This window comes from Clostridium lacusfryxellense (genome assembly GCF_018861735.1).
Lineage (GTDB): Bacteria > Bacillota > Clostridia > Clostridiales > Clostridiaceae > Clostridium_AD > Clostridium_AD lacusfryxellense.
The window spans coordinates 57672-115342 of the sequence record NZ_JAHLEB010000009.1; the positions used below are offsets into that span (position 1 = coordinate 57672).

A 57671-nucleotide genomic window follows, 5' to 3' on the forward strand; every position below is an offset into this window, starting at 1 on the left:
TTTCGGAGGAAGATATAGTAACATACTTTAAAGATAAACATGTTATGAGAGAAGATAAGGCAAGACTTTGTATTGATGTTGCAAAGTTTGAAAGAAATATAGTTAATAATGAAAAAGATAATATAAGTATTTATATTGATATGCCGTTTTGTCCTACTCGTTGCATATATTGTTCTTTTACATCTAATCCAATTGGAAGTTGCAAAAATGTAATAGTTCCCTATCTTGAAGCATTATCTCACGAAATAAAAAGCATTAGTAATTACATAAAGAAAAAGAAACTAAATGTTGAATGTGTGTATTTTGGAGGGGGAACCCCAACGTCTGTTAATGATGATCAATTTGAGTGGATAATGAAGTGTGTTTATGAGGAGTTTATTCAAAACAGTAATGTGAAAGAATTTACTGTAGAGTGTGGAAGACCTGACAGTATTACGCGTCAAAAGTTAATTACTATGAAAAACTATGGAGTTCATAGAATAAGCATAAATCCGCAAACTATGAATGATGATACTCTGGATTTAATTGGAAGAAATCATAACGCTAAAGATGTTTATGAAAAATTTGAAATGGCTAGGGAATTAGGTTTTGATAATATAAATATGGACTTAATAGTAGGACTACCGGGTGAAAAAATCACTCATATAATAAATACTTGCGATAAAATATTTGGAATTAAACCTGACAGTGTTACAATTCATGGTATGTCAATAAAAAGAGCGTCAAGGCTCCATGAGAATATGCTTAATAATTATAGATTTGAAATACCAGCTCAATATGAACTAAACAAAATGTATGAGCTTACTGTAGAGTTATCTAAAAAACTTGATATGAAACCATATTATATGTATAAGCAGAAAAATATGGTTGGTAATATGGAGAATGTTGGGTATGCAATCCCTGGTAAAGAGGGGATATATAATATTCAAATGATTGAAGAAAAGCAAACTGTAATTGCGCTTGGTGCAGATGCAGTCTCTAAAGTCGTTTTTCTCGAGGAAAATAGGCATGAAAGATTTGCAAATGTCAAAGATGTTCGCGAGTATATAAAAAGAGTAGATGAAATGATTGAAAAGAAAATTATTTTGCTCGAAACATTATATAGTTAAATAGATATAATTAAGTATTAAGGCAATAACCTTAAAAGGAAAGGAAGGATAAAAAATGGCAGAAGCATTAGATGGTTTAAAAAGAACCAATATGTGTGGTGACCTTAGGGAATCACATATATCAAATATAGTAACAGTAATGGGGTGGGTTCAAAGGAAAAGAAATCTAGGTGGACTCGTTTTTATAGATTTAAGAGATAGAACAGGACTACTACAATTAGTATTTGGAGAAGAAATAAACAAAGAAGCTTTTGCAAAGGCAGATTTAGTTAAGCCTGAGTATTGCATTGCTGTAACTGGTGAACTTATTAAAAGACAATCTCCAAATGAAAATATGCCAACAGGGCTTGTAGAAGTTAAAGGTGAAAACATAAAGATTTTATCTGAATCTGAAACACCACCTATTTATATAAAAGAAGGATTAGATGCATCAGAGAATATACGTTTAAAATATAGATATCTGGACTTAAGAAGACCTGATATGCAAAAAATATTTATGATACGTCATAAGGCGTCTAAAATAGTAAGAAATTTTCTAGATGATAATGGATTTATTGATATAGAAACACCTATGCTAACCAAAAGTACACCAGAGGGTGCTCGAGATTATTTAGTTCCAAGTAGAAATTATCCAGGTATGTTTTATGCGCTTCCACAATCACCACAATTGTTTAAGCAATTATTAATGGTATCTGGATATGATAAATATTATCAAATAGCAAGATGTTTTAGAGATGAAGATTTAAGAGCAAATAGGCAACCAGAATTTACTCAGATAGATATAGAAATGTCATTTGTTGAAGAAGACGATGTTATTGCAATAAATGAAGCTTTGATTAAAAAGTTATTTAAAGAAGTTGTAAATGAAGATGTTAAACTTCCTATAAAAAGAATTACCTATAAAGAGGCTATGGATAAATACGGGTCAGATAAGCCAGATTTAAGATTTGGTATGGAGATAAATGATATTACAAATGAAGTATCTCATAGCGAATTTGTAGTATTTAAACCCGCCATTGATAATGGCGGGTCAGTAAGAGCAATTAAGGTTGATAATGCAGCAGATATGGGCAGAAAGAAATTAGACAAATTAGGTGAATTTGTTAAGACTTACAGAGCAAAAGGACTTGCTTGGATTGCTTGTAAAGAAGATGGAATTAAATCTCCTATATCTAAGTTTTTTAATGAGGATGAAATACAAGCAATACTAAACAAGGTAGGAGCAAAAACAGGAGATTTGGTACTTATTGTAGCAGACAAAGATAGCGTTGTATTACAGTCTTTAGGCGCGTTAAGATTGCAAGTTGCTAAAGAACTTGAGATATTAAGTGGTAGCAAGGATTTTAACTTTGTATGGGTTACACAGTTCCCATTACTAGATTACAGCGAAGAGGAAAATAGATATGTTGCAGCACATCATCCTTTTACAATGCCAATGGATGAGGATCTAAAGTATCTTGAATCAGATCCAGGTAGAGTTCGTGCTAAAGCTTATGACATAGTGTTAAACGGAGAAGAATTAGGTGGAGGAAGTATAAGAATCCATAATTCTGAGCTTCAGGAAACAATGTTTAAAGTATTAGGGTTTACTAGGGAAAAAGCATGGGAAAGATTTGGATTTTTACTTGAAGCATTCAAATATGGACCACCACCTCACGGTGGACTTGCATTTGGGCTAGATAGAATAGTAATGTTTTTAGCTAGCACTGAAAACATTAAAGACGTAATTGCCTTCCCTAAGAATCAAAATGCTTACTGCCCTATGAGTGAAGCTCCAAATATGGTTGATGACAAACAACTTCGTGAACTTGGCATTATTAAAGCTGAAAAGAAGTAGAAATAGCTATCAATTCTCCACTATATTATATATGGGAGTGGTAAAATGATAAATAAAGAAGATAAATCAATGAATGATGAATTATCGAAAGATATACAAGTTAGGTTAAGAAAAATTGAAGGTCAGGTTAAGGGTATTGAAAAAATGGTTACAAGTGATGCTTGTTGCAAAAATATTTTGGTTCAGGTAGCTGCAGTGAGGGCTGCTATGACCAAAGTAGGAGGTTTAGTTTTAGAGAGATATACAAAAAACTGCCTTCTTAGTGATGATGATGTTGTTCAAGAAGAAAAAATTGATGAATTAGTTTCAACATTTCTTATGTTTTTAAAATAAATTTATATAAATAAAAAAGATAAAGAAGTAAAATTTGATTTCAAATTTTACTTCTTTATCTTTTTTAATATTGAACTTATCGAAGATACAAAAATTATTCCAATAGCTATTGCGCCTGCACTAAAAAGCGTTACAATAATTTTTGACAGGGCAACTTCGAAATTACCCTTTACCGCCTCAAGGGTAGCATAATACATTCCACCACCGGGAACAAGAGGTATAATTGCGCAAATTACGAACATGGTAACAGGGTTCTTATATACTCTTGCCATTATTTCTGAGTAAATACTCACAACCATTGAGGCAATGAACAAAGAAAATGAAATAGAGGGTTGTAAACCTGACACAAGTAGATAGGTAAACCAGCCGAGGCCTCCTCCAATTGATGCAATTATCAAGTTTTTACCACGAATATTAAATAATATTCCAAAACCAAGAGAACTTAAAAAAGCATAAAAAGAATTTATAATCATATGAGCTTACCCCCAAACAACAAAAACCAGATCTTAAAAATTATACTTGTCCCAGCAGCTATTGCAATGGCTATAAATAAAGCTTCTATAGACCTAGAAATTCCTGAAACTAAATCACCTGCAATTGTATCCCTTATAGCATTTGTTATGGCAATGCCCGGTACAAGAAGCATAATAGACCCTATTATAATAGTATCCATATTCCCAACAAGACCTAGAGCTGTAGCTACAAGAGCAATGGACGCAGCTACAGCACCTCCAAGCATATATTTTAGAAAACTGTTAACATCTAATTTATCTAAAAACACGCTTAAACAATTGATTAAAGCACCAATTATAAAAGCTACAAAAAAGTCTTTATAGTTCCCACCAAAAATCAGTGTGAAAAATCCTGCAGTACAAGCAGAAAAAAACGTTGTAGTATTTTGAGAATAAGGCGGTAAATTATTAATATAATTAATTTCTTTTCTTATTTCCGCAAATGATAAAGGGTTAGAAACAAGTTTTCTAGATAGATTGTTAATCATAGAAACCTTATTTAAATTAACTGTTCTAATGTGAACTCTTTTAATTAAAGAAACAGTTTGATTTTCATTATTAGTAATAGAAACCATAATGCCAGTAGGAGTTACAAAACTTTCAGTTAGGGGTATTCCATATGAAGTGCATATCATAGTTATTGTTTGTTCAACTCTATATGTTTCTCCACCATTTTCTAAAATGATTTTGCCAGCATCAGTAGCAATATGAATGATATCGTCAATTCGCATATAATCTCCTTTCATCATAAAAATCATCTTTGACTTTTAGGCTAATATAAGGTCTAAATTGTAGATTTAACATAGTATAAATAATAAAATTTCTACATCATTATATACCATAAAAGCAATAAATCATTGCTAGTTGGAAAATTAATTTAATTATTTTTTAAAAGCTTTAATAATATTTCATGAATATATAATGTATAAATTATAATTATGATATTACTAGTATTATACTCCCTCAATAATCATAATTTATAAAGAATTCAAAACATTTAGTAAAATAATCATCTTTTGGGTTGATAAATATGCAATTAAATTTTATAATATAATTATAATAATATATTTATTTTCTAAAGTTATATTTTTATCGATTTTAAAATTTATTATTAAGTCACCAAAGGTAGGGATTAGAGTTGACACCCTCTGGTGATAATTAATCTAAAAGATGAGAGGAAGGCATAATACTATGGAATATTTAAAAAACAGTGATTCAAAGATTTATCAAATTATTGAAGAGGAGAATACAAGACAAGAGGATCATATAGAACTGATTGCATCTGAAAACTTTGTAAGCAAAGCAGTACTTGAAGCAAATGGATCTATATTAACTAATAAATATGCAGAAGGTTATCCAGGAAAAAGATATTATGGAGGTTGTGAAGTAGTTGATAAAATAGAAAACTTAGCTCGTGAGAGAGTGATAAAGATTTTTGGTGCAGAGCATGCTAATGTACAACCTCACTCAGGATCACAAGCTAATATGGCAGTATATTTCACTGTTCTAAAACCAGGTGATACAGTTCTAGGAATGAATCTCAATCATGGCGGACATTTAACTCACGGAAGTCCAGTAAATTTTTCTGGCATGTTATATAATTTCATACCCTATGGTGTTGATAGTCTTACAGAGACACTAGATTATGAAAATGTAAGAGAACTTGCAAAATTACATAACCCTAAAATGATAGTTATCGGTGCAAGTGCATATCCAAGAGCTATAAATTTTAAGCTTTTTAAAGAAATATGTGATGAAGTGGGCGCTTATATGTTTGTGGATATGGCACATATTGCAGGACTTGTTGCAACAGGAGCACATGAGTCTCCAGTTCCATATGCAGATTTTGTGACTACTACTACTCATAAAACTCTAAGAGGACCTAGAGGTGGAGTGATTTTATGTAAAGAAAAATATGCAAAACAAATAGATAAGTCTATTTTTCCAGGTATGCAGGGTGGACCATTGATGCATACAATCGCTGCGAAAGCTGTTTGTTTTGGAGAAGCTCTTAAACCGGAGTTTAAAGTTTATATTGAACAAGTAGTTAAAAATGCAAAGGTACTTGGAGAAGAACTTCAAAAATATGGTTTTAAATTAGTATCTGGTGGTACAGATAATCATCTTTTACTTATAGAACTTACTAATAAAAATATTACAGGTAAAGAAGCTGAAAAGTTATTAGACATAGTAGGGATTACTGTGAACAAAAACACTGTACCAAATGAAACTTTAAGTCCATTTGTTACAAGTGGAATAAGAATTGGAACTCCTGCCGTTACAACTAGAGGATTCAAAGAAGAAGAGATGAAAGTTATAGCTGCACTTATAAATGAAACTATAGATAATAGAGAAGGTAATTTAGAACCTATAAGAGAAAATGTAGTTCAATTGTGTAGCAAATTTCCATTATACCAAGATACTATATAATACCTATATAACATAGATAATCATAAAACATTAATAAATTACTGTTATGCAATATTTCTTATATATATGGGCACATTATTATATAAGAAGAGGTGATTTTATGAAATTCAAGGTAATATGTGTATTATTATTAAGTATATTTATTATGGGATATAGTAGTGGTGCGGAGGCATCCACTATGGTAAAAGAACCAATTATGTCACATGAACAATCTATATTAGCTCAAAATAGTCTGCGAATTATAAACTCAGTATCTGATGTTAGACGTGGTGGTATAGGTGTTATAACTATACAAGGAGCTCCTAACACTTTATACAGCATACAGACGTCTTATAAATTATCAAACAAAACAGTTTTTGTAACCCAGTGGAGAACTACCGATTCAACAGGTGTAACTACATTTAATTGGGTTGTTAGCATGAAAACTATGGCTGGAACGTATGATGCCACGATATCTGGTGGAGGATATGCTATTAATACAAAACATAGGGTAGCACCTTAACATTTACAGAACAATCATTGAATGATTTGCTATTATTAAGATAACACAAAAGGAAATAACCATAAGATTGTTCTTAGGGTTATTTCCTTTTGCTCCATATTTTGATATACTTTATTATATCAAAAAACTTAATAGTTGATAAATACTTAAAGAAATACTAGGAGGCCTAATTATGATTGACTCACATATACATACAGAGTTTTCTGAAGACTCTGAAATGAAAATTGAGCACGCGCTGCAGCAATCAAAGAAAATTGGAATAGGTATTACTTTAACAGAGCATGTGGATTTTAATTTTTCAAAAGGAACTGATATTATTTTTGATATTGAAAAGTATTTTAAAAACTATGAAAAGTATAGGAGTGAAAGCCTTATGCTTGGAATAGAAATAGGAATGCAACAAAATTGTTTAGAGAGAAATAGAGAAATTACAAGCAATCACCCTTTTGACTATGTAATTGGATCAATACATATAGTGGATAGCGAGGATATTTACTACCCCGAATTTTATATAGGTAAAACTAAAAAAGAAGCCTTTGAGCAATATTTTGAATGTATGATTGAAAATGTAAATCAGTATGATTTTATTGATAGTTTAGGCCATATTGACTATATATCTAGATATGCTAATTATGATGATAATGAAATATATTATCATGAATTTAATGAATACATAAATGAAGTCCTAAAAGCCATAATAAAAAACAAAAAAGTAATGGAGATTAATACAAGAAGACTAGGAGGGAAGAAAGCGTATGATAATCTGACTTCAATTTATAAAGCATATAGCCAAATAGGGGGCAAATATGTAACTATTGGCTCAGATGCCCATAGGGCAGAAGATATTGCTAAGAATTATAATGAAGCTATTAGAATATGTGAGATATGTAACTTGAAACCAGTGTATTTTAAAAAAAGGAAAATGGAGTATATTTCTTTATAAATTAAATTGTCTACCATTATATTTATTATATGTTAATATTAAGACGTGAGATATAATAAGGAGAGTGGAAATGGATAACAGCCAACTAATTAACCAAGTTATTGTATTATTTATTATTATGACAGTAGGCTTTTATGCTAAGAAAAAGAAGTTTCTTAACAGCGTTTCAGATAAGGGACTGTCTGAATTATTACTAAATATAACTCTACCATTTATGATAATAACGTCATTTAACATTAAGTACGAAGCAGAGATGGCCTCAAATGCTCAAAAAATTTTACTGTACTCTTTTTTAATACACATAAGTTTAGTATTTATTAGTAAAGTGATTTTCTATAAATTCCCTACAAATAAACAGCAGGTATTTAGATTTATAACAATATTTTCTAATGTCTGATTTATGGGTTACCCAGTACTTGAAAGTATTTATGGGGGTATAGGTGTTTTTTATGCAGCTATATTTAATATCCCTTTTAACATTTTAGTTTGGACGGTAGGTGTAATGCTGTTTACAGGAGAAAAAGATTTTAAATCTATGAGAAAAACATTGGCTAATCCAGCTCTTGTAGCAGTATTTATTGGAATTATTCTATTCATATTTTCAATAAAGTTACCGATTCCAATTGAAAATTCATTAAAAATAGTGGGCTCTACCACTACACCTATATCTATGATTATTGTTGGCTCAATGCTTGCAGAGATGAAATTTAAGGATGCGTTTTCTAATGTTTCGGTATATTATGCTGCGATAGTTAGACTTTTGATAGTTCCAATGATTATTTATGTTACTTTAAAAATTTTAAAGGTAGATGAATTCTTAATTAATATTTGCGTTATACTTGAGGCAATGCCAGCAGCTGTAATGGCCGCAATAATTGCTGAAAAATATGGTGGTGATAGTTTATTAGCGTCACAATGTATTTTTATAACTACCATAGTTTCCGGAATAACTATACCTATAATAATATTATTTTTATAGGTATGGTAATATTAAAATAGTACACATAGTTGTTGCCTACATTATAACAAATCGTTATTTATGGTGTAGATAGGTGATTAGTGTACTATTTTCAATTGCAATTTTCTTAGCAAAGACTATTCCATTAGTAAGTGAGTTTTAGACATCAAAAAGTGTTTTCTTCATATTTGCATATTTTGTAACATAATAACTTCTTCTTAATGAAATTGTTTTTAGAGCATTTACCAATATATCAATTTCAGAATAAGTATTATATAGTCCAAAACTAATTCTAACCATCCCAGGGTGATATAAATGAGGATTTTTAATTCGCTCACTTAGAAATTCACTGGAAATATTTAATAGTTTAACAATATATGGTTGAGCGCAAAAACATCCACTTCTAACAGATATTCCCCATTCATAAGAAAGTATTCTGGCAACTAATGCATGGTCAATTCCACAGATGTTAAATGGTATTATACTAACCCTATCAATTGATTTAGAAGTGTCACAATATATAATAAGGTTTGGAATATCCATGAGTTTTGACATAGCATATGCCGTTAATTTTTTTTCAAAATGCTCAACATTATTCATACCAATTTTACTTAGGGCCTTTATAGCAGAAACTAGTGCAACAGCCCCTATAACATTTGGCGAGCCTGCTTCATGTCTTTCAGGAGATTCATTCCATTTTATAAAATCATGTGTAACAATATCTACAGTTCCACCACCTACATGATCAGGAGTGCATTTATCTAGGATACTTTTAGGCCCAATGAGCACTCCAATGCCAAAAGGAGCATACATTTTATGAGCTGAGAATATTAAAAAATCTATATTATACTCTGGATTGCTATTACTCATAATAATAGGTGCGTGTGGCACCAATTGTGCCCCATCTACAAGTAATTTCGAACCGAATTTATGAACTAATTTAGCTATATCATAAATAGGGTTTTTATAACCAGTAATATTCGAAGCACCAGTAATTGTAACTAGTTTTGTATAGTTATTGTATTTATATAATTTAGCTTCTAGATCACTCATGGATAATTTACCGTATGCGTCTACTGATATATAATCTATAATAAATTTATCTCTCCAGGGTAGATCGTTTGAGTGATGCTCCATATCTGTTGTTAATATAACACATTTTTTTAACGGATCGTATAATAGGTTAGATAATTTGTTAAAGGCTTCAGTGGAATTTTTAACATAAATTACTGTATTATCAAAATCAGCATTAACAAATTTGCGCACAAAATTTCTTGAATCTTCATATAATTTAGTGCTTAATTGAGACTTATAACCTTCACCGCGATGAATGGAGGAATACCATGGAGAAAAATCAATAATATCTTCCATAACAGATTTAAATGGAGGTGTTGTTGCCGCATTATCAAAATTAATTGATAGAACGCTTTTGCCTGTTATAAGGGGGACCTTTGTGTTAACTCCAAGTATGAGATCTCGGTAGCTTGGACTATTGCAATTAGGTGGCATAATACTCCTCCTCGTAAAATTATTCACAGTATATAATATTAATTTGACGAAGAAAAGGTGACTCAATAAATTAGATTTTTGATTATGTAAAAATGTATTTTCGTATTATCTACTCATAATATATTCTAAACATGGATCGACCTTATTTATATAATTTTGTAAAGTTGTAGGAATGTACACATCAGGTAAAAGAGAAGGTACGTTATCATCTTCAATATTCTTGTAATACTGCGTTGAATAGCAAATTGTAAGTCCAGAATTTTTCAAAGTCATCCTCCCAAGCTCACCATAGCAGTTTGGTTTCCCACCAGTAGATTCCCCCACAAATATAGCAGATGTGTTTTTTTTAAATGAATAGGAATTTAATATTGCAGAAGAAAATGTCTCTCTCCCTATTATTATAAAAAGATTACCTGTCTTATTTATTTTAGAAGAATGTCTTATATCATCAATGAAGGAATTCAGTAATGACGAATTACCCCCAAAATTATTTCGCATATCTACAATGAGTCTTTCAACAACATGATTTTCAATAAATTTAATTAGTTCTTTGCAAAATGTAAAAACGCCACCCGGGACCATATCTTTGCACGCGTTATATTTAAAATAAACTATTTTATTTGTTTCAATATATTGGAACCAGTAATGTCTCTTGCTATTTGTTCTATAGAGAGGTAAGTTTTTAATATAATCTAAATCATTTTTAATACATTCTAGTTTTTCTCTGCATTCTTTTAAATTAAGTGATTTTACATCTAAAGTTTTTATTTTATTGTTTTCAACCTCAAATGTTAATTCTAAATTATCAATATCATCGGCAATTCCAAGATCATATAGTAATTCAATTGCAGGAATGTATTTAGGTAGCTGTGACTTAAGATAAGTTTCGTTTTCATAAGAAATAATTGATCTTAAGGATTTTATAACTTCTTCTATATCAATTTGATTAACCTTTGTTATTTTACAATAAAGTATATCTTGGTACTCAATAGGTGCTACTGTTACATATATCCCACTCCAAAACCAATACAATTCTAATGGCAGTAGTAGATTGATTCGTAATGGTATGGATGTATGAGCATCCCTTATGGATGCGATAATTTTAGCTAGTTGTAAATTTAATTCGTAATCACTAAAGGTTTCTATATTTGCTTTTATAAAATCTATATCATTAAAAAAATCATCTTTATTTCTATGAAAAAATAGATTTTTATGCTTTAGAGGAAGTTCTAAAGATAAGAAATCAATATCCTCTAGCCACCTAGTAGTTCTATCTAAATCCATATATTAAACTCCTTTATTTAAAGTTATAAATGCAATTACGTAATAAAAAAGGTAATATATTTCTCAAATATATTACCTTTTTTAATGAGTTATTTACGCTTTAACTATTTCATATGCAGCATCATAATCCACAGTTGTTTGAACACCTGTAATCATGTTTTTTATAGTAACCGTTTTATTTTGTGACTCATCGTCACCAATTAAAATTGTAAATGGAATCTTTAATTTGTTTGCATACCCAAGTTTCTTTGCCATTTTAGCATCTTCAAGATAAATTTCTGTGACTATACCCTTATCCCTTAAATCTTTTGAAAATGAAATAGCATAATCTATATTATTATCTAGGGGTATCACTAGAACTTTAGTTATACAAGTTGCAGCATCTTGTTTAAAGAACCCAACTTCATTTAATTGATAAAATAATCTAGTAAGGCCTATAGAAATTCCAACACCCGGCAATTTTTGTTTTGTATAATATTCAGCTAAATTATCATAACGGCCACCAGAACACACAGACCCAATTGATGGATATTCATTTAAGAATGTTTCATACACAGTGCCGGTATAATAATCAAGACCTCTAGAAATTTTAAGATCTATTTTAATATTATCATCAGGAACGCCAAATAGTTTAACATATTTTATTACTGTAGAAAGTTCACGAGCACCATCTTGAAAGTTTTCGTTAATAATATGTAGATCATTTAATAATGATAAAATATCATCGTTTTTTCCGCTGATATTAATGAATTCAAGAACTTTGTCTACAACTTCTTGAGTTAATCCAAGACTAAAAAGTTCCTGCGAAGCCGCGAGCACTCCAATTTTATCTAATTTATCAATAATCCTTAAAACATCTGCTTTAGCTACAATTCCTAATGCTTCAAAAAAACCATGAAGTAGTTTTCTATTATTTATTTTTATTGTGAAGTCCTTGAATCCAAGGTTACTAAACATTGTATAAATAATACTAGGTATCTGAGCATCATTAATAATATTTAAACTGTTATGTCCAACAATATCAATATCACATTGATAAAACTCTCTAAAACGTCCTTTTTGATTTCTTTCCCCTCTATATACCTTTCCAATTTGATACCTTTTAAATGGAAAAGTTAAGTCGCTAAAATTTTGAGCTACATATCTTGCTAGTGGAACGGTTAAATCAAACCTAAGGGATAAATCATTGCTACCCTTTAGAAATCTATAAATTTGTTTCTCGGTTTCTCCACCACCTTTTGCCAGTAATATTTCAGACTTTTCTATTACTGGCGTATCTATTGGCATAAACCCGAAACTCTCATAAGTTTCTCTTATTGTATCTGATAATTTATTAAATTGAATTTGATCTGCTGGTAATAACTCCATAAATCCAGGCAGTATTGATGGTTTTACGATTTCGTTATTCATTTGTAATACCTCCTATAAAAATATAAAAAACCCAACGTAAATGACGTACATACGTGGGTAATGTTCTTCCAAAGCGTTCTATAAATTATACTATATATAATGAAATACTTCAAGGATCAATAAACTTTTATTTAAAATAGTAATTCAATTATTTTGCAAATGCATAATATGGAGCATTATGGACCTATAGGCATATAATTCGTTATAAACTCGACAATTAAGCTTATAATATAAAAAATATAGTATAATTTATAGTTGACAAGATTACTAGGAGTTGATATTATTATTTTAGAAAGTATAGTAAAACACTCTACTTTAACAATATAACCGAAGGAATGTTCCATCTGTTATATGTAGGGATATATAATTAGGCAAAGTAAAAATCTCAGCAGGAGTGTAAATCATCTTCTGAAGTCGTTAATATCGTTGCACCGCAGGTGATGATTAAAGGAGTGGTTATTTGAAATTATCTACGAAAGGAAGATATGGTGTTAAAGCCATGGTAGATTTAGCAATAAATTATGGAGATCAACCTGTATCTATAAAAAGTATCTCTGAAAGACAAAACATTTCTGAATATTATTTAGAACAATTATTTTCATCTCTAAGACGTGCTAAACTTATTAAAAGTGTAAGAGGGTCTCAGGGCGGATATATACTTAATAGAAAACCAGAGGAAATAACTATATATGATGTTATTAATGTACTTGAAGGTCCAATTGAAATATCTAATTGCCTTGAAGATCAAGCATGTAATAATATTGATTGTTGTGCTACCAGATTATTATGGAAAAAAATTAAAAACAGTATAGATAGTGTAACTACATCAATAAATTTAAAAGATATTGTTGATGATTATAATGAAATGACATTACTTAAAGGAGTGAAAAATAATGAATAAATCAATATACATGGACCATGCAGCAACAACATATACAAAACCAGAAATAATAGATGAGATGATGCCTTATTTTACAACATATTTTGGTAATCCTTCATCAATTTATACTTTAGCAAGAGAAACTAAAAAGGCAATTGATATTGGTAGAGACAAGGTAGCGAAGGCAATAAATGCTGATTCAAGTGAAATATTTTTTACAAGTGGTGGTTCAGAAGCAGATAATTGGGCTATAAAGGGTATTGCTTCTTCTTATAAGAAAAAGGGAAATCACATAATAACTACAGTTATTGAACATCATGCAGTACTTCATACTTGTGAATATCTAGCTAAAAATGGATTTGATATTACATATTTGCCGGTTGATGAGTATGGGTTTATTAGTATTAAAGATCTAGAAAATGCTATTACGGACAAAACTATTTTAGTATCTGTTATGTTTGCTAATAATGAGATTGGAACTATAGAACCAATTAAGGAAATAGGAGCATTATGTAGAAGTAAAAAAATACTTTTCCATACTGATGCAGTTCAAGCAGTTGGACATATTCCAGTTGACGTAAAAGAAATGAATATAGATTTATTATCACTTGCTGGTCATAAATTTTATGGCCCAAAAGGTATTGGAGCACTATATGTACGAAAAGGTATTAAAATAGAAAATTTAATACATGGTGGTGGACAAGAAAGAAACAAAAGAGCTGGTACTGAAAATGTAGCTAGCATAGTTGGAATTGGTAAAGCTCTTGAGCTAGCAGTTGAGCATATGGAAGAAAATAATAAAAAACTAGTTATTTTAAGAGATAAACTCATTAATGGATTATTAAAAGTGCCTCACACAAGACTAAATGGACCAATAGGAGAAAAAAGACTTCCAGGAAATTCTAATATTAGTTTTAGGTTTGTTGAAGGTGAATCTATATTGTTAATGCTTGATGCAAAGGGGATTGCGGCTTCTAGTGGAAGTGCATGTACATCAGGATCTTTAGATCCATCTCACGTATTACTTGCAATAGGACTTATTCATGAGATAGCTCATGGATCACTAAGGTTAACAATTGGCGATGCAACAACAGAGGAAGAAGTAGATTACGTATTGGAAACAGTTCCAAGCGTTATTCAAAGATTAAGAGATATGTCACCACTATATGATGACTACTTAAAGAAAGGGGAAAAATAATATGGATTACAGTGCTAAAGTTATGGACCATTTTACTAATCCAAGAAATGTTGGAGAAATTGTTAATGCTGACGGAGTTGGAGAAGTTGGTAATGCTAAATGTGGAGATATAATGAAGGTTTATTTAAAAGTGGTGGATAATATAGTAGTAGATGCTAAATTTAAGACATTTGGTTGTGGCTCTGCTATAGCATCTTCAAGTATGGCAACAGAACTTATAAAAGGTAAATCTGTTGATGAAGCCTGGACACTTACAAATTTAGCAGTAGCTGAAGCATTAGACGGACTTCCTCCAATAAAAATGCATTGTTCAGTACTTGCTGAAGAAGCTATCCACAAAGCAATTAATGATTATAGAAGTAAAGCTGGACTTGAAGTATGGGATTTCGTTGAACACGATGATATACATGGTGAAGTACACGGAGAATAGGTGATTATAAGATGAAGAAAAAAGTAGTTATTGGAATGAGTGGTGGAGTTGATAGCTCTGTAGCTGCATATCTTTTACAAGAGCAGGGCTATGAAGTTATAGGAATTATGATGAAACTCTCTCCAGATAATCCTGATTATGAAGAGAATGAAGGTGGATGTTGTTCTATTTCGGCGGCAAATGATGCAAGACGTGTTGCTGATGTACTAGATATACCATTTTATGTAATGAATTTCAAGGATGTTTTTAAAACAAATGTTATTGATAACTTTATTGATGAGTATATGGAAGGTAGAACACCAAACCCCTGCATTGTCTGTAATAAAAAGATTAAATTTGAAGAGTTTTTAAGAAAAGCTCAGGCGCTTGGAGCTGATTATATAGCTACAGGCCATTATGCTAAAATTGAAAAACAAGAAGATAGATTTGTACTTAAAAAATCAGAAGATGACAAAAAAGATCAAACTTATGCTCTGTATACTTTAACACAAGAGCAACTAAGTCATACTTTAATGCCTTGTGGGGATTATTCTAAGCCAGAGATACGTAATATTGCAGAGAGAATCGGACTAGAAGTTTTCAAAAAGAGAGATAGCCAAGAAATCTGTTTTATACCAGATAATGATCATGGAGCCTATATTAAAAAGTATAGTGGCAGAGAAATAAAGCCAGGAAACTTTGTTAATAATGAGGGAAAGATTGTTGGAACTCATAAAGGAATAGTATACTATACTATAGGTCAACGTAAGGGCCTTGGTATGGCGCTTGGAAAACCTGTTTTTGTTAATGACATTAATCCTTTAACTAACCAAGTGGTAATAGGCGACGAAGAAGATATTTTTAGAACGGGGCTTATAGCTAAAGATTTAAATTTTATCCCATTTGATAAACTAGATTCAAATTTAAGAGTTACAGCTAAGATAAGATATTCGGCAACTCCTCAAGCAGCTACTTTAATTCCTATAGAACATGATAGAGTGAAGGTTGTTTTTGATGAGAAACAAAGAGCTATAACCAAAGGCCAATCTGTAGTTTTCTATATTGAAAACTTAGTAGTTGGTGGAGGTATAATAGAGGAAATACTCTAAATCTGCTCTAATATATATAAAAGCAGAGGGATATCTAGTTAAAAAACTAGTTATCCCTCTGCTTTTATTGAAAATAACAATTAATAATTAGAGTAACTAGAGTAGATCATAGATTTTCTATTTTGATTAAAAGGAGAACATTATGATGTACAGCGATAAAGTTATGGAGCATTTTTACAGTCCAAGAAATATGGGCATATTAGGTGATGCAAATGGTATCGGCGAAGCTGGAGACCCTAATTGTGGAGATATCATGAAAATTTATATAAAAGTTGAGAATAATATAATAAAGAGTGTTAAGTTTAAGGCTTTTGGTTGCGGATCAGCAATAGCGTCTTCTAGCATTGCTACTGAGCTTATAAAAGGCAAAACATTAGAGCAGGCATGGCAACTAACCAATAAGTCTGTTATTGAAGCTCTAGAAGGATTACCACCTTTAAAGGAACATTGCTCTGTGCTTGCAGAACAAACTATACATAATGCAATAAATAATTTTAGGGAGTCACAACATCTTGAACTTTGGAAGAGTGATTTAAAATAAGAATACAAAGATTTATAAACTTGTAACCTAAAATAAGCTACAATAATTATTAATTATTGTAGCTTATTTTAGGTTATCTACTTAATAAATTTTGTATTTTATTGTTAATAATAAAAGTATTTACTGAATCTATTGAGTCATTGTTAATATTAAATTTTTCTTTGAGTTTTAGTACCCGGTATACACTCTCATCTAGCCTGCTTTCTTTTATGACATTGCTTAACACTGCAGCTTTTAATGAATTTATTACTTTTAGTTCATTGTTATAACCATGGCATACTAAGATAATATCACTTCCGGCATTAATGGATTTAACGGAGGCGTCACCGATGTCAAAATACTTGATTATCGCTCCCATAGTCATATCATCAGTAATGACTACTCCTTGAAATTTCAAAGATTCTCTTAAAATACCTGTAATAACGGCTTTGGACATACTTGAAGGATTAGTAGCATCTACTTTATTAAGTAAGATATGTGAGACCATAATGGTATCTATTTTCTTTTTTATAGCTTCCTTAAAAGGTAGCAGTTCAAATTCATTAAGTTTTGATAAATCTTTATTCACTACAGGGAGTCCAACATGTGAATCAACTAAAGTATCCCCGTGACCCGGAAAGTGTTTTACTACTGGAATCACATTGTTACTTATTATTCCCTCCATTGTTTTAATTCCTAGTTTGTTAACAATGTTCACATTATTTCCAAATGACCTATCTCCTATTACACTATTATTGGGGTTACTATTTATATCTAAAACAGGAGCGAAATCCATATTAAATCCAAATAGATTAAGTTCCTCTCCAATCACTTTTCCAATGTTGAAACTTAAATTACTATCATTTTTCTTTGCTATGATTTGACTTGAAGGAAGCTTTTTAATATCATTAGGCATCCTGGAAACACGCCCACCTTCCTCATCTACAGAAATAAAGAGAGGTGTTTTATTTTGAGAATTTATGCTTTTTAACGAGTTAATTAATCCAAGCAATTGATTTGAATTCTTAACATTATTACTAAATAAAATAACTCCTCCGACTTTAAACTCTTTAATTAAATTTGATATATCAGTACCAAGCGAATATCCATCAAGCCCAACAATTACTAACTGACCAATTTTTTCATCTAAACTCATACCATCAATTTTGAGTTGTAGTGCATCAACTTCTTCGACTTGAGATTGAGGTTTCGTATCGTCAGGGCTAGTGCTCGGTATTATAATTGGATTAGAGTTTGAATTAAATATACTACAGCCTGTAAGGAGAAACCCTAAGGTTATTAATAAAGATAAAATTAACTTTTGCATTATTAAGTTTCACCGCTTTCTTTTTAAATAATAAAATTATTAGATAACTATACTATTTAATATATATATAATCAATAGTCCTAAAAGAACTGAAAATTAAACATATAACTTTAATGCTTGTAATAATTTATTGAGATAATGGATACGATAACTTAAATAATAATAATTTTTCTTGTAGGTGAGAATATGTTTAAAAGTAAAGACTTTCTATTTATGGATGTTGTAAACGCTCAAGGCACAAAAATTGGATTTATAAGAGATTTGCTAATAGATTTTAATAAGGGGAAGGTAATTGGATTTATGATATCTCCCTATAAATTTTTCCATAAAAATTTAAGCGTTTTAAAAGAAGATATTATATATTTCAACAAGAATATGGTGGTTAAAAAGACTGAAAAAAATAAATATTTATGTTTACATAGTTTTATTAATATGGATGTAATTGATAAGTGTAGCAATGTATTTGGAATGGTTGAGGAAATTACTTTTACATGTGATACTTTTGAAATAAAGGGAGTTATAGTCTCCTCTGGGTTTGTTATAAATTTGCTTAGAGGGAAAAGAATAATGCTAATAAACGAACTAATACTTGGAGAAGAAAATCTTCTCTACACTCCTACTTGTAATGAATATTCTTTTAAGAGTATGCCTCATAACTTTTTTGTAGAGGGGAAGGCTAATGAAAAGAAATAGCAAGAAAAAGTTAGCTTTAACTATTGTATGTATTACTATTTTTATATTAATTACGTTTATCTCAATAAGAATACCAATTGTAAAACAATTAATAAATTTAATTTTCATCTCTTTTATTGTGGCATACATACTTAAACCTTTATATATGCTTTTAATTGGAAAAGGAGTAAATAAAAAGGTAGCATCTGCTTTAATAATAGTGGGGTTAATAACTTTAATATCAGTAACTTTTATAGTGGTAATCCCATCGATATTTAGAGAAAGTTTACATATAAATAAGGCAATAAATGATTTGGGCAAATACATAATTAATGCAAATTTAAAGGTAAAGGTATTAAGTACAAATAAAGTCATGAGTAGTATTATAAATACTGTATACTATAAAACAAATGCACAAATAATTGTAATATTCAATAAGATTCTAGACTCTATTATGGGTCTCGGCGAAAATATATTAACGTATATGGTATCCCCTTTAATAATCTATTATTTTTTGTACGATAGTGAAAATATGATTAATAAAACATTAATAGTTTTTCCCCCAGAGAGCCGAAATGTAATAAAAAAAATCATAAATGATATAGATAAGGTTTTAGGGAGATATATACTAAGTCAACTTATTTTATGTGGAATTATATCAATTGCTACATTTTTGATTTTGATATTTATGAATGTTGATTTCCCTTTGATACTTTCCTTAATAAATGGTATTTTTAATATAATACCTTATTTTGGACCAATATTTGGTGTTATACCTATAATTTTAATTGCTCTCTTAGCATCACCCAAAATAGCACTTTACACAACATTATGGCTATTTGCTCTTCAACAAATAGAAGGAAGTATCTTATCTCCCAAAATTATTGGTGAGAGTATAAGTATGCATCCGTTGACAGTAATATTTCTATTAATGATAGGGGGAGAGGCTTACGGTATTTTAGGTATGATACTTGCTGTTCCTCTAGGTGTAGTGATTAAAGTAATATACGAGGACCTAAATTATTATCTATTTTAATTTTATAAAAACATAATATAATTCATTATTTGTTGACAACAATTATATTTTTATTTATAATTTGTATATATTGATTTATTAAAGCATGATAGGCTATATTAAATAGATAAACTAATATTAGGTAATGATGAGAAATAGTAAATATATATATTCATTCAGAGAGGAAGTGGAAGGTGCAAACTTCTTGATACATATATTGAAGCTATCTTTGAACCTTATTTTGTTGAGAGATATTACAGTATAATTAATTTTTATTAATTATACTGTAATATAATTAGGGTGGTAACGCGGAAAACTTTCGTCCCTTGTTTTAGGGGGACAAAAGTTTTTTTTTAAGTTCAGTTTATGGAAATTATTAGAATTAATTGGAGGAGATATTATGGAGAAATTAGGATTGAATGAAATAAGAGAATCCTTTCTAGAATTTTTTGAAGCTAAAGAGCACTTAAGATTAGAAAGTTTTCCTTTAGTTCCTAAAAATGATAAGAGTTTATTACTTGTGAATGCTGGGATGCAACCTCTTAAGCCATATTTTACAGGAATTCAAACACCACCTAATAAAAGAATAACTAATTGCCAAAAATGTATTAGAACTGGTGACATTGAAAATGTAGGAAAGACATCTAGGCATGGTACTTTCTTTGAAATGCTTGGTAATTTTTCATTTGGAGATTACTTCAAAAAAGAAATTATTCCATGGGCTTGGGAATACATAACCGTGGTTTTAAATATTCCAAAAGAAAATTTATATGTGACTATTTATTTAGAGGATGATGAGGCTTTTAATATCTGGAGTAATAGTACTGATATTGATAAAACTCGTATTTTTAGGTTAGGTAAAGAAGATAACTTCTGGGAAATAGGTCAAGGGCCTTGTGGACCAAGTTCTGAAATACACTTTGATAGAAAAGTAGAACTCGGACAAATAAAAACTGAGGATGAGTTTATACAGGCCGGAAATGAAGATAGAGTAATAGAATTTTGGAATTTAGTATTTACTCAATTTAATAAAGATGAGGACGGTAATTATAATAAACTAGCCCATCCTAACATAGATACAGGAATGGGTCTTGAGAGAATAGCGTCTATAATGCAAGGTACAAGTAGTATCTTTGAAGTTGATACTATAAAAAATATCCTAGAAGAAGTTTCAAGGGTATCAGGAGTAAAAAGTGGTAAAAGCCCTACTGAGGATATATCCCTTCGAATTATAACGGACCATGTTAGAAGCACAACATTTATGATAAGCGATGGTGTTCTTCCATCAAATGAGGGTAGAGGGTATGTCCTTAGGCGTTTACTTAGGAGAGCAGCAAGACATGGCAGGTTACTCGGAATAAAAAACACTTTTTTAAGTGAACTTTGTAATACAGTTATTGAAAATTCGTTTATTGCATACCCAGAGTTAAAAGAAAAAGAATCATATATTAGAAAAGTTATAAAAATTGAAGAAGAAAGATTTTTAGAAACTTTAGATTCAGGTATGGACATTCTAAAAGATTACATCGAAGAACTTAAAAGCAATAACAATAAAGTTTTAAGTGGAGATAAAGCTTTTAAATTATACGATACATATGGATTTCCTTATGAAGTAACAGAGGAAATACTTTCAGATGCAGGTATTGGAATTGATTTAGATGGATTCAATAGCGAAATGAATAGTCAAAGAGAAAGGGCAAGAGCAGCTAGGGGAACATCTAATTATATGGGCAATGGAATAAATGTATTGGATTTAATTCCTAAAGAGATAGAAACAAAATTTGATGGTTATGATAAAACAGAGTTAAATTCTAAAGTTACACTTATAATAAGAGGCGAGGAACTTGTTAAAGAACTTTCAAATGGAGAAAAAGGGATTATAATTACAGAAGTTACTCCTTTTTATGCGGAAATGGGAGGTCAAACTTCCGATAATGGCGAAATATTTAATAATAATTTCAGAGCAACAGTTTATGATTGTCAAAAAAGCGCTTCTGGTAAATTTGTACACTTTGTTAAGCTGGTTGAAGGTTCACTTTTTACAGATGAAGTAGTAACCCTTAAGGTTGATGTTGATAAAAGATCTCAAATTTGTAAAAACCATACTGCAACCCACATGCTTCAAGAGGCTTTAAGAATAGTTTTAGGTGATCATGTTCATCAATCAGGTTCTTATGTAAATGACGAAAAATTGAGATTTGACTTTACTCACTTTTCTGCACTTAGTGAGAAAGAAATTATCAAGATTCAGAAAATTGTAAATGATAATATTATGAAAGCGTACACAGTTAATACGAGTGTTATGTCAATAGAAACAGCTAAGGAAAGTGGAGCAATAGCACTATTTGATGAAAAGTATCAAAAGGACGTTAGAGTAGTATCCGTAGGTGACTTTAGTAAGGAACTATGTGGAGGCACTCATGTAAAAAATTCAGGCGAAATTGGACTATTTAAGATTTTATCAGAAGTTGGTGTAGCCGCAGGTGTTAGAAGAATAGAGGCTATAACAGGTAGAACATCTGTGAAATATATTGACGAAAAAAATGACTTAATCAAGGAAATTTCTACTACATTAAAATGTTCAGAAAAAGACATAATTAGTAGGTTACAAGTTCAATTGGATGAATTAAAAGACAAAGAAAAGGAAATAATCTTATTAACAGGAAAATTAGCTAGTTCTTCCGTAAATGAGATGTTAGATAATATCCACGAAGTTAAAGGTGTTAAAGTAATTTGCGGTCATGTTTTAGATATGAGTGGAGATGCTTTAAGAGATTTAGCAGATAAACTTCGTGATAAACTCGGTGATGGCATTGTAGTAATCGGAAGTAATGTAGATGGTAAAGTTCAATTAATTGCTATGGCATCAAAGTCTGCAATGGAAAAAGGAATACACTGTGGTAAAATAATTAAAGAAGTTGCTAAAATTGTTGGTGGCGGCGGTGGCGGAAGACCTGATATGGCAGAAGCAGGTGGAAAGTATCCAGAAAAATTAGGAAATGCAATAGATAATGTATGTTCTATAATTGAAAGATTAGTAAAATAGTATACTTTTTGCGATAGTTGTTTTATAATATAATTAGTAATAAGTAATTAATTATCGTTAATATTCATTTATGGAAATCTATGTAAATGAAGGAACTACTTTATAGTATTTAGTATTTAGTAATGCAATGGAATGAATTACATTATTTATCATATTATGAGAGAGGGGTGTATAAATATGGATATTAATCAAAATACAGTCCAATTTGATTTTGTAAAAGATAAAAAAGATTTAACAAAAACTATTTTGACTGACGTGTATAATTCACTTATAAAAAAGGGTTATAACCCAGTCAATCAAATGGTAGGGTACCTAATTTCTGGAGACCCAACATATATAACAAACTACAATGGAGCAAGAGCGCTTGTTAGAAAACTAGAAAGAGATGAAATATTAGAAGAAGTTTTGAAATCTTATCTAGATATTAAAAAATAAAATGCCCTTAGGGCATTTTATTTTTTAAGGTTAATAGGTTACTTTTAAAGGAGTATATAAATGAGGATAATAGGTTTAGATATTGGAGACAGAACAATAGGTGTAGCTGTATGCGACCCATTAGGATTAACAGCCCAAGGAATTACAACAATTAAAAGAAAAAGTATTGTTTTGGATATAGAAGAAATCTCCAAAATATGCAAACAGTATGATGTAGAAAGTATTGTATCAGGACTACCTAAAAATATGAATGGAACTATAGGACCTCAAGGTGAAAAAGTTCAAAGGTTTTGCGTAGCACTTAAAGAAACTTTGAATTTAGAGGTGAAAATGTGGGACGAAAGATTAACTACAGTAGCCGCTAATAGAGTAATGCTAGAGGGTGACTTATCAAGATCTAAAAGAAAAAAAATTGTAGATAAAATCGCAGCTACATTTATTTTGCAAGGATATTTAGACAGTTTAGGGACACATTTATAAATTTATATTTATAGATATGTTATTTAAATATAGGTATTATTAATAATATGATTTAAAGGAGAAAAAATGGATAATAATGTTGAAACAATACTATTAAACGATGAAGAGGGAAATGAGATAGAGTTTGATGTACTAACAAAACTAGATATTGAAGATAAGGAATATGTGATAGTTGCACCAACAGGAGAAGAGGACATTGATGCAATTGCACTTAGAATTGATAAGGATGCAGATGGAAATGATATCTTAGTTACAATAGATGATGATGAGGAATTTGAAATGATTTCAGAGGCTTACGAAGCAATTTCTTAGGTCATTATTTAATGAAGATATAAATTAATTAGCCTGCTTTCTTAATACTAAATGATTATCAATTGACAATTCCCTAATAAAGTATTAAACTATATATATAGTAAACATAATTTATATATCTTGTCAAATGATAGTTGTAGAAAAGGGGTAATTGCATGTCAAAGGTAACTCCAGAGAGCGTTGAGAGTTTAAAAGAAACCTTAAAACAAGAGGGATATAAGCTAACTCCACAAAGGAGAGCTATTTTAAATGGCATAATTAAGAGTGAAGGTAGTCATCTTACAGCAGAGGAACTTTATGACTTGGTTAAAGTTGACTGTCCAGAAATAGGTCTTGCTACAATTTATAGGACTGTTCAACTTTTAGAAGAAATGGGTGTTATTCGAAAGCTAGATTTAGATGATGGTTGCAGTAGATATGAACTTAACCATGAAGATGAGCACCATCAACACCACCACTTGATATGTAATCGCTGTGGAAAAGTACTCGAGGTTGAGGGAGATTTACTGGAAGAACTAGAGTCAATCGTTGAAAAAAAATATAATTTCAAGATTGAAGATCATAGTTTAAAATTCTATGGTGTTTGTGATGTGTGTGCTAGCAAATAATTGATAATTATAGCGGCATGCATAAGCAACATTAGATTATTGCGAAATGATAAAATTGGATTAGTTATATCATTTCGCAATAATGTATAATAGACACAGTTGACTTTTTTGCAAGATAACATTAAAATAAGTATAGTAAATGCGAAAGTTGGATACTATAAGACGTATCCAATTTTTGTTTGTGTAAAATGTGTAAACTTACGAAAAAAAAATTGGAGGATTAATAATATGAATTTATTTACAAGAAATGATGTTAGAAATATAGCAATAATTGCCCACGTAGATCACGGCAAAACTACACTAGTGGATTGTCTGCTTAAACAAAGCCATGTTTTTAGAGAGAATGAAAGAGTTGAAGAGAGAGTAATGGATTCAAATGATTTAGAAAAAGAAAGAGGAATAACAATTCTTTCTAAGAATACAGCAGTAATGCATAATGGGATTAAAATAAACATAGTTGATACTCCAGGACATGCTGATTTTGGTGGAGAAGTAGAACGTGTACTTAAGATGGTTGACAGTGTACTTCTTGTAGTTGATGCATATGAAGGTCCAATGCCACAAACTAAATTTGTTTTAAAGAAAGCATTAGAATTAGACCTTAAACCTATCGTTGTTATAAACAAAATTGATAGAAAAGATGCTCGTCCTACAGATGTACTTGATGAAGTCTTTGACCTATTTGTTGAACTTGGAGCAGATGATGAACAATTAGATTTCGCAGTGGTATATGCTTCTGCTAGAGAAGGTTTTGCAAAGCTTGAAGTTGAAGATGAAAGTGACAACATGGAACCATTATTTGATTCTATAATTAAGAATGTAAAAGCACCAGAAGGATATTTAGATATGCCTCTTCAAATGCTTATTTCAACTATTGATTATAATGAGTATGTTGGAAAAATTGGAATAGGAAAAATTTCAAGAGGATCAATCAAAAGAAATCAACAAATAGCACTTATAGCAAAAGATGGTAAGATAAACAACGTTAAAGTTTCAGCTCTTTTCGTTTATGATGGACTTAAGAGAGTAGAAACTGAAGAAGCAATTCTTGGTGATATAGTAGCAGTATCTGGTATTCCAAACATTAACATCGGCGAAACAATAGCTGATGTGCTTGAACCAGAAGCACTTCCGTTCGTTGAAATTGATGAACCTACTCTAACTATGAATTTCATGGTTAATAATTCTCCGTTTGCTGGTCAAGAAGGAACTTTCGTAACATCAAGACACATAAGAGATAGACTTATGAAAGAACTTGAAACAAACGTTAGTTTAAGAGTAGTAGAAACTGAAGATGGAGATGGTTTTGAAGTAAGTGGAAGAGGAGAACTTCATCTTTCAGTTCTAATTGAAACTATGAGACGTGAAGGTTATGAATTCCAAGTGTCAAAAGCAAATGTTATATTTAAAGAGGAAAATGGACATAGAACAGAGCCAATTGAGCATCTTACAATTGACGTTCCAGAAGAATTCATGGGCGTAGTAATGGAAAAAATGGGACCTAGAAAAGCAGAGATGGTTAATATGACTTCTGCTATAAATGGATATACTAGATTAGAATTTAAAGTACCTTCAAGAGGATTGATTGGGTTCAGAAGTGAACTTATGACTGATACTAAAGGTAATGGTATAATGAATCACGTTCTAGATGGTTACGATAAGTACAGAGGAGAAATCCCAGATAGAAGTAAAGGATCACTTATTGTTTTTGAAGGCGGAGACTCAGTAACTTACGGATTATACAATGCTCAAGAAAGAGGAACTCTATTCATAGGAGCAGGAGTACCTGTATATGCAGGAATGATTGCTGGAGAATGTGCTAGAGCTGGAGACATAGAAGTTAATGTATGTAGAAGGAAACAGTTAACAAACACTAGATCTTCAGGAGCAGATGATGCACTAAAATTAACTTCACTAAAACCTATGACACTAGAGCAGTGCTTAGAATTTGTAGCTATAGATGAGTTAGTTGAAATCACTCCTGTAAGCATTAGAATGAGAAAAAGACTATTAGACTCAGGTGAAAGAAAAAGAGCAGGTAGTAAATTAAAATAAATAGTATAAAATAAAATATATTAATGAAAAAGAAAACCGGAACATTAATTTGGACGGTTTTCTTTTTTTAATGTACATAGGTAATTTAAATATAACATGAGGTTTTTATTTGACTTGTGTTAATAGATTTTGGAGGAAATTAAATGAGTGGGGTAACATATGATTATATGGAACATTATTTAAGAGAACTAATTCCAAGTAATAATGGTATTATAAAGGATTTAGAAGATTTTGCGATTGAAAATAGAGTACCTATAGTTCAAAAAGAAACTGCTAAATTTTTAGAATTAATGATTACTATGAATAGACCTAAAAGGATTTTAGAGCTCGGAACTGCAATAGGATATTCTGCTATCTTAATGAATATAGCTTCCGGTGGTCTGAATGAAATTACAACTATTGAACGGGATGAAAAAATGATAGAGATTGCAAAGTCTAATATAGAAAAATACGGAATGCAGAGTAAAATCACTATTTTGAAAGGTGATTGCCTAGAAATACTAGAAAATCTTAATGATGAGTATGATATGATTTTTATGGATGCAGGTAAAGCACACTATAATCACTTTTTGCCGCACTGCCTAAGGCTGCTTAAAAAAGAAGGAGTTCTTATTGCTGATAATGTGCTTTTTAGAGGTATGGTTGCATCGAAAGAGCTTGCAACACATAGAAAAATCACTATAATAAAACGTATGAAAAGCTATTTAGAATTAGTATCTAATAATGATGACCTTATAACTTCTGTAATACCGATGGGAGATGGCATCTCAGTTACGGTAAGAAAATGCCCGGGGATGAGAGAGGAGAAATGAAACTTATGAAACCAGAAATATTAGCACCAGCAGGGAATTTAGAAAAATTAAAAGCAGCCATAAATTTTGGAGCAGACGCCGTTTATTTAGGTGGAAGTAAACTAAATTTGAGAGCTTTTGCAGATAACTTTAGCAATGAACAATTAAAAGAAGGTATCGATTTTGCTCATTCAAAGGATAAAAAAGTATATGTTACTTTAAATGTATTTCCTCATAATGAGGATTTAGATGGAATAGAAGATTACTTAAAAGAACTTTATGAAATAGGTGCAGATGCTATTATTGTTTCTGATCCAGGAATTATTATGACGGCTAGAGAAGTTGTACCAAATTTAGAAATACACTTAAGTACTCAATCTAACAATGTTAATTATAAATCAGCTATTTTTTGGCATAAGCAAGGTGTTAAAAGAATTGTTCTTGCAAGAGAATTATCGCTCCAAGAAATTATAGAGATTAGATCGAAATTACCAGAGACTTGTGAACTTGAGGCGTTTGTTCATGGATCCATGTGCATGGCCTATTCTGGAAGATGTCTTATGTCGAATTATATGACAGGTAGAGATGCCAACCGTGGACAATGTGCTCAACCATGCAGATATAAATATTTCTTGATGGAAGAAAAAAGAGATGGTGAATACTTCCCTATACTTGAAGATGATAAAGGCACATATATAATGAATTCAAAAGATTTATGTATGATAGAACATATACCAGAACTAATGAAATCAGGCATAGCGTCCTTTAAGATAGAAGGAAGGATGAAAAGTTCATACTATGTTGCATCTGTATGTAAATCCTATAGAGAGGCTGTGGATGCCTATGTAGCGGATCCGGAAAACTATAAATTACAGCAAAAATGGATGGATAATCTTTTAAAACCTAGTCATAGACACTTTTATACTGGATTTTACTTTGGAGACCCAAACAAACAAATATTTGAATCCTCATCATATATTAGAAATTATGATATAGTTGGAATAGTACAAGAATATAATGATGAAAATAATACTGCTTTAATAGAACAAAGAAATAAGGTGTACCAAGATGATATCGTTGAAGTATTAAGACCTGTTGGAGATAATATATTAATAACACTTAATGATATGAAAAATTCTAAGGGCGAGAATATTGCATCAGCACCAAGCGCTCAAATGTTATTTACTGTAAATACAAAAGAAAAACTTCGCCCAAATGATATACTTATAAAATCAAAGGAGAATGAATAATGAATCGTCCAATTTTGATAGGTATAACTGGTGGAACAGGTTCAGGTAAAAGTACTATAGCTAGAGAAATATATAAACAATTTGGTGACACTTGTATCGCAATGATTGAGCAGGATTCATATTACAAGGATCAAAGTAATCTTTCATATGAAGAGCGAATAAAAACAAATTATGATCATCCGGATGCTTTTGATACTACACTTTTAGTTAATGATTTAAATATGCTTATACAAGGACAGAGTATTGAAAAGCCAATATATAATTTTGAAATACATAACAGAATAAAAGAAACGATTTGCGTTATGCCAAAAGAAATTATAATATTTGAAGGAATTCTAGTACTTTCAGAAAAAGTCCTACGTGATATGCTTAATATTAAAATATATGTAGATACTGATGCTGATGTGAGGTTTATAAGAAGACTTACAAGAGACATTAACGAGAGGGGTAGGACAACGAACTCTGTTATAAATCAATATTTAAATGTTGTTAAACCAATGCATGAACAATTTACTGAACCTACTAAAAGGTACGCTGATATTATTATACCTGAGGGTGGACATAATAAGGTCGCTATAGATTTAATTACTGCAAATATAAGCCATATACTTCAGAAACAGCAAACATAAAATAATATATACACAGTATAAAACATCTCATTTTAGGCGAGAATTAGTCTAGGTGAGGTGTTTTATGTATAATAGAAATAACATATTTGGTAACTCAATTCAAAAAAGTGAAGTTAAGAAAAGATTATGGATAATTATGTTTATATTTATACTATTATTTTGTTTATTAGTTTGGAGAATAGCAAATTACATGTATTTTAAATCTTCGCCACTTAAATCTATGTTTAATGCTCAATATACAATTGATGAAACATATGGTCTAAGATATAAGTTAACTGATTGCAATGGAGAAGATCTTTTAAATCATGTTATTAACTATTATGCAATTATTGATCCAGTAGATTATTTAAGATTTAATGAATATACAAGCAAATACGACATGCAAGCTTTGATTATTACTTTAAGAAACTATAATAAAAACTATGATTTAGAAAAAATAAAAGGAACTGGCTCCGGAGATAAACTAAGATATAAAATTGATGAAGTTACTTATAATAAGCTTAAGGATATAAAAAAGGTAAAAGGGTTTTATGCTTTCAAATCCAACGATATAGTCAATAATGAAAATTGGAAAATTGAAAATGTATTAATTAATACAAAATATAATAAAAATGTTGGTGGCGGGTTATATAAATCCGTATCCAAAAGTGATAATTCTTTAGAAATGCAGTTAATTGCTAAAACCAAAAACAATAAATTGACAAAAATCAGGTTTTCTAAAGGGGTTAATGGTGAAATAGCTGATGGTACGATTATTAAGCCTAAAAATAATGTTAATGTAAGACTTACCATAAATAAAGAAATACAAGCTAAAATCGAGGATATCCTTCATGATAAGGAATATGAAAAATATGGTCAAATTGGTGTTATCCTTATGGAAAGCGGTAGTGGAAAGATAAGAGCAATGTCACAAAAAAACGATAATGAATCTAATATAAATATGGGACAGCCAGGTACAAATGGTGCTTTGCCAGGGTCTATTTTTAAAGTTATTGTGGAACAAGCCGGGTTAGATATGAATTTAATAACAAATAACGAAATAACTACAGTAAACCCTGCATTATTCAAGGGAGATACTCATAACTACAAGGGTAGGACACAATTTACAGTTGGAGAAGCTTTGCGAGATTCTTTAAACAACATATTTGCTCAAATAGGTTACAAAATAGGTTTTGAAAATATGTATGAGTACGCAAGAAAGCAAGGAATGTTAAGCAAAGTATTAAATCTTCAGCAAGAAGAAAGCGGTAAATTTGATGGAGATGTTAGTTTGTCAAGTGAAAAAGATGTTATACATCAAACATCAATAGGGCAGAAGATGAGAATAACCCCTTTAGAAGCTCTTAGTATTCCAAGTACTATCATTAATGATGGGATATATGTACAGCCAAGCATAGTAGATGCATACATAAATGATAATAACGTAGTAGTCGAAAATATTACTCCTAAATCTTCGAGAGTCTTAAAAACTGAAACTGCCCAAGAAGTAAAAAGTGATATGTTAGATGTAGTAAATAATGGTACAGGAGTCCAAACTAAAATACAAGGTATGAATATCGGCGGAAAAACAGGTACTACTGAGTATGAAGAGGATAAAAAAAAAGGTTCTGATGGCTGGTTTGTTGGTTTCTTCACAATAAAAAACATAAATTTTTCTATGGTTGTTTTTGTAAAAAACATAGATTTGGGACAAAAGGAAGGTATAGGAAGCCAAGGTGGTGGAGATACTGCAGCTCCAATTTTCAAAAAGGTTATTAATGTACTTAAATCTATGGAGTGATTAATATGTTAAAAATAAAATTAATTAATTTCTATGTACATGCACTTTCAATAAAATAAATCATATTATATTAATAAGCTCTATTAGGAGGAACATCTGTGTTTTTCATGAATTGTTTATTAGATATGATTGGAAACATTACATTTTTAACAGCTTATATAACTGGTAGTAGTTCATTTCCTCAGCCATTAAGTGAAGAAGAAGAAAAATCCTATTTAATAAAACTTGCTGGAGGCGATTTGCTAGCTAAAGGCGTATTAGTTGAACGAAATTTAAGACTAGTTGCACATATTGTAAAAAAATATTCTTATCCAGGCAAGGATGTAGATGACTTAATATCTATTGGGACTGTAGGGCTTATTAAAGCCATTGATTCATTTGATGCAAATAAAGGAACAAGACTTGCCACATATGCTGCAAGGTGCATAGAAAACGAGATACTCATGCTTATTCGAAACAATAAGAAAACAAAAGGGGAAGTATATCTGCAGGACCCTATTGGTATCGATAAAGAGGGAAATGAAATCTCCCTTATGGATGTATTAAGTAGTGATGAAGATTCCATTATTGATATAGTTGAGAGTAAAATACAAATTAAAAAACTTTATAATAAAATAAATGTATCACTAATGGCTAGAGAAAAAATGATAATTCAGATGCGATATGGATTACTTGATGGTAATCCACGAACGCAAAGGGAAATTGCGCTGATTTTAGGGATTTCTAGGTCATATGTTTCGAGAATTGAAAAGAGAGCATTAAAGAAACTTAAAAAGGAATTAAACAGTTCTAATATAAACTGATAAATATTTCTAGTAAATTGTAATAACTATGTTATAATTATACATTGTACACCACACGGTGGAATAAAGATAAAAGAACAGGGGGCCCAATAATGATACCTCTTAGTGAACTACTAGAAAAAACAACCATTAAAAATGCATCAGATTTGCACCTGACAGTTGGATCAGTACCTATTATTAGAGTTAGTGGACATCTAATACAACTAGGGAAAGAGAAATTAACACCCTTAGATACAGAAATCTATTCAAAAGAAATTTTAGGGGATTCTTATAAAGAATATTTTGAAGTCGGAGAAATTGACACATCTTATTCCATTGGTGGTCTTGGCAGATTTAGAGTTAATGTTTATAAACAAAGGGGAAGCGACACTATAGCAATAAGAGCAGTTGCGCTTAAAATACCTACCCTTAAAGAACTTGAGCTCCCAGAAGTTGTTAGAGCTCTAACGACAAGGCAAAGGGGACTAGTTTTGGTAACTGGGCCTACAGGTAGTGGTAAAAGTACAACTCTAGCTGCTATGGTTAATGAAATAAATTCAACTAGAGCATGTAATATTATAACCCTTGAGGATCCAATCGAATATTTGCACAAACACAATAAATCTATTATTAACCAAAGAGAAATTGGTAAAGACAGTAAAAACTATAAAAATGCTTTAAGAGCGATCCTTAGAGAAGATCCAGATGTTATATTAGTAGGTGAAATGAGAGATCTTGAAACAATCTCTATTGCTATTACTGCAGCTGAAACCGGGCATTTGGTTTTTTCTACTCTACATACTATAGGGGCTGCAAAAACAGTAGACAGAATAGTTGATGTTTTCCCACCATATCAACAGCAGCAAATTAAAGTTCAATTAGCTGCGGTAATGCAGGGAATAGTTTCTCAGCAATTAATACCAAAGTTAGACGAAGTTGGACGAGTTGCTGCGCTTGAGGTAATGATATCAACTCCAGCTATTCAAAACCTTATTCGTGAAGGTAAAACACATCAACTACAGTCTTGCGTCCAAACTGGTGGTAAATACGGTATGAAGACTATGGACATGTCTATTGCAGAGTTATATAAAAAAGGTATCATATCTAAAGATGAAGCAATGACTTACTCAGTTGACAATGAAATGATGGTAAGAATGTTATCGCTTTAGTAAATAATTAGCAAATGAAGTTAAAAGCATGAAATAATTACGGCTTTTAACTTCATTTTTATTTTAATTAAAATAAAAATAGCACTATTTGGATGAATTTACTTAGCATATAATATTGCTTTTTCTATATATTGCTATTATACTTAGTCTAGAAGGACAAGTTAGCTTTTTAACATCATTAAATTAATGTGTTATACTAATTTGAAATTAAGTTTATATGTCTCTGTAACTATACAATCAAATGTAATTAAATTTGATTATATTTAAATTTATAATAAATATTTAAAAAAATGATTTAAATAAGAGGGAAATTTATTTTTTTGTTGAATATATAAACTTAAGGTTTCTCGTGCGAGGGGGGATAAACTTAATGAATGAACAAATAGTAGGAATCGATTTAGGATCATCAAAAATATGTGGAGCAGTTGGTAAAGTTAGTAGTAATGGAAAACTTCAGATTATAGGCATTACATCAGTAGTATGTAGTGGTTTAAATAAATCAGTTGTGATTGATATTGATAGTACAGCTGAAGCTATAAAACAATGTATAACACAATTAGAACGTATGACAGACATGCAAATAAGTGAGGCATATATATCACTGCCTGGAGGTATTTGTGAACTAGTTAGGAATACTGGAATGATTGCGATATCTTCTGAAGACAGAGAAATAAAACAAAGTGACGTGGACAGAGTTATAGAAGCGGCTAAACTTATCTCAGTTCCATCCGATAAAGAAATAGTAGGTGTTGAACCTGAACAATATATAGTTGATGGATATAACAACATTAAGGATCCTAGAGGAATGAGTGGTATAAGGCTTGAAGTTGAAGGACAAGTAGTAATGGCACAATCCACAGTAGTTAGTAATTTACTTAAAAGCGTTAAAAGAGCTGGAATTAAAGTTAATGGAATAGTACTTGGGCCGTCAGCTATATCTGAGGCTGTACTTAGGAAAGAAGAGAAGGATATGGGCATAGCCCTCGTAGATGTTGGAGCGCAAACAATTGATATATCTATTTACAAAAGCGGGAAATTAAAACATACTTCTCTAATTCAGTTAGGTGGAGATAGTATCACCAATGATATATCAGTTTGTCTTAAAGTCCCTTTCAGTGAAGGTGAACGATTAAAACTTAAATTCGGAACTTTAGTTAAATCTAAAGAAGAAGACCAAATAAAAATTAGAGTTAAAGACTCTTATGATAATTCAATGGAGATTGATAACAGTTTGTTAATTGATATCATTCATGCTAGAGTAGAAGAATTGTTACATTTAATTAAAAGAAACTTGCTAAATAGTGGGTTTTATAAAGAAATATCTGGTGTAGTTATAGTTGGTGGTGGATTGTCTTTATTCAGAGGTACTAACGAATTAAGTAAAGAAATATTAAGTAACCCAGTAAGAATTGGTTCTCCCGAGTATGTAGGGGCAGCAAGTCCACTATATGTTACAGCGGTGGGAATAGTGCTTCAAGCAGTTAATAATTTTAAAACTAGTAATAGTATATTTGAAGAATCAGATGAATTATTACATGATAACAAATGGTCAAAAAACCAAAATATAAATGGAAAAAATAAATTTGCATCAAAAGTCAAGGGTTTTTTTGCGGATTTTTTCTAAAAAGGAGGTATTGTTGTGCTAGATTTTGATGTTGATATTCAAGAATTTGCTCAAATTAAAGTAATTGGGTGTGGTGGCGGAGGAAACAATGCTATAAACAGGATGATAATGGAAGGTCTTAAAAACGTAGAGTTTATAGCTATAAATACAGATAAACAGGCTTTAATTCTTTCTCATGCTGTTCAAAAAATTCAAATAGGTGATAAACTAACTAAAGGACTCGGAGCAGGAGCTAATCCAGAAATTGGTATGAAAGCAGCAGAGGAAAGTAAAGAAGAAATCTCCCAAGCAATAAAGGGAGCAGATATGGTGTTTATTACTGCAGGAATGGGAGGCGGTACAGGTACTGGTGCTGCACCCGTGGTTGCAGAAATTGCTAAATCAATGGGAATACTTACTGTAGGCGTAGTTACTAAACCATTCCCTTTTGAAGGCAGAAAAAGAATGATTAATGCTGAAATAGGAATAAAGACACTTAAGGAAACCGTAGATACTCTAGTCACAATTCCAAATGAAAGATTGTTAACCATGGTTGATAAAAAAACTACATTAATGGATTCTTTCAAGATGGCAGATGATGTTTTAAGACAAGGTATACAAGGTATATCTGATTTAATTACAATACCTGGTCTAGTAAATCTAGATTTTGCAGATGTGAGAACTATTATGCTTGCAAAAGGTCTAGCACATATGGGTGTTGGTAGAGCATCAGGAGATAATAGAGCTCAAGAAGCAGCAAAACAAGCTATTTCAAGTCCATTACTTGAAACATCAATTGTTGGTGCTACAGGCGTTCTATTAAACATTACTGGTGGAATGGATTTAGGATTACTTGAAATAAATGAAGCAGCAGAGATTGTACAAGGTGCCGCAGATCCAGATGCTAATATTATATTCGGTGCAGTTATAGACGAAGACTTAAAAGATGAAATAAGGATAACAGTTATTGCAACTGGATTTGAAAGTGATAACGTGATGAAACATAAAACTCCGATAATGACTAAAGCTAAAGACATGGTTAAACCAATTGAAGAAGTTGCTTATACTAAGGACTTTGAAGATACAGATTCAGATTTAGAAATTCCAGCATTTTTAAGAAGACAAAGTAAGTAAGAAGTAATAAAGTGCCTTTTGGCACTTTATTTGCGTTCAGGACCATTTTTATTGTTTATTGGACATATTATCTCTGAGATGCAATTACGTTATCTAAAGCCATTATAAAGTGGATTGTTAACGTAATGAATTTATAGGTCGTATGCCTTTTTTTTATTGGGTTGTTATTTAAAATAATATGGAAGCTAGTGACGTTTTATGGAAGAATAAAAATAAAAATCCGTGGTAAAAAATGACAAAATTTTAATTGAATAAGTTATATAATAATTTAAAGGAGGAAGGGCAAGTGATAGTATATGTAGATGTTCTAATATTCGTAAATTTTATAGTCAATCTTTTCGTATTACATGTTACGGTCCAAACATTAAGAAAAAAAGTAAAACTTATGTGGATGTGTATTTCAAGTTTTGTAGGAAGCTTATATGTTTTAACAGTAGTGTATCCAAAACTTAAATACTTAACATATTTACCTTTTAAAATTTTGATAATGATTGTTATGATTGTAATTGTTTTTAGAGAGAAGAATATTTTATTTACTATTAAGGCTTCTTTAATCTTTTTATTATATTCAATCCTTTTAGCAGGAATGTGTTTATTTATTCAAATGAATAATAGTAACAATATGTCATTAAATTTAATTATAATTGATTTTCCTTATGAAAAATTAATGCTTTCAATAATGGTAATTTATATATTGATATATCGAATAATGATTTTTATTGGCGATAGAAAAAAAATATCAACATTGATATACACTATTGATATTGTTAATAAAAATTATAAAAAAACTATTAAGGCATTTTTAGATACCGGAAATGAACTCCGCGAACCTGCTACAAATTTACCAGTATTAATAGTCGAACGTGATGTTTTAGGGGATATTATAACAGAGAAAAACAACACATTCCTCATCCCATATACAGTAGTAAATGGAACAAGCAGTAAATTTAAAGGCTTTAAACCTGAGTATATTAATATTCATATTGATAAAAAAAACATTGAAACAAGAGATGTAATTATAGCCTTTTGTGAGTATAAATTAAGCAAAGATAATGACTATAATGGACTAATGTCTAGAGGCATACTAAGTTAAATAGCCTTTGTATAAAATAAATAGTATATGTAATTAGCATAGATAAGGAGGAAATTATGTTTAATTTTAAAGTTATGCTAAATAAGTTATTTGTCAAATTCAAATTATTTTCAAATAATTTGTTTTATATAGGAGGGAATGATGCGCTTCCACCTCCTTTAACTAGGGATGAAGAAGAAGAACTAGTATTTAAATTAGATACTGGTGATAAAAAAGTAAGAGCTACTTTAATTGAAAGAAATTTAAGGCTCGTAGTGTATATAGCAAGGAAGTTTGAAAATACAGGAATAAATGTTGAAGATTTGATTTCTGTAGGAACGATAGGTCTTATAAAAGCAGTTAATACCTTTGATCCTGAAAAAAAAATTAAGCTAGCTACATATGCTTCACGATGTATTGAAAACGAAATTTTAATGTATCTTAGAAGAAACAGTAAAATTAAAACGGAAATTTCTCTTTATGAGCCCTTAAATGTTGATTGGGACGGTAATGAGTTGTTGCTTTCAGATATTATTGGTACAGATAATGATGTGGTTTACAATATTATTGAAGAGGATGTAGATAAACAGTTGCTTTTTCTTGCTATGCAACGTTTAAATTCAAGAGAAAAAGAAATTGTACAATTAAGATTTGGATTAAATGGAACAACAGAAAAAACACAAAAAGAAGTGGCTGATATACTTGGAATATCACAATCATATATTTCAAGACTTGAAAAAAGGATAATAAAGAGATTGCAAAAAGAAATAAATAAGATGGTTTAGAGTTTGATTTTTATAAATACGCATTAAATAAATATAATCTAAAAATGTGTGGGGGTCCTTTATGGACCCTTTTGTTATTTTCATAAAAAAAGAAAAATATTATAATTATAATATTTAAAGCGATTTCTGAATATAAATAGTATAAAGCATAAGGTACATTAAAAAATATTATCGGAGGTTAAAAAAATGGAAAGCTTAATGTTTGCAATAAATAACTTAAGACAGATGGAAATTATTGATATAAATTCAGGTTCAAAGATGGGATATATAAAAGATTTAAAAGTTGATTGTGAGGAATATAGAATTATTTCCATAGTACTTCCAACCCAAAAGTCTAATTGGTTCAATAAAAATAATAGTTTAGAAATCCCCTGGGAAAAAGTAAAAAAAATCGGTGTAGATGTTATTCTAGTAGATGGTAGTGATGTAATTATGGAAAATGAATAAGAATCTATTTTAATTTATAAGAAAAGTGTATAATGTTATTATAATTGCTAACTATACTAGGAAAAGGGCGTGACTACCATTGAAATGTCCATATTGTAGCTGTGAAGAGAGTAAAGTAGTTGACTCTAGGTCGACAGATGATAATATCGCAACAAGAAGAAGAAGAGAGTGCCTAAGTTGTTTTAAAAGATATACTACTTATGAAAAAGTGGAAGATGTCCCTATTTTAGTAATGAAGAAAGATTTTAATAGAGAATATTTTGATAGAACTAAAATATTAAATGGTCTTATGAAGGCATGTCAAAAGAGGCCGGTTTCAAGAGTGCAAATGGAAGCCATTTGTGATCAAGTAGAAAAACAGTTGAATAATGAAATGCTTACAGAAGTAAAGTCAGATTATATAGGAGAAATTATCATGAACAAACTAAAAAATGTAGATGAGGTCTCTTATGTGAGGTTTGCTTCAGTTTATAGGCAGTTCAAAGATATTAATACTTTTATGGAAGAGATAAGAAAGTTGATGTCAAAGGAGTAAAACCCTTTTGGCATTTTTTATTTAACTTAGAAAAGAACTAATAGAAGAGTTTACTAGTGAAGATATTTATAGTAATATTATTATTAGTTATGAAATGAATATTGATTTAGAAAATATATTTTGAGGAAAAATATGGAGGGGTTAATATGGCTGAGGAAAAAATATTGGTAGTTGATGATGAAGAACATATACAAGAGTTAATAAAATTCAATTTAGAGAAAAGTGGATATAAGGTTATATGTACCGGTAACGGTATAGATGCTATAAAAATTGCCAAAGAACAATTACCACAAATAATGCTTTTAGATTTAATGTTACCTGGAATGGATGGGTTAGATGTTTGCAAGGAAATCAGAAAGGATGCTACTATGTCTAACATGCCAATAATAATGATAACGGCTAAAGGTGAAGAAATAGATAAAATTATTGGACTGGAACTCGGAGCAGACGATTATATTACAAAGCCATTCTCAGTAAGGGAGCTAGTTGCGAGAATTAAGGCTATACTTAGAAGAAGTACCATGCCTGTAGTCGAAAAGACATTCAATGTTGGTAATTTGGTTATTGATTTTGCTAAACATGAGGTTATGAAAAGTGAAAATAAAATTGATTTAACTTTAAAAGAATTCGAACTACTTCAAATTCTAATAAAGAATAAAGGCAGGGTTATGACTAGAGACTTCTTGCTAGATAAAATATGGGGTTATGAATATGTAGGGGAAACAAGAACTGTAGATGTACATATTAGGCATTTAAGGCAAAAAATCGAAGATGACGATAAAAATCCGGTTTATATCCAAACTATCAGAGGTATAGGATATAGATTTAATTTTGGAGAGTAACTATGAAAAAAAAATTATTAATATATTTATTAAGTACAGTAATTTTTATATTCGTGGTAGTAACTGCATTAATTATATCTATTTTTAATTATGAATATCAACAGAATCTAAAGGATAAGCTACAAAAAAATAACATTATGATTATTAGCTTGTTGCAAAGCGACAATATAAAGGACATACATAAATTTTTCAATCAAAATTTGGCCGAATCAGAGCTTAGAGTTACATATGTAGATAAAAATGGTAAAGTTATTTATGATTCAACTTTGGATGGGGAAACTATGGATAATCATAATGGAAGGGTAGAAATAATAAAAGCGAGAAAAAGTGGAACTGGATTTACAACTAGATATAGTAACTCTACTCAAAAGCAAATGATGTATTATGCAACCACGTTTGGTAATGGTTCAATAATTAGAAGTTCAATGCCTCTTAAAATCGTGAATGGTCTAAGTAGTAAATATTTTAAAATTTACATATTAGCTATAATATTTTCTGCTATAATGTCTATTTGGTTTTCTCTCAAATTATCATATATTATAGTGAAACCTATAATTAATTTAACATTTATTACATCAAGAATTAGTAAGGGTGAATTCCATAGAAGAGTTAGGACATTTTCAGATGATGAAATAGGTGAGCTAGCTAGAAATTTTAATGAGATGGCTGACAAACTTGAGTTTACATTAAATGAGGTCACTGACAAACAAAATAGATTAGAAGCTATACTACAAAGTATGGACAGTGGTGTCATTGCTGTGGATAGAAAAAATCGAGTGATAATGATTAATCCATATGCTAAAAAAATCTTTGGCATTACTAAAGATATAATAGGCCTAAATCTTATGGATAATATAAGAAACTTCGAATTAGAAAATATATTCCGTCAAAGCGATAATAATTATAAAGAAATTAAAATAGTTTGGCCAAAAGAGAGAGATTTAAGAATTAAAACCGCAGACATAATTAATAAAAGTGAACATATAGGTACAGTAGCCGTTGTTCAAGATATTTCAGAAGTAAAAAGATTGGAGAATATGAGAACACAATTTGTTGCTAATGTTTCACATGAACTAAAAACGCCTCTAACATCTATTAAGGGGTTTGCAGAAACTCTAAAGTATGTTGATGATGCCGCTACAAGGGATAAGTTTTTAAATATAATTAATGAAGAAGCTGAAAGATTAACTAGATTAATAACTGATATCCTAACGCTATCACATATAGAACAACAAAAGAAAGTTAAAAAGCAAATAATAAATGTTAATGTTATTGTAGAAGATGTCTATACCTTAATGAAAAACACAGCAGATTTAAAAGGGATTCACTTATCAACGGAGCAGCAACATGTAGGTACTTTAGTAGGTGATACTGATAGATTTAAACAAATGTTAATAAACCTAGTAGATAATGCAATAAACTACTCAGAACCAGGAAATAGTGTCATAATTGGAACACTGAGTGAAGGCAACAAATGCATTTTATGGGTCAAGGACACCGGAGTTGGAATATCCAAGCAGCAAATTCCACGTATTTTTGAAAGGTTCTACAGATTGGATAAGGCCCGTTCTAGATCAAAAGGTGGCACGGGGCTAGGACTTGCAATTGTTAAGCATATAGTACTTGAGTTCAATGGAAAAATCCATGTGGAAAGTCAATTGGGAATAGGTAGTAATTTTACAGTTATAATTCCATATGCTAATTAAATTACTGGAATTAGGTAACATGAAAGTCCTGGGAGAATATTAAAAGGAGGGTGATCTATATGGCAAGAAAAGTATTTGAAGCTAACATCCAAGAACTTCATAACGATTTAATTAGAATGGGAAGTATTGTAGAAAAACAAATTAGTGACTGCATTGACGCCTTAGTCACTCAAAACACAAAAAAAGCTGAAAATATTATTATTAATGATGATATAGTTGACATTATGGAACGAGAAATAGAAAATAAAGCTATAAAATTAATTGCTATGCAACAACCTTTAGCAATCGATTTAAGAAATATTTTTACCACTACAAAAATAGTAACGGATCTTGAAAGAATGGCGGATCATGCAGTTGATGTTGCCAAAATAACATTAAGGTTAAAAAATGAAAAGTATATTAAACAGCTCATAAATATACCTATAATGGGAAAAATAGTAGTTAGAATGATAAAAGATGCTCTAGATGCATATGTTGCAGGAGATGTTGAAACTGCATATGCAGTTTGTAAACGTGATGATGAAGTAGACAAAATCTACAAGGAAGTATTTAAAGAACTTTTAGATTTAATGATTGAGAATCAAAATACAATAAATCAAGCTACCCAATTATTGTTCATATGCAAATGGCTAGAGAGAATTGCTGATCATACAACAAACATATGTGAATGGACAATTTATTTAGTTACTGGAGAAAAAACTAATTTAAACGAATAGAATTTAGATAAACTACAAAAACTACAATTAAAATAATAGAAGTATGAGTATGCATGCATTTATACAAAATATTGTAGTGGAGTAGTGATTATGAATAAAAAAAATTTGAAAATTCTTCTAATGCTTTTTTGTATTAGCATTGTGCTGCTAAGTACAGGGTGTAGTAAAAATACAAAAGATAAAGCAAAACAATCTAAAAGTATTAAAATTATTTGTGAAGATACAGTCTTGCCAATGGTAAGTGATTTAGCGCATGATTATAATTTGAATAATGACACAACGGTTACTGTAGAATCAACTCAGAGGGAAAACGCTTTCGATGCGTTAAGTAGTTCTAATGTAGATTTATTAATTGGTTATGTTATTAAGGATAACAAGGACATGAAATCTGAAATGTTAGCTTACGATGGAATAGGTATTATAGTTAATAATAGCAATAAAGTATCAGACATCGGAAATCAAGAACTTAAAAAAATATATACCGGTAGCATATTAAACTGGGAGACATTAAATGGAGAATCCAAAACTATAATACCCGTAGCATTTAAAGATATTTCAAATTCAGTAGAACAAGAATTTGAGACAAAAATAAAGGATACTCCTATAAAAGAACAAATGAGCAAAGATACTCAATATGTATCAAGCGTTGAAGAGATGAAAAATTTTGTTACTCAAAACAAGAATGCTATAGGTTTTATACCTGGACAGTGGTATAATAAAGAAAGTAAGTTCTTAAAATTAGGTGGTGTTGAAATTACAACATCTAATTTAAATAATCAACTTTATTCACTAAGATTTCCAATAAAAATAGTTTATACTGAGGAAAAACAAGATAAATTAAAAGATATTTTTCAGTATTTTAAAAGTGAAGATGGTAAGAAGATTATAAGAAAATATTGCATAGAAGCATTTTAGTACCTCCTTCTTGGGAGGTATTTTTATTCTGTAATAAATCACATGACTAATTTAAATTGCTTACTATTAACTGTGTAAAAACCGCAAAATAGGTCATATATTCTTTTTTTTCTTCTTTTAGAGCGTATTGCGTTGACTTAGGTATCTAATTAATGTAATATATTTAATGGAATACTATAATTTATACTCTAGACTGATTTATTTTTGTAAATTATAGAGTTTTATGTTTAAATGTCGAATTTAATCTTAATATAATAATCCTAATTCCTCATAAAACCTTTTAGATAAAAGGGTATGGTTGAGCAGGAGGTAAAAATGAAAAACCAAATAGCTAAAATACTTCCAGGAAGTATTGCAGAAGAAATTGAGTTAGAAGTAGGAGATAGATTAATTAGTATAAACGGTAACGAAGTAATAGACATTATAGATTATAAATTTTTAATTACAGAAGAACTTCTTACCATAGAAATCGAAAAAAAAGATGGAGAGATTTATGAGATTGAATTTGATAAAGATTATGATGAAGATTTAGGAATTCAATTTGTTGATGCCATTTTGGATAAGCCAAAAAGCTGCCATAATAAATGTATATTCTGTTTTATTGATCAATTACCTGATGGTATGAGAGAAACTTTATATTTTAAAGATGATGATTCAAGATTATCGTTTTTTCAAGGTAATTTTGTAACCTTAACAAATATGAAGGATGAGGATATTGATAGGATTATTAAGTATAAAATAAGCCCTATTAATGTATCAGTTCATACTACTGATGTTGAGCTAAGAAAAATAATGTTGAACAATAAATTTGCTGGGAATGTATATGATAGACTACAAAAGCTAGCTAAGGCAGATATTAAAATTAATTGCCAGGTGGTTTCTTGTCCAGGTATTAATAATGGATCTGAGCTTATTAAAACAATAGAGGATTTATATAAACTTTATCCTAGTGTTGAAAATGTAGCAGTTGTTCCAATCGGAATAACAAAATACAGGGAAGGTTTGTTTAATTTGACATTGTATGATAAAAAAACTGCAGCAGAGGAAATAGAAAGTGTTAAAGAGTTACAAGAAAAATATATAAGTGAAATAGACTCACCGTTTATTAGATTGTCTGATGAATTCTATGTTATAGCAGATATTGATGTTCCTGGTGAGAAGTTTTATGATGGTTATTCTCAGTTAGAAGATGGAATTGGGATGATAAGATTACTTAGAAGTGTTATTAATAAAGATATAGTAGAACTAAAGCATAACATTAAAGGAAGTTTTACATTTATAACAGGTCATTCAGCTTATGCAGAAATATTAAAAGTAGCGCAAATAATCATAACATGTAATAATAAAATTAATATTGATGTAAAAAAAATAACAAACAATTTTTTTGGCGAAACTATAACTGTAGCAGGTCTTTTAACAGGAACTGATATAATTAAACAACTAACAGATGAAAAGCTAGGAGAGTATTTAATTATACCTAGTAATATGATCAAAGGCGGATATGAATCTGGAAATAATGAGCAGCAAATACTTTTGGATAATATTACAGTTAATGATCTAGAAAAAAGTTTAAAAAGAAAAATTTTAATATGTGATTATTCTGGAGAAGATTTAATCCATATAATAAACCAAAATAGTCAGGAGGAATAATAATGGCAAAACCAATAGTTGCAATAGTTGGAAGACCTAATGTAGGTAAATCTACATTATTTAATAAGTTAGCAGGACACAGAATATCAATAGTTGAGGATACACCAGGTGTAACAAGAGATAGGGTGTATGCTGATGCAGATTGGCTTAGACATAATTTTACTATAATTGATACAGGTGGTATCGAAGTTGAAAGTCAAGATATTATATTAGCTCAAATGAGAAGACAGGCACAAATAGCTATAGAAACAGCAGATGTTATAATATTTATTGTAGATGGTAAGCAAGGACTTACAGGTTCAGATTATGAAGTTGCACAAATGTTAAGGCAGAGCAAAAAAGCTATTGTACTAGTAGTAAATAAAATAGATCATCTTGAATTAGAAGCTAATGCGTTTGAGTTCTATAATTTAGGTATTGGTACACCTATAGCTATTTCCGCAACACAAGCCCTTGGACTTGGAGATATGTTAGATGAAGTAGTAGCACATTTTGATAGTGTTTACTCAAATACAGAAGATGCAGAATATATTCAAGTTGCGGTAGTTGGTAAACCAAATGTTGGTAAATCATCACTTATAAACAGGTTGCTTGGAGAAGAAAGAAATATAGTAACTGATATAGCAGGTACTACAAGAGATGCAATAGATAGTAAACTAGAAACTGAGGAAGGCAAATTTATTCTTATAGATACTGCAGGAATAAGAAGAAAAAGTAAAGTAGAAGAGGGAATTGAAAGATATAGTGTTATTAGATCCCTTGCAGCTGTTGAAAGAGCCGATGTAGTTATACTTATTCTTACTGCTACCGAAGAGTTAAGTGATCAAGATGAGAAAATTATAGGATATGCTCATGAAATGAAAAAAGCTATTTTAGTTATAGTAAATAAATGGGATCTTATTGAGAAAGATACAAAAACTATGCTTGAGTTTAAACAGAGAATACAAGGTGGCTTAAACTTCATGGCATATGCTCCTTATTTATTTATATCTGCGAAAACAGGTCAAAGAGTACATAAGGTGTTGTCAACAGTAAAAGAATGTTATGAAAATTATTCTAAAAGAATTTCTACAGGCATACTTAATGAAGTTGTAAATAAGGCTGTCCTTATGAACGAGCCTCCAACTGTTGCAAATAAGAGACTTAAAATATTCTATGTTACTCAAGTAGACTCTAAACCACCAACATTTGTATTCTTTGTAAATAATCCTAATTTACTTCATTTTTCTTATCAAAGATATTTAGAAAATCAATTAAGAAATAGCTTTGAGTTTATAGGAACAGGTATAAAACTTATATTTAGAGAAAGGAAGGAATAGAATGTCAAAAGTTGCTTTTTTAGGTGGTGGTAGTTTTGGCACTGCATTATCAATAATGCTTGCCAAAAAAGGAATAAGTGTTAATATATGGGACAGAAAACTTAGTGTTATTAATGATATTAACATTAAGAGAGAAAATATTAAATATTTACCTAGCATTACCGTACCAGCAGGAGTAACAGCATTTACAGCCATTGAGAATGCAACAAAGGATTGCGATATAATTGTCTTAGCAGTGCCATCCCATGCGATAAGGGACTTGTGTAAGATGATATCGCCTCATTTAAAGCAAAATCAAATTCTGGTTAGTATTGCTAAAGGAATTGAAGAACATTCATCAAAAAGAATCTCAGAGGTTATGGAAGAAGAGAATCCAAATAATCCTATAGTAATACTCTCAGGGCCTAGTCATGCAGAAGAAGTGGCTTTAGATATCCCTACTACAGTAGTTGTTACATCAAAAAGAATGGAGTACGCAAAAATTGTTCAAGATGTTTTTATGACTACTAAATTCAGAGTTTATACTAATGAAGATATTATTGGAGTAGAGATAGGCGGAGCAGTTAAAAACATTATTGCATTAGCTGCAGGTGTCTCCGATGGTATAGGGTATGGTGACAATTCAAAGGCTGCACTTATGACAAGAGGAATGAGTGAAATCATAAAAATAGGTACTAAACTTGGTGGAAAAGCTGAAACATTCTATGGATTAACGGGTATGGGTGATCTTATAGTAACATGTACTAGTATGCACAGCAGGAATAGAAGAGCAGGGATTATGATTGGTAAAGGTATTCCAATGAAGCAGGCTTGCGAAGACATAGGAATGGTAGTTGAAGGAATTAAAGCTACAAGAGCTTTTTATGAGCTAAAAGAAAAGCTGCATATTTCTATGCCAATTACAGATGTATTATACAAAGTACTATTTGAGAATAAAGATCCTAAATACGGAGTACATGAATTAATGTCAAGGAATAAAAAGGACGAAGTTTAACGTTATTCTAAAAACATGATTATCATAAATTTATTAATAAAAAACCAATTATTTGTTATTCATTAACAAATAATTGGTTTTTTTTATATTTTTTTAAACTGTAGTAATAATTTACTGATTTCATAAGTATATTTATATTGATAATAATAAGTATTGGGAGGGTATATCTTGAACAATTTTGATATATATAAAGATATAGCAGAGAGAACACAAGGGGATATTTATGTAGGTGTTGTTGGTCCAGTAAGGACAGGAAAATCGACATTTATAAAAAGATTTATGGAGCTTATGGTAATTCCAAACATAGACAATCCTCATAAAAAAGAAAGAGCAAAAGACGAACTTCCTCAAAGTGGTTCAGGTAAATCAATTCATACAACTGAACCTAAATTCGTACCCAACGAAGCAGTTGAGATTGAGTTTGAGGGTGGAACTAAATTTAAAGTTAGAATGGTAGATTGCGTCGGATATATTGTTAAAGGTGCAATAGGATATGCTGAAGGTGAATCACCTAAAATGGTAAATACACCTTGGTATGACCATGAGATTCCATTTGAAGAAGCCGCTGAGATTGGCACAAAAAAAGTAATAAATGAACATTCAACTATTGGTCTTTTGATTACTACTGATGGTTCTATTACTGGAATTGAAAGAAATGAATATTTAGAAGCTGAAGGAAGGGTAGTTGATGAACTTAAATCCATCAATAAACCATTTATAATGGTGCTTAATTCTAAAAATGCAGCAGCTCCTGAAACTGCAGTTTTAGCTAAAGAATTAGAAGAAAAATATGATGTTCCAGTTCAGATTATGGACGTTATAAACATGAATGAGGAGGATATATCCAATATATTCCAAAGAGTTCTTAAAGAATTTCCAGTTAAAGAAATTAACATAGATATGCCAGAATGGATTGAAAACTTAAGTTCTAAGCACTGGGTAAAAATAAGCTTTATGAAATTCTTAAAAGATATGTGCAAGGATATTTTTAAAGTCAGGGATATTAATAAATCTCTATTAAGTTTTAAAGATGTTGATTTTTTAGATTCAGCAAAACTTGATGAAATGAATATGGGTGAAGGTACTGCTAGAGTTAATATAACTCCAAAACACGAATTGTTTTACAAAATACTAGGTGAAACTTGTAATTGTGAAATAAAAGGTGAAAATGATTTATTAACATTAATGGGTGAGTTTTCAAGAGCTAAGGTAGAATATGATAAAATTGCAGAAGCCTTAAAGGATGTTAAAGAAAAAGGTTATGGACTTGTAGCACCACAGCTTTCAGAAATGACTTTGGAAGAACCTGAGATTGTACAACATGGTGGTAGATATGGTGTTAAACTAAAAGCTTCAGCACCTTCTCTTCATTTTATTAAAGCAGATATACAGACAGAGATATCACCTATTATGGGTACAGAAAAGCAAAGTGAAGATTTCTATAAATCAATTTTGGATCAGTTTGAGAACGACAAATCTCAAATTTGGCAGAGTAATATGTTTGGCAAATCCTTAGAAGTATTAGTTAAAGAAGGCCTTCAAAACAAATTATTTAAAATGCCTGACGATGTTCAGGTAAAAATACAAAAAACTTTGCAACGAATTATAAATGAGGGCAATGGCAGTTTAATTTGTATTATATTATAGAATTTTAATGTCATAAAACCAAGTATTATCTTATTTTAAGCTACTTATAAAAAGTCTGCAACCTTAGGGTGCAGACTTTTTATATTATAATAGGCTAATAAACACATAAAGTGTAGTATATTATATATAGATATAAAACCTAAAACAAATACATTAATTTTTTATGTAATATGGAGGCAGGAAAATGTTAAACAATGAAGTTAAAAATAGTCTATTAAGAGAAGGTATTCATCCGGATGCAGTGAAATCGTTAGATGAAAAGGGTATGTGTATATTCGATATAAATAGCACAAGAGATGTATGCTTTGAACTAATTGATGGTGGAACTAAATTCAGTTGTGAACAGAGCACTTTAGATAATAGTTTGTATTTCATAAGAATTTTAGATTGATCCCTCAATTTGTAATAGTAGTTTTTGTGTAGGGGTTCTATTCCCTGCAAATCCTACTAGATTTCCTCTTTTGCCAATTACTCTATGACATGGAATAATTATAGGTAATTGATTACATCTATTAGCTTGACCTACTGCACGTGCAGCTTTAGGATTTCCTATATATTCTGCAATTTGAACATAACACCTTGTTTCACCGTATGGTATATCTTGAAGAGCATTCCATACCATTTTTCTAAAATCTGTACCTTGTATAGACAAATGCAGATCGAATTTTCTTCTTTTTCCTTTAAAATATTCATCAAGCTGAGATATGACTTCCTTGCACAATATTTCATCTTTGGGTATAGGGTCATTTTTAACTTTATATTCTATCCAATCTTTTTCAAAAATCTCGACTTTTCTTACACCCATTCCATCGACAACTACATGGATAAGTCCAATAGGCGAATTATAAGCATCATAACCAATTTTCATGTATTGCCTCCTATGTTATAGCATGATTTCTATAAATAAAAGATACCACAAGATTTATATCCTGTCTATGCTAAATCAGCTTACGTTTATAATGGTTAGTTCCATAAAATAACTCTTTAATTTTTATTAGAATCATGATAAAATAAGAACAAACGTTTGCGAGGAGAGCTAAATGGATGTAATGAGAAAACTTGAAATATTATCAAATTCAGCAAAATACGATGCTTCTTGTTCTTCCAGTGGTTCTACTAGAAAGAACACGAAGGATGGCATAGGTAATGCAGCAACATCGGGTATTTGCCATTCATGGTCACAAGATGGTAGGTGTATTTCGCTTTTAAAAATTTTGTATACTAATAAGTGCATATATGATTGTAAATATTGTATTAATAGATCTAGTAATGAACTAGAGCGGACAAGCTTCACTCCGCAAGAAGTAGTCGACTTAACAATAAATTTTTATAGAAGAAACTATATTGAAGGTTTATTTTTAAGTTCAGGGGTAGAAAGAAATCCTGATTACACTATGGAGAATTTAGTTAAAATAATAAAGGATTTAAGACTGATTCATAAATTTAATGGATATATCCATGTGAAAGCCATTCCAGGTGCTGACCCTAGATTCATTTACGAGGCGGGACTTTATGCAGACAGAATGAGTGTAAATATCGAACTTCCATCGGAGAAAAGCTTAAAACTTCTAGCACCTCAAAAGAATAAAGCGGATATACTAAGACCTATGGGACTTATTAAACATAGTATCATAGAGTCCAATGAACATAAGAAAAAAGGGTTCAGGGTACCTAAATTTACCCCTGGTGGTCAAAGTACGCAGATAATGGTTGGAGCAACTAATGAGAGTGATTTAAGTGTAATTAGTCTAACCGAAGGACTTTACAATACTTTTGGGCTAAAGAGAGTTTATTATTCTGCTTATGTTCCAGTTATGGAGAATGCAAATCTACCTGCACTCTTTACAACTCCGCCACTTCTAAAAGAACATAGAATGTACCAAGCTGATTGGCTTTTAAGATATTATGGATTTAAGGCAAACGAATTACTAGATGAGATGAATCCAAATTTTGATATTGATTTAGATCCTAAAGCCTTTTGGGCATTAAATAATTTAGAGAAATTTCCAGTGGAAGTAAATAGCACGCCTTTTGAAATATTACTTAGAGTCCCTGGAATAGGAGTTACATCAGCTACAAGAATCATAAAATCTAGAAGACTTTGTAACCTTACTTATGACAATTTAAAAAAACTAGGTGTAGTCCTCAAGAGAGCTAGATTCTTTATAACTTGCAGTGGTAAGTTTTATGGGGATAAGGCAATGGATAGCTCAAAACTTAAAAATTACTTGTTAGATCATGAAAGTTTCGATAAACCACAACAAATAAGTTTGTTTAATTTAAGGAGTGATTTATTTGTTTAGATATATTTATGATGGTAGCTTCGATGGGTTTTTATGTGTTGTATATGATTGTTATTACAATAAAATTCCTGATAATATAGAGAGTATAGACAAGTATAACATTGATATGTTATATGAGGACATGAATATAGTAACTGATGTTATAAAATCAAGGAAGGTACATTATGCTATTATAGAAAAAATATCCAAGGATAGTTTGATCCTCATTTATCAGGCATTTTTATCAGAAGCTATTGGCATGGAATTTAAATTATACAAATATATACAGTTAGGATTCAAGCTTGGAAGTAAAATTGATAATTATCTAACAGATGAAGTTGTAAATGAAGTTCAGAAATATTCTAGAAAGGTGGGACTTGAAGCACACAGATTTTTGGGTTTGGTTAGATTTCAAGAATTTAATGGCATATTGTATGCAGCAATTGAGCCCACTCATAATATTCTAGAACTATTAGGAAATCACTTTAAAGCGAGACTAACAAATGAGAAATGGATAATCCATGATATAACCAGAAAAACAGGTATTTTATATGAAGATAATGAATGGATTCTTCAAGATCTAAAATTCGAAAAATTAGAAAGTCATGAGGAGGAAGAATTATTTTATCAAAATCTTTGGAAAGTTTTCCATAAAAGTGTTTCTATAAAAGAAAAAACTAATGAAAAATTACAAATGCAACATATGCCAAAGAAATATTGGAATAATTTAATTGAGATGAAATAGTGCATTAATACTAAGAGTTATAACATATCTAAAAGAACACTTTTTTTATATTTGAGTTATCCGTTTTAAAAATATCAATAATCGTGATATAATATAAAAGAAGATAATTAATAAGTTATTGTTAATTAAAGGAAGGAAAGATAAAATGAAGAGATCACTAGAATACGTAGAAGTAGAAACTCCTAGTATAAGTATTGAAAGAAAAAAACACATGATGGAAAAAATCTACAAAACATTAGAAGAATTAGGGGCTAAAAGTAAAGAAACAGCTAAAACTAGTAAAGAAATAAATAATGCTATTCCTAAAGCACCTATAGTTAAAGATATAGATACTGATAAGAAGGTCAAAAAAGTACAATTGAATACACCTTCATTCGTAGGTTCTCTCGCAGGGGTTATGTCTAAGGCTAAAATACTTGGAAAAGTATATAATGTAGAAAAACAAGAAACTACTTGGTACGTAAACGGACCTGTAAAAATGATTAATGATATAGATCCTAGGAACATGTAATATCTATAATTTTTCTTATTAATACAAGTACATAATAAATAAAAACTAAGTCTTATAATTTAAGACTTAGTTTTTTTTAGAAAAATTATTTATATATTCAATTGAGAATTTGATTTACATAAAGCTAAATCAAGTTTATTTAAAACAAATGCTACATCCTCTTCTGTAATAACAAGAGGCGGCTGGAATGCTAGCACATTTCTATCTAGCCCATTTTTACCTATAAATACTCCCTCATCTTTTAGAATCTCTAATATAGAGTCAGCCTCCTGCGCTCCAGGTTCACCATTTTCTTTTATTAGTTCAACGCCTATCATAAGTCCTATTCCTCTAACATCATAAATTATTGGGTATTTATCTTTAAGCTTAAGAAGACCTTCTTTTAATTTTATTCCAAGATTTTTGGCATTTGTGGTTAAATTATTTTTATCAATGTAGTCAAGTACAGCTACAGCAGTACTTGCCGCTACTGGATTACCACCTAAGGTAGATGCAGAAGCATTAGTGAATGATGCTGCAATTTTATTATTAGTACAAAAAGCTGATATAGGTACTCCATTTCCAAGTGCTTTTGCTACTGTCATTATATCTGGAATTATATCATAATGCTCTATAGCAAACATTTTTCCGGTTCTTGCAAAACCCGTTTGTACTTCATCTATAATAAGTAATATTCCATTTTTATTTAGCATAGCTTTTAATTTTTTAAAGTACCATAGAGGTGGAGTTATAATACCACCATTGCCTTGTAGCGGCTCTGCAATTAGTGCAGCTATATCTGATCCTTTAATATCTATTACTCTTTGCACCGCCTCTAAGGACTCGTTAGCCGCTACTTCAAGAGTTTTATCTTTGTTATAAGCATTTGGTACAAAGGTAACACAATCAGAAAGCTTTGGATCTGCCCTCCACATAGGTAGTCCTGTAACGCTCATTGTTAAATAAGTTCTACCATGTAAACTATTGCTTAATGAAATAAACCCATTTCTCCCAGTATAAATTCTTGCAAGTAAAAGGGCACCTTCATTAGCTTCTGAACCTGTGCAACAAAAAAAAGAATGGTTAATATCTCCAGGTAATACACCGGACAGTTTTTGTGCCAATTTAACTATAGGTTCAGTTAAATATATGGTACTAGTATGCTCAAGAGTTTTAAGTTGTGTTATTGTAGATTTTAGAATTTCAGGATTACAATGACCACAATTAACAACAGAAACTCCTGAAAAAAAGTCAAGATATTTGCGACCTTCTGAATCAAATAAATACTGCATTTCACCCTTTACAATCTGTGGTGGTTTTTTATAGAAATGCTGCGTACACGGATAAAGAAACTCTTTTTTCTTTTGAATAATATTTTCAGGACCTATATAATTAGACATTGTTAATCTCCCTTAATAGTTATTTGTTTTTATGTGTCTCATTAAATTGAAAAGCTCCGAGAGTAAATCCCCCAAAAACTGGTTTTAAATCTTGATATAATTCCACACATTTGCTTAAGTCAATAATAGCTTTTCTATAAGTACTTAAAATCTTTTGTAATTCATGGACATCATAATTACAAGCTTCAATTCTAAAATTATTTACACCAATATCATTAAGCTCTTTAAGAAAAGGCAAGTAACAAAGCTCTTTATAAAGCATCATATGATTTCTGCTATAGCTATCTCTCATTATTGGGTGTTCATTTCCCTTCTCATCAACTAAAACCAATACAGTATTATCCACAATAGAATTATTTTCATGAAATGTAGGTTTTAAAATTTTGGTATTCTCATATAAATCATGATCCATATACATTACAGTAGGTGACCCATGAACTATAATTTCTATAGGAATTGTAGTTTTAGAAATAACATCTATAGCATCTATCAGTGGTGTTTCTAGCGAAAGAGTTGCAACAGATAACCCTTGTTTTTTAAAGAAACTAGCAGCAATATGATTATAAATATTTAGTGAGTAATCGCCAATAAGCTCAAGTGGCAATGACTTATATTTATGAATTGCGCCTAAGTTTGTAACAACTAGTCCATCAAGTCCTAAGTTATTTTCAGAAAGCATATGACTATACTTTGAAAAATCTTCTTCTAACATCATCCTTGGAAAACATAAATATATTTTTGTGTCTTTTTTATTATTTGTTAACTTAAGTATTTCACTCTTGCTAAAAGGAATGTCTGGAGCATATACTTCTCCTGATAAATAAATTGAGTCAACGCCCTCTTCAAGTGAAACTTTAGCCTGAGAATATGAATTCACTTTTACACTTAACTTTGGTTTTTGAGCTTTGCACGATTTAACACGTAATATACCTTTGATTTCTTCTATTTTTTCTTTAGTAATTTCGATTTCATCTATAGGTTTACTGAAAATTTTACCAGTTCCTTCACTCCGTGTGTTTATGTTTGAGAGACCTGGTTTTCCAAATGCTCTAGAAGTTGATAAGTCTCTAATGCGAGTTTCAAAAATACTTTTTGCATCTTTTCTTCTATCATAACAAATCGGATCATCTATATACCTATTTATAGCGTCACTGTAATAATTAATCATAGTAACTAGGTAATCAGAATCTCTCATTCTTCCTTCTATTTTAAAGGACATAATACCTGCTTCAATCATTTCAGGAAGATGTTCATACATATACATATCTTTAACAGCCATAGGATACTTACTTGGATATACTAACCCATCTTTTTTCATTGTAAAATTCCAACGACAAGGCTTCATGCAAAGTCCTCTATTACTACTTTTCCCGAAAATAATTCCGCTGTACAAACATTGAGCCCCATGAGCAATACACATATCTCCGTGAGTAAAATATTCTAGTTGCATATCTGTTTGTTTATGAATATTTTTTATGGTAGCTAAATCAATGTCCCTAGATGTAACAACTCTAGTAACTCCACATTCCTTAAGAGCAATAATAGTTTCTAAATTGTGGACATTCATCATTACAGATGAATGAATTGAAAGGTTTAAATTTAAACTTTTAATAAGCTCTAAGATGCTAAAATCTTGAATAATTAAGGCGTCAGGTTGAACTCTATTTAAAAACCTTAAATATTCCTGTGCATCTTCTAAATCTTCTTTATTTAGAAGATTATTTACTGTTACATAAACCTTTTTATTTAAAGAATGAGCAATAGAAATAGCTTCTTCTATTTCATCATTTGAAAAGTTATAATCTTTTCTAAGCATACGCATGTTAAGTTTTTTTCCGCCTAGATACACAGCATCAGCGCCACTATGAATGACCTTTTTAAAAATTTCAAAAGTCCCAACAGGGGCTAGCAATTCTATTTCGTTTTCATTAAAAAATCTAGTCATATCAAACATCCTTCCTTGCATTTACGTTAAATCACTATAAGTTATATATTATAATATTAATAATCTAAATTTAAAATAATTATTTAGAAAAACAAGTATTTTTACGCTTATATGTAAATAATAATTCTATAAAGATACGGAGGTGTAAAAATGGATTTAAATATTAATGTAATTAATGATTGGGACAAATGGAAAAAAACACTGTACACAGCAATTTCTATGGGTGAAACAGTAGGCTTATCTGGAGATACAATAGCAAAAATAGGCACAAAAATAGGTGATTTTTTATCTTCTAATATTGACCCAGAAAACAGAGAGCAACGTCTTTTAAAAGAACTATTCGAAGCTTGCAGCAATGAGCAAAAGGAAACTTTAACAAAAATCATTATAAAATTGGTAGAAAAAGACCATTAACCAATTACGCTATTGATATAAACCATTTCAATAAGAAATGCTAACATCAATAGCTAATGTGGAATCATTTAACAAATGATTCATTTGACACATCCTCTAATTTATAATTACTACTACTTAGTTTTTTTGCTTTAAGCCAAGTTATAACTTGCTTAAGTTCTTTGTTAGGGGGCATAGTAGCCTTTGAATAATTTGGAAGCGTTAAATTTCCTTTTACAGTGTCTGGAAAACCAGCTTCTTTTATTACAAAATCAATGTATCTTTCTGGTTTTTCTTCATTTAAATATTTGGCAGCTTTATTATAAGCGTTGTATAGTAATTTTATTTCATTAGGCTTCGAGTCTATAACATTCTTTGTAAAGATCATTACACCTGGATTTATACCGAGTTTGTCAGAACTACTTAGAACCTTACCTCCGGAAGAAATTGCAGTACTTGCAAGCGGTTCTGGTAATGTAGCCATGTCAAGTTTCCCATTGTTTAGCATCTCAAGCCTTGTCGGTATCTTTGGAATGGCAATTTTTTTAGTTGAGTTTACATCTATACCAGCACTTTCTATAATTCTGTCTGTTAAATATTCAATAATAGTATTTTTGGAAATCCCTATAGATTTCCCACTAGATTGTTCAATTTTAGAAATATTAGAATTTTTTCCTGAGATTAACTTAAAGCTGCCTTCTGTTTTAGATGTTATTTTAACTTCAAACTTATTATCGTTAAAAAACACTACTGATAGCATGTCAGATATGGCACCATCAATCTTTCCGGTTTGAAGCGCTGAATCCCTGTCTGAAGCACTTTTGAAATGCTCTATTTTAACATCTAGTCCCTCTTGTTTAAAATACTCATTGTGAGAGGCTACAATAAATGGGAGTGAATCTACATCAGGCATTACACCAATAGTTAAAGTTTTTAATCCCTTTGCACTTGACTCTGTATTTGTTTTAGTAGAACAACCTACAATACTAATACTCATTGTTAATACCAATATTATAGCTAATAATTTTTTTCTCATAATCTTCCTCCAATACTTATAAATTTAAGAAGTTGTAAAATTGATTTTGATAAAATAATAAAGTCTTAAAATCATTAAAATGACTAAAAAAAATGTAAATAACGCAGATATTGTAACACTATGCTAAGTTCATGTAAATAGATACCATTTAATTAGTTCTATTTATGTATGAACTAAATTAACAAAATAGACAATTAATGACCAAATCAAATCTTTATTTGCACAGGTAATTTTATTGTGATAAAATTTTAACTAAGAAGATAAAAAGATATTTTGATAATTAAAAAAAGTAAGATTAAATGTAATACTATTTTAATTTATAAAATGAATTATAATAATTTTTAATTAAGGGAGACAAAGTATGAGTGAGAAGAAAAGAATAGCAATACTGGGCGGAGGGTATGGTGGTGTCTTAACTGCAAAGAAACTTGCTAAAAAATTCAAAAAAGATGACAATATTGAAATTACTCTTATTGACAAACATCCATACCATACATTACTTACGGAACTTCATGAAGTTGCAGCAGGAAGGGTTTCAGAAGATTCAATAAGAATAGATCTTAAAAAAATATTTGCGAAAAGAAAAGTTGATGTTGTACTTGACGAAATTACTGAATTAGATTTCAAAAATAACGTATTAATATCTAAGAACAGTAGATATGAATACGATTATTTAATTATTGGTGCTGGATCTAAGCCAACTTATTTTGGCATAAAAGGC

At 30.4% G+C, this 57671-nt stretch carries 57 protein-coding genes and 1 other annotated feature (2 of these 58 cut by a window edge); of the genes, 47 read left to right on the forward strand and 10 right to left on the reverse strand.

The genetic code is table 11. From position 1 onward, the window contains the following. The 3 genes in view from KPL55_RS07455 to KPL55_RS07465 are tightly spaced (at most 55 nt apart) and all read left to right on the forward strand, a layout consistent with a single transcriptional unit that may run on beyond the window. A protein-coding gene (locus KPL55_RS07455; protein WP_216306081.1) for a coproporphyrinogen III oxidase crosses the window boundary here: on the forward strand, positions 1–1109 show its 3' portion. 319 nt of this gene lie to the left of the window's left edge; only the last 1109 of its 1428 coding nucleotides appear in the window; its start codon lies off the left edge, out of view; it ends in the stop codon at positions 1107–1109. A gap of 55 nt (positions 1110–1164) precedes the next feature. Next, on the forward strand, positions 1165–2946 hold the full coding sequence (gene aspS / locus KPL55_RS07460) for an aspartate--tRNA ligase (RefSeq protein ID WP_216306082.1): 1782 nt from the start codon (positions 1165–1167) through the stop codon (positions 2944–2946). 45 nt (positions 2947–2991) lie between these two features. Further along, positions 2992–3279 (forward strand): metal-sensitive transcriptional regulator, encoded by a 288-nt coding sequence (locus tag KPL55_RS07465; protein ID WP_246599343.1) that lies wholly within the window; start codon positions 2992–2994, stop codon positions 3277–3279. A 47-nt stretch (positions 3280–3326) separates the two neighbouring features. Here KPL55_RS07465 and KPL55_RS07470 read toward each other — a convergent pair whose 3' ends face one another. Beyond that, positions 3327–3752: a threonine/serine exporter family protein gene (locus KPL55_RS07470; RefSeq protein ID WP_216306083.1), complete on the reverse strand. Its 426-nt coding sequence runs from the start codon at positions 3750–3752 to the stop codon at positions 3327–3329. Continuing rightward, positions 3749–4522 carry a threonine/serine exporter family protein gene (locus KPL55_RS07475; protein ID WP_216306084.1) on the reverse strand — a complete coding sequence of 258 codons (774 nt, stop codon included), beginning with the start codon at positions 4520–4522 and terminating at the stop codon, positions 3749–3751. Before KPL55_RS07475 ends, KPL55_RS07470 begins: the two co-directional genes overlap by 4 nt. Positions 4523–4982: 460 nt before the next feature. Between KPL55_RS07475 and glyA the strand changes: the two genes are divergently transcribed. The 5 genes from glyA (at position 4983) to KPL55_RS07500 (ending at position 8645) form a co-directional block, all read left to right on the forward strand. Beyond that, positions 4983–6221, forward strand: coding sequence for a serine hydroxymethyltransferase (gene glyA / locus KPL55_RS07480; RefSeq protein WP_216306085.1), 1239 nt, complete (start codon positions 4983–4985; stop codon positions 6219–6221). A 100-nt stretch (positions 6222–6321) separates the two neighbouring features. Further along, positions 6322–6723: a hypothetical protein gene (locus tag KPL55_RS07485; protein WP_216306086.1), complete on the forward strand. Its 402-nt coding sequence runs from the start codon at positions 6322–6324 to the stop codon at positions 6721–6723. A 169-nt stretch (positions 6724–6892) separates the two neighbouring features. Continuing rightward, positions 6893–7666 (forward strand): histidinol phosphate phosphatase, encoded by a 774-nt coding sequence (locus KPL55_RS07490; protein WP_216306144.1) that lies wholly within the window; start codon positions 6893–6895, stop codon positions 7664–7666. Positions 7667–7736: 70 nt separating this feature from the next. Beyond that, positions 7737–8063 carry an AEC family transporter gene (locus tag KPL55_RS07495; RefSeq protein WP_216306087.1) on the forward strand — a complete coding sequence of 109 codons (327 nt, stop codon included), beginning with the start codon at positions 7737–7739 and terminating at the stop codon, positions 8061–8063. 3 nt (positions 8064–8066) lie between these two features. After that, positions 8067–8645: an AEC family transporter gene (locus tag KPL55_RS07500; protein ID WP_216306088.1), complete on the forward strand. Its 579-nt coding sequence runs from the start codon at positions 8067–8069 to the stop codon at positions 8643–8645. A gap of 138 nt (positions 8646–8783) precedes the next feature. Here KPL55_RS07500 and KPL55_RS07505 read toward each other — a convergent pair whose 3' ends face one another. The 3 genes from KPL55_RS07505 to hisS form a co-directional block, all read right to left on the reverse strand. After that, positions 8784–10133 carry an aminotransferase class V-fold PLP-dependent enzyme gene (locus KPL55_RS07505; RefSeq protein ID WP_216306089.1) on the reverse strand — a complete coding sequence of 450 codons (1350 nt, stop codon included), beginning with the start codon at positions 10131–10133 and terminating at the stop codon, positions 8784–8786. Between the two features lie 105 nt (positions 10134–10238). Next, on the reverse strand, positions 10239–11417 hold the full coding sequence (locus KPL55_RS07510) for a S41 family peptidase (protein ID WP_216306090.1): 1179 nt from the start codon (positions 11415–11417) through the stop codon (positions 10239–10241). Between the two features lie 93 nt (positions 11418–11510). Beyond that, positions 11511–12827, reverse strand: coding sequence for a histidine--tRNA ligase (hisS, locus tag KPL55_RS07515; RefSeq protein ID WP_216306091.1), 1317 nt, complete (start codon positions 12825–12827; stop codon positions 11511–11513). A 460-nt stretch (positions 12828–13287) separates the two neighbouring features. Between hisS and KPL55_RS07520 the strand changes: the two genes are divergently transcribed. The 5 genes from KPL55_RS07520 (at position 13288) to nifU (KPL55_RS07540) (ending at position 16964) form a co-directional block, all read left to right on the forward strand. Next, positions 13288–13728 (forward strand): RrF2 family transcriptional regulator, encoded by a 441-nt coding sequence (locus KPL55_RS07520; protein WP_216306092.1) that lies wholly within the window; start codon positions 13288–13290, stop codon positions 13726–13728. Then, positions 13721–14905: a cysteine desulfurase NifS gene (nifS, locus tag KPL55_RS07525; RefSeq protein ID WP_216306093.1), complete on the forward strand. Its 1185-nt coding sequence runs from the start codon at positions 13721–13723 to the stop codon at positions 14903–14905. Before KPL55_RS07520 ends, nifS begins: the two co-directional genes overlap by 8 nt. Before the next feature lies 1 nt (position 14906). After that, on the forward strand, positions 14907–15335 hold the full coding sequence (gene nifU, locus KPL55_RS07530) for a Fe-S cluster assembly scaffold protein NifU (protein ID WP_216306094.1): 429 nt from the start codon (positions 14907–14909) through the stop codon (positions 15333–15335). A gap of 11 nt (positions 15336–15346) precedes the next feature. After that, a complete protein-coding gene (gene mnmA, locus KPL55_RS07535; RefSeq protein WP_216306095.1) occupies positions 15347–16423 on the forward strand; it encodes a tRNA 2-thiouridine(34) synthase MnmA in 1077 nt (358 codons plus the stop codon). A gap of 145 nt (positions 16424–16568) precedes the next feature. Further along, complete coding sequence (gene nifU / locus KPL55_RS07540) at positions 16569–16964, forward strand: Fe-S cluster assembly scaffold protein NifU (protein WP_216306145.1); 396 nt, start codon at positions 16569–16571, stop codon at positions 16962–16964. Between the two features lie 73 nt (positions 16965–17037). On the opposite strand, the gene nagZ is transcribed toward nifU (KPL55_RS07540), so the two are convergent. Next, positions 17038–18270, reverse strand: coding sequence for a beta-N-acetylhexosaminidase (nagZ, locus tag KPL55_RS07545; RefSeq protein ID WP_216306096.1), 1233 nt, complete (start codon positions 18268–18270; stop codon positions 17038–17040). Between the two features lie 186 nt (positions 18271–18456). Here nagZ and KPL55_RS07550 point away from each other — a divergent pair, with 186 nt between their 5' ends. The 29 genes from KPL55_RS07550 to KPL55_RS07690 all read left to right on the forward strand — a co-directional run bounded on the left by KPL55_RS07550 (position 18457) and on the right by KPL55_RS07690 (position 49050). Next, the gene (locus KPL55_RS07550) at positions 18457–18963 is read left to right on the forward strand and encodes a PRC-barrel domain-containing protein (RefSeq protein WP_216306097.1); all 507 of its coding nucleotides are present in this window, start codon (positions 18457–18459) and stop codon (positions 18961–18963) included. Continuing rightward, positions 18950–19978, forward strand: a complete 1029-nt coding sequence (locus KPL55_RS07555) for an AI-2E family transporter (RefSeq protein ID WP_216306098.1) — start codon at positions 18950–18952, stop codon at positions 19976–19978. Before KPL55_RS07550 ends, KPL55_RS07555 begins: the two co-directional genes overlap by 14 nt. 115 nt (positions 19979–20093) lie before the next feature. Further along, positions 20094–20287: a binding site (T-box leader), on the forward strand. A 70-nt stretch (positions 20288–20357) separates the two neighbouring features. After that, a complete protein-coding gene (alaS, locus tag KPL55_RS07560; protein ID WP_216306099.1) occupies positions 20358–23003 on the forward strand; it encodes an alanine--tRNA ligase in 2646 nt (881 codons plus the stop codon). Between the two features lie 177 nt (positions 23004–23180). Next, complete coding sequence (locus KPL55_RS07565) at positions 23181–23438, forward strand: IreB family regulatory phosphoprotein (RefSeq protein WP_216306100.1); 258 nt, start codon at positions 23181–23183, stop codon at positions 23436–23438. A 60-nt stretch (positions 23439–23498) separates the two neighbouring features. Then, positions 23499–23918, forward strand: a complete 420-nt coding sequence (gene ruvX / locus KPL55_RS07570) for a Holliday junction resolvase RuvX (protein WP_216306101.1) — start codon at positions 23499–23501, stop codon at positions 23916–23918. A gap of 66 nt (positions 23919–23984) precedes the next feature. Next, on the forward strand, positions 23985–24230 hold the full coding sequence (locus KPL55_RS07575; RefSeq protein WP_216306102.1) for a DUF1292 domain-containing protein: 246 nt from the start codon (positions 23985–23987) through the stop codon (positions 24228–24230). 155 nt (positions 24231–24385) lie between these two features. Continuing rightward, entirely contained in the window at positions 24386–24838 is a 453-nt protein-coding gene (locus KPL55_RS07580) for a Fur family transcriptional regulator (protein ID WP_216306103.1), read from the forward strand. A gap of 228 nt (positions 24839–25066) precedes the next feature. Then, complete coding sequence (gene typA, locus KPL55_RS07585) at positions 25067–26893, forward strand: translational GTPase TypA (protein ID WP_216306104.1); 1827 nt, start codon at positions 25067–25069, stop codon at positions 26891–26893. 143 nt (positions 26894–27036) lie between these two features. Next, the gene (locus tag KPL55_RS07590; RefSeq protein ID WP_216306105.1) at positions 27037–27705 is read left to right on the forward strand and encodes an O-methyltransferase; all 669 of its coding nucleotides are present in this window, start codon (positions 27037–27039) and stop codon (positions 27703–27705) included. Next, on the forward strand, positions 27702–28934 hold the full coding sequence (locus tag KPL55_RS07595; RefSeq protein ID WP_216306106.1) for a peptidase U32 family protein: 1233 nt from the start codon (positions 27702–27704) through the stop codon (positions 28932–28934). The genes KPL55_RS07590 and KPL55_RS07595 overlap by 4 nt, the downstream gene beginning before the upstream one ends. Further along, entirely contained in the window at positions 28934–29563 is a 630-nt protein-coding gene (udk, locus tag KPL55_RS07600; RefSeq protein WP_216306107.1) for a uridine kinase, read from the forward strand. Before KPL55_RS07595 ends, udk begins: the two co-directional genes overlap by 1 nt. Before the next feature lie 64 nt (positions 29564–29627). Beyond that, positions 29628–31343, forward strand: coding sequence for a penicillin-binding transpeptidase domain-containing protein (locus tag KPL55_RS07605; protein ID WP_216306108.1), 1716 nt, complete (start codon positions 29628–29630; stop codon positions 31341–31343). Positions 31344–31450: 107 nt separating this feature from the next. Further along, positions 31451–32146: an RNA polymerase sporulation sigma factor SigK gene (sigK, locus tag KPL55_RS07610; protein ID WP_246599347.1), complete on the forward strand. Its 696-nt coding sequence runs from the start codon at positions 31451–31453 to the stop codon at positions 32144–32146. A gap of 92 nt (positions 32147–32238) precedes the next feature. After that, the gene (locus tag KPL55_RS07615; protein WP_216306110.1) at positions 32239–33294 is read left to right on the forward strand and encodes a type IV pilus twitching motility protein PilT; all 1056 of its coding nucleotides are present in this window, start codon (positions 32239–32241) and stop codon (positions 33292–33294) included. Between the two features lie 370 nt (positions 33295–33664). Next, positions 33665–34918 (forward strand): cell division protein FtsA, encoded by a 1254-nt coding sequence (ftsA, locus tag KPL55_RS07620; protein ID WP_216306111.1) that lies wholly within the window; start codon positions 33665–33667, stop codon positions 34916–34918. A gap of 15 nt (positions 34919–34933) precedes the next feature. After that, entirely contained in the window at positions 34934–36031 is a 1098-nt protein-coding gene (gene ftsZ / locus KPL55_RS07625) for a cell division protein FtsZ (protein WP_216306112.1), read from the forward strand. Between the two features lie 286 nt (positions 36032–36317). After that, complete coding sequence (gene spoIIGA, locus KPL55_RS07630) at positions 36318–37124, forward strand: sigma-E processing peptidase SpoIIGA (RefSeq protein WP_216306113.1); 807 nt, start codon at positions 36318–36320, stop codon at positions 37122–37124. A 56-nt stretch (positions 37125–37180) separates the two neighbouring features. Next, a complete protein-coding gene (sigE, locus tag KPL55_RS07635) occupies positions 37181–37888 on the forward strand; it encodes an RNA polymerase sporulation sigma factor SigE (protein ID WP_216306114.1) in 708 nt (235 codons plus the stop codon). A gap of 186 nt (positions 37889–38074) precedes the next feature. Beyond that, on the forward strand, positions 38075–38335 hold the full coding sequence (locus tag KPL55_RS07640) for a YlmC/YmxH family sporulation protein (protein ID WP_216306115.1): 261 nt from the start codon (positions 38075–38077) through the stop codon (positions 38333–38335). Between the two features lie 79 nt (positions 38336–38414). After that, complete coding sequence (gene nrdR / locus KPL55_RS07645; RefSeq protein WP_216306116.1) at positions 38415–38870, forward strand: transcriptional regulator NrdR; 456 nt, start codon at positions 38415–38417, stop codon at positions 38868–38870. A 146-nt stretch (positions 38871–39016) separates the two neighbouring features. After that, positions 39017–39712 (forward strand): response regulator, encoded by a 696-nt coding sequence (locus tag KPL55_RS07650; RefSeq protein ID WP_216306117.1) that lies wholly within the window; start codon positions 39017–39019, stop codon positions 39710–39712. Positions 39713–39714: 2 nt separating this feature from the next. Next, complete coding sequence (pnpS, locus tag KPL55_RS07655; RefSeq protein ID WP_216306118.1) at positions 39715–41418, forward strand: two-component system histidine kinase PnpS; 1704 nt, start codon at positions 39715–39717, stop codon at positions 41416–41418. 59 nt (positions 41419–41477) lie between these two features. Beyond that, entirely contained in the window at positions 41478–42134 is a 657-nt protein-coding gene (gene phoU / locus KPL55_RS07660; RefSeq protein ID WP_216306119.1) for a phosphate signaling complex protein PhoU, read from the forward strand. A gap of 90 nt (positions 42135–42224) precedes the next feature. Next, positions 42225–43049 (forward strand): substrate-binding domain-containing protein, encoded by an 825-nt coding sequence (locus KPL55_RS07665; protein WP_216306120.1) that lies wholly within the window; start codon positions 42225–42227, stop codon positions 43047–43049. A 315-nt stretch (positions 43050–43364) separates the two neighbouring features. After that, entirely contained in the window at positions 43365–44699 is a 1335-nt protein-coding gene (locus tag KPL55_RS07670) for a DUF512 domain-containing protein (protein ID WP_216306121.1), read from the forward strand. A gap of 2 nt (positions 44700–44701) precedes the next feature. Beyond that, a complete protein-coding gene (gene der, locus KPL55_RS07675; protein ID WP_216306122.1) occupies positions 44702–46018 on the forward strand; it encodes a ribosome biogenesis GTPase Der in 1317 nt (438 codons plus the stop codon). 1 nt (position 46019) lies between these two features. Beyond that, positions 46020–47012 carry an NAD(P)H-dependent glycerol-3-phosphate dehydrogenase gene (locus KPL55_RS07680; protein WP_216306123.1) on the forward strand — a complete coding sequence of 331 codons (993 nt, stop codon included), beginning with the start codon at positions 46020–46022 and terminating at the stop codon, positions 47010–47012. 168 nt (positions 47013–47180) lie between these two features. Beyond that, entirely contained in the window at positions 47181–48659 is a 1479-nt protein-coding gene (gene spoIVA, locus KPL55_RS07685; protein WP_216306124.1) for a stage IV sporulation protein A, read from the forward strand. Positions 48660–48843: 184 nt separating this feature from the next. Then, positions 48844–49050 (forward strand): hypothetical protein, encoded by a 207-nt coding sequence (locus tag KPL55_RS07690; RefSeq protein WP_216306125.1) that lies wholly within the window; start codon positions 48844–48846, stop codon positions 49048–49050. On the opposite strand, the gene KPL55_RS07695 is transcribed toward KPL55_RS07690, so the two are convergent. Next, on the reverse strand, positions 49042–49527 hold the full coding sequence (locus KPL55_RS07695; protein WP_216306126.1) for a methylated-DNA--[protein]-cysteine S-methyltransferase: 486 nt from the start codon (positions 49525–49527) through the stop codon (positions 49042–49044). The genes KPL55_RS07690 and KPL55_RS07695 overlap by 9 nt on opposite strands. Before the next feature lie 172 nt (positions 49528–49699). Between KPL55_RS07695 and KPL55_RS07700 the strand changes: the two genes are divergently transcribed. The 3 genes from KPL55_RS07700 (at position 49700) to KPL55_RS07710 (ending at position 52197) form a co-directional block, all read left to right on the forward strand. Continuing rightward, positions 49700–50962: a putative DNA modification/repair radical SAM protein gene (locus KPL55_RS07700; protein ID WP_216306127.1), complete on the forward strand. Its 1263-nt coding sequence runs from the start codon at positions 49700–49702 to the stop codon at positions 50960–50962. Next, on the forward strand, positions 50955–51686 hold the full coding sequence (locus KPL55_RS07705; protein ID WP_216306128.1) for a TIGR03915 family putative DNA repair protein: 732 nt from the start codon (positions 50955–50957) through the stop codon (positions 51684–51686). The genes KPL55_RS07700 and KPL55_RS07705 overlap by 8 nt, the downstream gene beginning before the upstream one ends. A gap of 145 nt (positions 51687–51831) precedes the next feature. Continuing rightward, positions 51832–52197 (forward strand): hypothetical protein, encoded by a 366-nt coding sequence (locus tag KPL55_RS07710; protein ID WP_216306129.1) that lies wholly within the window; start codon positions 51832–51834, stop codon positions 52195–52197. A gap of 89 nt (positions 52198–52286) precedes the next feature. Here the strand turns inward: KPL55_RS07710 and KPL55_RS07715 are convergent, their stop codons facing one another. Both KPL55_RS07715 and KPL55_RS07720 read right to left on the reverse strand, forming a co-directional pair. Next, the gene (locus tag KPL55_RS07715; RefSeq protein WP_216306130.1) at positions 52287–53576 is read right to left on the reverse strand and encodes an aspartate aminotransferase family protein; all 1290 of its coding nucleotides are present in this window, start codon (positions 53574–53576) and stop codon (positions 52287–52289) included. Between the two features lie 19 nt (positions 53577–53595). Further along, entirely contained in the window at positions 53596–55521 is a 1926-nt protein-coding gene (locus KPL55_RS07720; protein ID WP_216306131.1) for a peptidase U32 family protein, read from the reverse strand. Positions 55522–55671: 150 nt separating this feature from the next. Here KPL55_RS07720 and KPL55_RS07725 point away from each other — a divergent pair, with 150 nt between their 5' ends. Then, positions 55672–55935, forward strand: a complete 264-nt coding sequence (locus KPL55_RS07725; protein ID WP_216306132.1) for a DUF3243 domain-containing protein — start codon at positions 55672–55674, stop codon at positions 55933–55935. Between the two features lie 64 nt (positions 55936–55999). Here the strand turns inward: KPL55_RS07725 and KPL55_RS07730 are convergent, their stop codons facing one another. Next, positions 56000–56950: an ABC transporter substrate-binding protein gene (locus KPL55_RS07730; RefSeq protein WP_216306133.1), complete on the reverse strand. Its 951-nt coding sequence runs from the start codon at positions 56948–56950 to the stop codon at positions 56000–56002. Positions 56951–57311: 361 nt separating this feature from the next. Here KPL55_RS07730 and KPL55_RS07735 point away from each other — a divergent pair, with 361 nt between their 5' ends. Beyond that, positions 57312–57671, forward strand: the beginning of a protein-coding gene (locus tag KPL55_RS07735) for an NAD(P)/FAD-dependent oxidoreductase (RefSeq protein WP_216306134.1). The gene runs 1485 nt beyond the window's last position; only the first 360 of its 1845 coding nucleotides appear in the window; the start codon lies at positions 57312–57314; its stop codon lies beyond the right edge, outside the window.

Bases quoted from the DNA above. Each gene is read 5' to 3' on its own strand.
- typA (WP_216306104.1), top strand. From the start codon at position 25,067: ATGAATTTATTTACAAGAAATGATGTTAGAAATATAGCAATAATTGCC.
- KPL55_RS07615 (WP_216306110.1), top strand. From the start codon at position 32,239: ATGATACCTCTTAGTGAACTACTAGAAAAAACAACCATTAAAAATGCA.
- ftsA (WP_216306111.1), top strand. From the start codon at position 33,665: ATGAATGAACAAATAGTAGGAATCGATTTAGGATCATCAAAAATATGT.
- sigK (WP_246599347.1), top strand. From the start codon at position 31,451: ATGAATTGTTTATTAGATATGATTGGAAACATTACATTTTTAACAGCT.
- KPL55_RS07485 (WP_216306086.1), top strand. From the start codon at position 6,322: ATGAAATTCAAGGTAATATGTGTATTATTATTAAGTATATTTATTATG.
- KPL55_RS07725 (WP_216306132.1), top strand. From the start codon at position 55,672: ATGGATTTAAATATTAATGTAATTAATGATTGGGACAAATGGAAAAAA.
- KPL55_RS07565 (WP_216306100.1), top strand. From the start codon at position 23,181: ATGGATATTAATCAAAATACAGTCCAATTTGATTTTGTAAAAGATAAA.
- KPL55_RS07605 (WP_216306108.1), top strand. From the start codon at position 29,628: ATGTATAATAGAAATAACATATTTGGTAACTCAATTCAAAAAAGTGAA.
- pnpS (WP_216306118.1), top strand. From the start codon at position 39,715: ATGAAAAAAAAATTATTAATATATTTATTAAGTACAGTAATTTTTATA.
- KPL55_RS07470 (WP_216306083.1), bottom strand. From the start codon at position 3,752: ATGATTATAAATTCTTTTTATGCTTTTTTAAGTTCTCTTGGTTTTGGA.
- glyA (WP_216306085.1), top strand. From the start codon at position 4,983: ATGGAATATTTAAAAAACAGTGATTCAAAGATTTATCAAATTATTGAA.
- KPL55_RS07700 (WP_216306127.1), top strand. From the start codon at position 49,700: ATGGATGTAATGAGAAAACTTGAAATATTATCAAATTCAGCAAAATAC.
- KPL55_RS07505 (WP_216306089.1), bottom strand. From the start codon at position 10,133: ATGCCACCTAATTGCAATAGTCCAAGCTACCGAGATCTCATACTTGGA.
- KPL55_RS07680 (WP_216306123.1), top strand. From the start codon at position 46,020: ATGTCAAAAGTTGCTTTTTTAGGTGGTGGTAGTTTTGGCACTGCATTA.
- KPL55_RS07715 (WP_216306130.1), bottom strand. From the start codon at position 53,576: ATGTCTAATTATATAGGTCCTGAAAATATTATTCAAAAGAAAAAAGAG.
- KPL55_RS07665 (WP_216306120.1), top strand. From the start codon at position 42,225: ATGAATAAAAAAAATTTGAAAATTCTTCTAATGCTTTTTTGTATTAGC.
- KPL55_RS07640 (WP_216306115.1), top strand. From the start codon at position 38,075: ATGGAAAGCTTAATGTTTGCAATAAATAACTTAAGACAGATGGAAATT.
- ruvX (WP_216306101.1), top strand. From the start codon at position 23,499: ATGAGGATAATAGGTTTAGATATTGGAGACAGAACAATAGGTGTAGCT.
- nagZ (WP_216306096.1), bottom strand. From the start codon at position 18,270: ATGCAAAAGTTAATTTTATCTTTATTAATAACCTTAGGGTTTCTCCTT.
- KPL55_RS07550 (WP_216306097.1), top strand. From the start codon at position 18,457: ATGTTTAAAAGTAAAGACTTTCTATTTATGGATGTTGTAAACGCTCAA.
- KPL55_RS07575 (WP_216306102.1), top strand. From the start codon at position 23,985: ATGGATAATAATGTTGAAACAATACTATTAAACGATGAAGAGGGAAAT.
- KPL55_RS07720 (WP_216306131.1), bottom strand. From the start codon at position 55,521: ATGACTAGATTTTTTAATGAAAACGAAATAGAATTGCTAGCCCCTGTT.
- KPL55_RS07475 (WP_216306084.1), bottom strand. From the start codon at position 4,522: ATGCGAATTGACGATATCATTCATATTGCTACTGATGCTGGCAAAATC.
- KPL55_RS07510 (WP_216306090.1), bottom strand. From the start codon at position 11,417: ATGGATTTAGATAGAACTACTAGGTGGCTAGAGGATATTGATTTCTTA.
- KPL55_RS07580 (WP_216306103.1), top strand. From the start codon at position 24,386: ATGTCAAAGGTAACTCCAGAGAGCGTTGAGAGTTTAAAAGAAACCTTA.
- KPL55_RS07650 (WP_216306117.1), top strand. From the start codon at position 39,017: ATGGCTGAGGAAAAAATATTGGTAGTTGATGATGAAGAACATATACAA.
- nifS (WP_216306093.1), top strand. From the start codon at position 13,721: ATGAATAAATCAATATACATGGACCATGCAGCAACAACATATACAAAA.
- KPL55_RS07695 (WP_216306126.1), bottom strand. From the start codon at position 49,527: ATGAAAATTGGTTATGATGCTTATAATTCGCCTATTGGACTTATCCAT.
- nifU (WP_216306145.1), top strand. From the start codon at position 16,569: ATGTACAGCGATAAAGTTATGGAGCATTTTTACAGTCCAAGAAATATG.
- KPL55_RS07555 (WP_216306098.1), top strand. From the start codon at position 18,950: ATGAAAAGAAATAGCAAGAAAAAGTTAGCTTTAACTATTGTATGTATT.
- KPL55_RS07690 (WP_216306125.1), top strand. From the start codon at position 48,844: ATGTTAAACAATGAAGTTAAAAATAGTCTATTAAGAGAAGGTATTCAT.
- KPL55_RS07595 (WP_216306106.1), top strand. From the start codon at position 27,702: ATGAAACTTATGAAACCAGAAATATTAGCACCAGCAGGGAATTTAGAA.
- aspS (WP_216306082.1), top strand. From the start codon at position 1,165: ATGGCAGAAGCATTAGATGGTTTAAAAAGAACCAATATGTGTGGTGAC.
- phoU (WP_216306119.1), top strand. From the start codon at position 41,478: ATGGCAAGAAAAGTATTTGAAGCTAACATCCAAGAACTTCATAACGAT.
- sigE (WP_216306114.1), top strand. From the start codon at position 37,181: ATGTTTAATTTTAAAGTTATGCTAAATAAGTTATTTGTCAAATTCAAA.
- KPL55_RS07500 (WP_216306088.1), top strand. From the start codon at position 8,067: ATGGGTTACCCAGTACTTGAAAGTATTTATGGGGGTATAGGTGTTTTT.
- KPL55_RS07670 (WP_216306121.1), top strand. From the start codon at position 43,365: ATGAAAAACCAAATAGCTAAAATACTTCCAGGAAGTATTGCAGAAGAA.
- KPL55_RS07730 (WP_216306133.1), bottom strand. From the start codon at position 56,950: ATGAGAAAAAAATTATTAGCTATAATATTGGTATTAACAATGAGTATT.
- KPL55_RS07465 (WP_246599343.1), top strand. From the start codon at position 2,992: ATGATAAATAAAGAAGATAAATCAATGAATGATGAATTATCGAAAGAT.
- mnmA (WP_216306095.1), top strand. From the start codon at position 15,347: ATGAAGAAAAAAGTAGTTATTGGAATGAGTGGTGGAGTTGATAGCTCT.
- KPL55_RS07590 (WP_216306105.1), top strand. From the start codon at position 27,037: ATGAGTGGGGTAACATATGATTATATGGAACATTATTTAAGAGAACTA.
- hisS (WP_216306091.1), bottom strand. From the start codon at position 12,827: ATGAATAACGAAATCGTAAAACCATCAATACTGCCTGGATTTATGGAG.
- KPL55_RS07495 (WP_216306087.1), top strand. From the start codon at position 7,737: ATGGATAACAGCCAACTAATTAACCAAGTTATTGTATTATTTATTATT.
- der (WP_216306122.1), top strand. From the start codon at position 44,702: ATGGCAAAACCAATAGTTGCAATAGTTGGAAGACCTAATGTAGGTAAA.
- udk (WP_216306107.1), top strand. From the start codon at position 28,934: ATGAATCGTCCAATTTTGATAGGTATAACTGGTGGAACAGGTTCAGGT.
- alaS (WP_216306099.1), top strand. From the start codon at position 20,358: ATGGAGAAATTAGGATTGAATGAAATAAGAGAATCCTTTCTAGAATTT.
- nifU (WP_216306094.1), top strand. From the start codon at position 14,907: ATGGATTACAGTGCTAAAGTTATGGACCATTTTACTAATCCAAGAAAT.
- KPL55_RS07710 (WP_216306129.1), top strand. From the start codon at position 51,832: ATGAAGAGATCACTAGAATACGTAGAAGTAGAAACTCCTAGTATAAGT.